This is a genomic window from Nonomuraea antri (assembly GCF_013283785.1).
GTDB classification, from domain to species: Bacteria; Actinomycetota; Actinomycetes; order Streptosporangiales; family Streptosporangiaceae; genus Nonomuraea; species Nonomuraea antri.
Genome location: NZ_JABCPZ010000067.1, coordinates 1 through 44,762 on the forward strand (window position 1 = coordinate 1; position 44,762 = coordinate 44,762).

Genomic DNA, 44,762 nt, shown 5'->3' on the forward strand with positions numbered 1-44,762 from the left:
CTCGCCGTGCCCGCGACACGCGGCTGAGGCCCCCGACCCGCATGCCCCAGCACCGCGCGACCCCGCCCATTCATGACGTCCTGCCCATTCACGACGTCCTGCCCGAGTTGCTCGGCGCGCTCGACCGGCACGGCACGGCGGTGCTCACCGCGCCTCCGGGCACCGGCAAGACCACCGTGGTGCCGCTCGCCCTGGCCGAGGCGGGCCTGCGCGTGCTGGTGGCCGAGCCGCGCCGGCTGGCGGTCCGGGCAGCGGCCAGGCGGATGGGCGTCAGCTACACCATTCGCGGCGAACGTCACGTCGGCGCGAACCCCAGGGTGGAGGTCGTCACCACCGGCGTACTGCTGCAGCGGCTCCAGCGCGACCAGGAACTCGCCGGGGTCGACGCGGTCATGCTGGACGAATGCCACGAACGCCACCTCGACGCCGACACGGCGCTGGCGTTCCTGCTCGACGTGCGTGACACGCTCCGCCCCGACCTGCGGATCATCGCCACCTCGGCGACCGCGGACGCCGTCCCCTGGGCCCGGCTGATCGGCGCGGACGGCCCGGCCCCGATCGTGGCCGCGTCCGGCGTGACGCACCCGGTGGAGACCGTCTGGGCCCCGCCGCCGCGCCCGGTGGCCCCGCCGCACGGGCTGCGGGTGGACCCGGCGCTGCTGTCCCACGTGGCCTCGGTGGTGGGCAGGGCGCTGGCCGAACACGACGGCGACGTGCTGTGCTTCCTGCCGGGCGTCGCGGAGATCGCCCGGGTGGCCGGGATGCTCCCCGATCGCGACCGGGTCGAGGTGCTTCAGGTGCACGGGCAGGCGCCCGCGCACGTCCAGGACGCGGTGCTGGCGCCGGGGACGTCCCGCCGGGTCGTGCTGGCCACCTCGGTCGCCGAGTCCAGCCTGACCGTGCCGGGCGTCCGGGTCGTGGTGGATTCCGGGCTGGCCCGCGAACCCCGTACCGACCATGCCAGGGGCCTGGGCTCGCTCACCACCGTCCGCGTCTCGAAGGCCGCCGCCGACCAACGCGCCGGCCGCGCGGGCCGCGAGGCGCCCGGCGTGGTCTACCGCTGCTGGACGGCGGCCGAGCACGAACGGCTCGCCGACCACGCCCGCCCCGAGATCGCGCTGGCCGACCTGACCGGCTTCGCGTTGCAGGCCGCCTGCTGGGGCGTCGCGGACCCGGCCGAGCTGGCCCTGCTCGACCCGCCGCCACCGGCCGCACTGGCCGCCGCCGTCAGGACCCTGCGAACCCTGGGCGCCCTGGACCCCGCGTCTTCCGGCGGAGCCCCCGGACCCGACGGCGGGCGGCTGCCCCGGGTGACCGAACGCGGCAAACGCATGGCGCCGGCCGGGGTGCATCCCCGGCTGGCCCGCGTCCTGCTGGACCTCGGGCCGCGCGCCGCCGAGGTGGTGGCGCTGCTGTCGGAGCAACTGCCGCGCGAGTCCGGCGACGACCTGGTGGAGGTCTGGCGAGCGGCCAGAAGGGGCGGCGACGCCTTCTCGGCCCGCTGGCGCCGCGAATCCAAACGCCTCTCCAGAACCACCACCGACGCCGGACCGACACGTGCGACCGACGCTGCGGACACCCGAGCGGCGCGTGCGGCCGACACTGCGGACACCCGTGCCCCGTCCGCGCCCGAAACCGCGGACACCAGAGCGGCGCGTGCGGTCGGCAGCCGGGGTTCGGGCGTGGCTGGGGCGGGCGTACCCGATGATCTGCTGGCCGGGATGGCCGTGGCGTTGGCGTTTCCTGAACGGGTGGCGCGCTGGCGCGGTGGTGGGTACCTCATGGCGTCGGGCACCGAGGCGCAGCTCGCCGAAGGCTCCAAGCTGGCGACCGCGCAGTGGCTGGCCGTGGCGGTGGCCGACCGTCCCACGGGCGCGGCGTCCGCCCGGGTACGGCAGGCGGTGGCGATCGACGAGGCGACCGCCAGGCAGGCGCACCCGGTGACCACGCAGGACGAGGTGCTCTGGCGGGTCCCGCCGGGAGAGCGGCGCGGCGACGTGTCGGCCCGCACGGTGACGCGGCTCGGCGCGATCGAGCTGGCCGCGTCACCGCTCAAGGACGCTGACGTCCGCCAGGCCATCCTGCACGGCCTGCGCACGGAAGACGTCCTGACCTGGACCAGGGCGGCCCAGGAGCTCAGGGACCGGCTGGCCTTCTGCCACCGGGCGATCGGCGACCCCTGGCCGTCCATGGACGATCTCGTCGCCCTGGCCGATCGGTGGCTGGAGCCGGAGCTGTCGCGCGCCCGCCGCCGGGCCGACCTGGAACGCATCGACGTGGCCGCCGCCCTGCGCCGCCTGATCCCGTGGAGCGAGCGACTGGAGCTGGTGGCGCCGGAGCGCGTCGAGGTGCCCAGCGGCTCGAACGTCCGCGTCGACTACTCGGGCGAGCAGCCGGTGCTGGCGGTCAAGCTGCAGGAACTGTTCGGCTGGGTGGAGACCCCGCGCATCGCCGGGGTGCCGCTGCTGGTGCACCTGCTCTCCCCCGCCGGCCGTCCGGTCGCCGTCACGGCGGATCTCGCCTCGTTCTGGCGCGACGGCTACCGTTCGGTACGTGCCGAGCTGCGGGGACGCTACCCCAAGCACCCCTGGCCGGAAGATCCGCTCACCGCGGCGCCGACCCGACACGTGAAACGGAACCGTACATGAGCATGCTGGCCGAGGCGGTACGCAACAACGCCGAGTGGTGTGAAGCGATGTGCCGCACCCACGGACTGCCCAGTACGTTCACCGAGCGCGCCTGGGTGAGCCCGCGCCGCACCCCGGTCCTCTACCCGGACGCCGTCACGCTCAGCCCCGACGCGACGGCCCGCGACGTGCTCGCCGGCATCGACGACACCTCCGGCGCCTCGATCAAGGACAGCTACGCCAGGCTCGACCTGCCCGGCTACGACGTGCTGTTCAACGCCCAGTGGATCCACCGCCCAGCCGAACCGCCAGCGGGCTCGCCGCCCGGCGACCTGCGGGCCGCGACGGGCGACGAGATCGTCTGGACGGCCGTCGCCGACGCCGCCGGGGTCGCCGCCTGGCAGCACGCCTGCTTCGCCGACGGACCGGCCGATCGCACCGGCGGGCCGGTCGGCCTGTTCAGGCCGGCCATCCTCGATCACGCCACCCTCCTGTCCGGCAGCATCGGCGGCGACGTCGTCTGCGGTTCCGTGCTCAACGCCTCAGGCCGCGTGGTGGGCGTCTCGAACGTCTTCGCCGCCGGCTGCGACCTCGACGCCGCCTGGGCGGGCACGCTGGCCATGGCGCATCGCCTGTTCCCCGGCCGTCCGCTGGTCGGCTACGAATCGGACGTGGACTGCCCGCTGCGCCACGGCTTCGCCCCCATCGGCCCGCTGCGCGTCTGGCTCAGGCCTTAGCGGAAGTCGTCCACAGTGGGGTGTTCGGCGGGAAAGGTGCGCTGCCCCACACCCACGTCCTTGAAGCCGCTCGACGTGCCCACGCACACCACGGGCCCGTCGAAGTCGCGCCCCAGCTTGCGGACCGCCGCCAGCCCGGCCGCGCCGGACAGCTCCTGCCACAGCCCCTGATCGGCGAGCGCGCGCTGGGCCGCGCGCATCTCGTCGTCGGTGACCAGCACCGCCTCGCCGCCGCTGTCGCGTACCGCGAGCACGCCCCGGTACCCGCCGACCGGCCCGGCGATGCCGTAGGCGTCGCTGCGGCCCAGCTCGACGATCGCGGCCGGCGCGCCCGTGGCCAGCGCCCTGGCGTGCGGACCGCCCGCTGCGGTCTCGCAGGAGAACATCCGCGGGACGCTCTCGGCCAGCCCGAGCAGGCGCAGCTCCCTGAACCCCTTCCACACGCCGAAGAGCAGCTCGGCGTAGCCCGTGGGGCAGAACACGGCCGCGGGCACCCGGCCGAGCTGCAGGAACACCTCGTACGCGATCGTCTTGTAGCCCTCGGGCCCGTACGCGTGCCCGGTATGCGTGACGGTCAGGTTGCTCATCGGGTGGTAGCCGAGCCGGTCGACGATCTGCCGCATCAGCGGCCACCGCTCCGCCACCGGCACCGACACGACCTGAGCCCCGTACGCGCGGACGAACTCCTGTACGGCGGGCGGCGATTCGGCCGAGGCCAGCACGATCGCCTTCAGCCCGGCCCGGGCCGCGTAGGCGGCGGCCGAGGCCCCGTGGTTGCCCGAGGAGGCCACGACCACGCCGGGCGCGCCCGCGGCCAGCGCCGCGCTCACCGTCACCCGGTTCAGCCGGTCCTTGTGCGACCAGGTCGAGTTGCGCGATTCGTCCTTGACGAACACGTCGCCGACCGCGATCAGCGGCGTGCCGCCCTCGCCCAGCGTGGGCGCGGCCAGCGGCGGCAGCAGCGGCGCCCAGCGCGCGATGTCGGGGCCTGGCGCCTGCTCGAACAGGTTCCTGTCGACCCGCGCGTAGTCGTAGTCGACCTCGGCCGGGTAAGCGATCTCGTCGGTGCTGGTCTTGGGACAGCCCCTGGTCAACGCCGGGAGCAGCGGATATTCGATCGTCGGATCGCCCAGCGAGCGCTGGCGTACGGCAAGCGAAGGTTCGTTCACGCCGTCCAAGCCTAGGAGTCTCGCGCGTCAGGACGAAAACCTGCACACTCTAGGCATGTTGTGGGCAGGCAGGTCCGCCGTCGAGATCGCGGCGGCGGTCCGGCAGGGCGATGTCACGGCGACGACGGTGGTGGAGGAACACCTTCACGCCATCTCCGAGCGCGACCCGAAGGTGGGCGCGTTCCGGCTGGTCAGGAAACGGGCGGTGGACGAGGCGCGTGCCCTGCACGAGCGCCGCGACCTGGCGGAGCTGCCGCTGGCGGGCGTGCCCGTGGCGGTCAAGGACAACCTGGAGGTGGCCGGCGAGGCCACCCGCGCGGGCTCGGCGCTGACCTCCGCGTCGCCGGCGATCGTCGACCATCCGGCGGTGGCCAGGCTGCGGGCCGCGGGCGCGGTGGTGGTCGGCCTGACCAACCTGCCCGAGCTGGGGCTGGTGGCCTTCGGCGACAGCGTGTACGGCACGGTCAGGAACCCGTGGAACCCGGCGCGCACGGCGGGCGGCTCCTCGTCGGGCAGCGCCGCGGCGGTGGCGGCGGGCATGGTGCCGATCGCGCTGGGCAACGACGGCATGGGTTCGCTGCGCATCCCGGCCGCCTGCTGCGGCATCCTGGCGATCAAGCCGGGCGCCGACGTGGTGCCGCCCCCGGTGGACGACTGGAACCGGCTGACCGAGAACGGGCCGCTGGCCACCACCGCGTCCGATCTGGCGCTGGCGTTGTCCGTGCTGGCCGCGGATCCGGCGCTGGCCGAGGCGTGGCGCGGCGGGCGGCGGGTGGAGCCGCGTCCGGCCATGCTGCGCTCGGTGTGGGCGGACGACGAGGAGGCGTGGGAGCCGCGGCCGCCGCAGGACAGCCAGGAGCCGTTCGACCTGCGGGTGGCCTACGCGCCGCAGCCGCTGCCCGCCGGGCTGCCGATGGACAAGGAGTTCCAGGCCGCGGTGCGCGGCGCGGCGGAGACGTTACGCCTGGCCGGGCACACGGTGGTGGAACACGGCAGACGCCTGCCGCCCTGGCTCGGCCCGGCCACGATCGCCGTCTGGCTCACCCAGGCGGCCCGCTCCTCCGCGCACCTGGACAGGAAGCGGCTGGAGCGCCGCAGCCGCGCGCTGGCCGGAGCCGGACGCGTGCTGGCCCGGCTCAGCCTGGACGGCGCGCGCGGCCGTGACCGCTGGCGCGCCCACGCCGCCGACCAGTGGTTCGGCGACGCCGACGTGCTGCTCATGCCGGCCCTGGCCGCCGTGCCGCCCGCGGCCGAGCGGTGGGGCGAGCGCGGGTTCGTGCGCAACGTGCTGGCGAACGTCCGATACGCGCCCGCCACCGGGCCGTGGAACATGTGCGGCTGGCCGGCGGTCAGCGTGCCGATCGCCACGCACTCCACCGCGATGCCGATCGCGGTGCAGCTCGTCGCCCCGCCGGGCGGCGAACCCCAGTTGCTGGGGCTCGCCGCGCAGCTCCAGGCGGCCCACCCGCCGGTACGGCCGCCCGGCTTCGCTTTCTAGAAGCCGACGTTCCAGACGCTCTAGACGCCGACGGGGTGCCAGACCGTCTTGGTCTCCAGGAACCGGGTCATCCGGCCGAGGCCGGGGTCGGCGGCCCAGTCGTCCTGGGACGGGCGCAGCACCCGCTTGAGGTTCTCCGCCGCCGCCTGCTCGCAGCCCAGCGCCAGATCGGCGTCCTGGACGCCGGTCAGGTCGAGGCCGTTGACGTCCATGTGGCCGGCCAGCCACGGCGCCAGCTCGGCCTGCCGTCCGGTCAGCACGTTGACCACCCCGCCGGGCAGGTCGGAGGTGGCCAGCACCTCGGCCAGCGTGATCGAGGCCAGCGGCGACGGCTCGGAGGCCACCACGACGCAGGTGTTACCGGTCACGATCACCGGCGCGACCACCGAGATCAGCCCGAGCAGCGGGTCGGCGGGCGCGATCACGGCCACCACGCCGGTGGGCTCGGGCGAGGACAGGTTGAAGTACGGCCCCGCCACCGGGTTGGCCGAGCCGTGCACCGAGGCGATCTTGTCGGACCAGCCCGCGTACCAGACCAGCCGGTCGACGGTGGCGTCGACGGCCTCGAGCGCCGCCTTCTTGCCGATGCCCAGCTCCTCGGCGAACTGGCCGCGCCGGCCCTCCAGCATCTCGGCGACGCGGTAGAGGATCTGGCCGCGGTTGTAGGCGGTCGCGCCCGACCAGCCGGGGAAGGCCTTGCGCGCGGCCACCACGGCGTCGCGGGCGTCCTTGCGCGAGGCCCGCGAGGCGTTGGCGAGGAAGTCGCCCTTCGGCGAGGTCACGGGATAGGACCTCCCACTCTCCGAGCGGGGGAACGCCCCACCGATGTACAGCTTGTAGGTCTTTCTGACGGACAACCTACTCATCGCCGCGCCCCCTCCACGTGGACTCCTGCGTGTTCTGGACCGGGACGAAGACCTGGCCGCACCGGCTCACGCCGCAGCGGTGTGCGTACCAGCCGACGCGGACGGGACGGCCGGCCCTGGCGAAGGCGTGGTCGCGGGTGGCCTGCGCGCGCCGCCGGCGACGGCCCGCGCGGCGGTGCTCACACGTCAAGGTAGGCCTCCAGCCCGAGCAGCCCGCCCTCGCGGCCGTAGCCCGACTCCTTGTAGCCGCCGAACGGCGAGGTCGGGTCGAACCTGTTGAACGTGTTGGCCCAGACGACTCCGGCCCTGAGCTTGTCGGCCATCCACAGGATGCGCGAGCCCTTCTCGGTCCAGATGCCCGCCGACAGCCCGTACGGCGTGTTGTTCGCCTTCTCCACGGCCTCGGCCGGGGTACGGAACGTCAGCACGGACAGCACCGGGCCGAAGATCTCCTCGCGGGCGATGGCGTGCGACTGCGCCACGCCGGTGAACAGCGTCGGCGGGAACCAGTAGCCCTTGGCGGGCAGCTCGCAGGCCGGCGACCAGCGCTCGGCGCCCTCGCTCTCGCCCAGGTCGGACAGCTGCCGGATCTTGGCGAGCTGCTCGGCCGAGTTGATCGCGCCGATGTCGGTGTTCTTGTCGAGCGGGTCGCCCAGGCGCAGCGTGCTCAGCCGGCGCTTGAGCGCGGTCAGCAGCTCGTCCTGGATCGACTCCTGCACCAGCAGGCGGGAGCCCGCGCAGCACACGTGGCCCTGGTTGAAGAAGATGCCGTTGACGATGCCCTCGACGGCCTGGTCGAGCGCGGCGTCCTCGAACACGATGTTGGCGGCCTTGCCGCCGAGCTCCAGCGTGAGCTTCTTGTCGGTGCCCGCGACCGTGCGCGCGATGACGCGCCCGACCTCGGTGGAGCCGGTGAAGGCGACCTTGTTCACGTCGGGGTGTGCCACCACGGCGGCGCCGGTCTCGCCGGCGCCGGTGACGATGTTGACCACGCCGGGCGGCAGGTCGGCCTGCTGACAGATCTCGGCGAACAGCAGCGCGGTCAGCGGCGTGGTCTCGGCGGGCTTGAGCACCACCGTGTTGCCGCAGGCCAGCGCCGGGGCGATCTTCCAGGCCAGCATGAGCAGCGGGAAGTTCCACGGGATGACCTGACCGGCCACGCCCAGCGGCCGCGGGTTCGCGCCGCTGTGCCCATCTGTCGTCCTCCGGCCGAACCCGGCGTAGCCGAGCTTGTCGGCCCAGCCGGCGTAGTAGAAGAAGTGCGCGGCGACCAGCGGCAGGTCCACGTCGCGCGACTCGCGGATGGGCTTGCCGTTGTCGAGCGACTCCAGCACGGCCAGTTCCCTGGCCCGCTCCTGGATGATGCGCGCGATGCGGAACAGGTACTTCGCCCGCTCCGCGCCGGGCAGCCCGCTCCAGGCGCCGAACGCCTTGCGCGCCGCCTGTACGGCCCGGTCGACGTCGTCGGAGGAGGCGGTGGCCACCTCGGCCAGCTTCTCTTCGGTGGCCGGGTTGACGGTCTTGAACGGCTTGCCTGAGCCGTCGACGAACTCGCCGTTGATGAACAGCCCGTAGGAGGACTTGAGATCGACGATGTCGCGCGACTCGGGTGCCGGTGCGTATTCAAACATCGTCTAGTCCAAGGTGAAGTAGTCGGGACCGGCGTAGCGGCCGGTGGCCAGCTTCTGGCGCTGCATCAGCAGGTCGTTCAGCAGCGAGGAGGCGCCGAGCCTGAACCAGTCGGCGGTCAGCCAGTCGGGGCCGGCCGTCTCGTTGACCAGGACGAGGTTCTTGATGGCGTCTTTGGTGGTGCGGATGCCGCCCGCGGGCTTCACGCCGACCTGGCGGCCCGTGGCGTCGCGGAAGTCGCGCACCGCCTCCAGCATGATCAGCGTCACCGGCAACGTGGCGGCCGGGGCCACCTTGCCGGTGGAGGTCTTGATGAAGTCTCCGCCGGCCAGCATGGCCAGCCAGGAGGCGCGGCGGACGTTGTCGTAGGTCGCCAGCTCGCCCGTCTCCAGGATCACCTTGAGATGGGCGTCGCCGCAGGCGGCCTTCACCGCGACGATCTCCTCGAAGACCTTCAGGTAGTCGCCCGACAGGAACGCGCCGCGGTCGATCACCATGTCGATCTCGTCGGCGCCGGCGGCGACGGCCAGCGCGGTGTCGCTGACCTTCACCTCCAGGGACGAACGCCCGCTGGGAAACGCGGTCGCCACCGACGCGATCTTGACGCCGGACCCGCGCAGGGTCTCGGCGGCCACGGCGACCAGGTCGGGATAGACACAGACGGCCGCCACCTTGGGCGCCCCGCCACCGGGGTGCATGGCCTTGGTGCACATCGCGCGCACCTTGCCGGCCGTGTCGGCGCCTTCGAGCGTCGTGAGATCGACCATGGATATGGCCAGGTCAATGGCCTGGGCCTTGGCCGTCGTCTTGATGGAACGGGTGCCGAGCATCGCCGCCCGCTGGTCCGCGCCGACCCGGTCGACTCCGGGCAGGCCGTGCAGGAATGCTCGCAGGGTCGCGCCTGACGCGGCGACGTCCGCGAGCGAGGTAGTCACAGTTGACACCAACACAGCATCGCCGACCAGGGCCTCTACCTCCAAACCGGATCTATCGCCACCGCCCTAAGGCGGCCTTGGGCAGGGTCCTAGGTATGCGGAGGCCGGTTGCCCACCGAAGTTTCCGCCGGAGATAAGGCATCCGCCCGATGCGATGGGCCGGGCCTTAGGGCGAGTCTTAATGGTGTCAGCAAGTAGCACGAAATGTCTGGAGAGACACCATGCATCCTGAGATCGAATTCGAGCTCATGAAGAACCACGCCAGCGAGCTTCGCCGCGCGGCCGCCGAGCACCGGCGAGTACGCGAGGCGCAGCGCGGCAACAAGTCCGAGCGCCGCTCGGTCTTCGGCAAGCGCCGTTCCGCATGACCGCCCCACGAGTGCCCGGCCACATCCTCACAGGTGGCCGGGCCTCTGAGCCCCCGTAACCGGATTTCGCTACCCGATAAATCCGGCGAAAGTTACAGATAAGGCATGACATGCTTGATGACATGCTGGGACGCTCGGTAAGCCCCGTCTTCGTCGGCCGGGAAGAGGAGCTGGCCGCGCTCGCACAGAGCCTCGACGACGCGCTCGCGGGCACCGTGACGGCCGTGCTGCTCGGCGGAGAAGCCGGCGTCGGGAAGAGCAGGCTGGTCCAGCGGTTCACCGAGCAGGCCGCCAAGGACGGCGCCCAGGTGCTGTTCGGCGGCTGCGTGGAGTTGTCCACCGAAGGTCTGGCCTACGCGCCGTTCACCGCCGCGCTCAGGCAGCTCGTCAGGGAACGTGGCACCGCACAGGTCGCCGCCCTGCTGCCGGAAGGCGCCGAACGCGACCTCGCCCGCCTGCTGCCGGAATTCGGCGAACCCAGCGGCGACAGCGACTCCGACACCGCCCGCGCCCGCCTCTTCGAGCAGTTCCTCACCCTGCTCGAACGCCTCTCCGACGCCGCGCCCACGATCCTGGTCATCGAGGACATCCACTGGGCCGACCGGTCCAGCCGCGACCTCATCGCCTTTCTCAGCCGCAACCTGCACGCGCCCCAGGTCCTCATCGTCATGACGTACCGCTCTGACGACCTGCACCGCCAGCACCCGCTCCGGCCGGTCCTGGCCGAGCTGGGCCGGGTCAACGGCGTGCACCGGCTCGACCTGCCCCGCCTGTCGAAGGACGAGGTCGCCGAGCAGATGGCCGGCATCCTGGGCAGCGTCCCGCAGTACGCCAAGGTGCAGAAGGTCTACGAGCGCAGCGAGGGCATCCCGCTGTTCGTCGAGGCGCTGCTCGACGGCGGCGACGCCTGCGCCTTCCCCGACTCCATGCAGGACCTCATCCTCGGCGGCGTCGAACGGCTGCCCGAGGAGACCCAGCGCGTGCTGCGCATCGCCGCGGCCGGCGGCATCAGGGTCGGCCACGGCCTGCTGGCCGCCGTCTGCGGGCTGTCGGACCTGGAGCTGGAGGCCGCGTTGCGCCCGGCCATCGCGCGCAACGTGCTGCAGATCGCCGACAACCGCGCCTACGTCTTCAGGCACGCGCTGATCCGCGAGGCCGTGCACGACGAGCTGCTGCCCGGCGAGCACCAGCGCCTGCACGCGCGCTACGCCGAGGAGATCACCAAGGACCGCACCCTGGTGCCGCCCGGCCGCGCCGCCGTCGAGCTGGCACACCACTGGTACGGCGCGCGCAACGACGTCCGCGCCCTGGTCGCCAAGTGGGAGGCGGCGCGCAAGTCGTTCAAGGCCTTCGCCTACACCGAGGCCGTGCAGCTGCTCGAACACGTGCTCACGCTCTGGTCCAGGGTCCCCGACGCGGCGGAACGCATCGGCGTCGACCAGGTGGCGGTGCTGGAGCACGCCGCCGAGGCCGCGCACGCGGGCGGCGAGGTCGACCGGGGCGCCAAGTTCGTCAAGGCGGCGCTGGCCGAGCTCGACGAGGCCGCGGAACCGCACCGCGCCGCCCAGCTCATCGTGCTCCGCTCCAAGATCAAGCGGGCCAAGGGCCAGCCGGGCGTCGAGGACGACCTGCGTCACGCCCTGCGCCTGGTGCCCGAGCCCGGCCTGGTCAGGGCCGAGGTGCTCACCCAGCTCAGCCAGCACCTCATGCTCAGCGGGCAGATCGCCCAGGCCGTACCGCTCGTCGAGGAGGGGCTGCGCCTGTCCAGGGAGCTCGGCGACCGGTGCCTCGAAGGCGACCTGCTGATGAACCAGGCGCTCGGACACTCGCTGGAAGGCGAGTTCGAGGCCACGATGACCATCAACGAGCAGGCGCTGGAGATCGGCCGGCAGCAGAACTCGGGCCGCCTGATCACCAGAGCGATCGGCAACAACATCGACGCGCTCGGCGACCTGGGCCGCATGGACGAGGCGCTGAGCCTGGCCGACGCCGGCTGGCGCAAGGCCAAGAAGTACGGCAGGCTCCGCGCCAGCGGGCTGTTCATCCTGAACAACAAGGCCGAACTGCTGGAGACGCTGGGCCGCTGGGACGAGGCGGTCGACATCATCGAGCGCGCGCTCACCTTCGGCCCGGTCCTGCGCACCCGCTACGCGCTGATCCGGGTCCGCGCGGACATCGCCCTGGCCAGGGGCGAGGTCGCGCTGGTCGAGGGCATCATGTCGGAGCTCGGCGTGCTCAAGGGGCGGCCGGAGGACTTCGTCCAGGACATCACCAAGAACGCCCAGTTGCACATCGGCTGGCACCTGCTCAACGGCGAGCCCGACGCGGCGCTGGCCGAGGCCGAGCTGGTGCTCGGCGGCATGCCCACGCAGTCGAGCAAGCCCATGCTGGGCTGGCGGCTGCTCGCCCTGATCAGGACCGTGGCCGGCGCCGCCGAGCAGACCCAGCCGGAGCGCGCCGCCGCGCTGCGCGCGCGGCTCACCGCCGTGGGCGACCGGCTGGCCGTGGTCGGGCCGGTGGCCAGGGCGTACCACCTGGTGTACTCGGGTGACTTCGACGCGGCCGCGACGGCCTGGGAACGCCTCCAGCGGCCCTACCGTCAGGCCAAGGCCCTGGTGCTGGCGGCGGGACCGGCGGCGCGGGCCGGCGATCGCGACGGCGCGGCCACCCGGCTGCGGCTGGCCCACCCGCTGGCCACCGCGCTGCGCGCCGAGCCGCTGGTCGCCGAGATCGAGAACCTGTGCCGCCGCATCGGGGTGGCCGCCACCCCGCTGTCACCGGGCCAGGAGGCGGCCGAGCTGCTGACCCCGCGCGAGGTCGAGGTGCTGCGCCTGGTCACGCAGGGACGCACGAACAGGGACATCGCCGCCGAGCTGTTCATCTCGGCGAAGACGGTGAGCGTGCACGTGTCGAACATCCTGGCCAAACTGGGCGTCACCACCCGGGGCGAGGCCGCGGCCGCCGCGCACCGGCTCTCCCTGCTGTCCTGAGGGCTGTCCCGAGATTCAGGGAGATTCGCCGGGCAGGACGGACCGCACGGCCTCCTCGCTGCGGCCGACCACGGCGCTGCCGTCGTCGGCGGTGATGATGGGCCGCTGGATCAGGATCGGGTGCGTGGACAGCGCCTCGATCCACTTCTCGCGGGCGGCCGCGTCTCTGGGCCACTCGGCCAGGCCCAGCTCGGCGGCCACCGGCTCACCGGTCCGCGTGATGTCCCACGGCTCCAGCCCCAGCCTGCCGAGCACCTCGCGGATCTCGTCGGGGGACGGCGGATCGTCCAGGTAGCGCCGGACCGTGTAGCCCACGGACTCGGCGTCGAGCAGCGACAGCGCGGACCGGCACTTGGAGCAGCCGGGGTTGATCCAGATCTCCATGACGGAAGCCTAGAGGAGCGGCTCGACCAGCAGTGCGATGCCGAACACCGCGAAGGCGGCGGCCGCGCCGTACCTGATGACCCGTTCGGGCAGGTGCTTGCCGAGCATCCGGCCCACCACGATGGCCAGGGCGTCGGCGGCGACCATGCCGACCGTGGAGCCGATCCAGGTGCCCAGCCAGCCGTGCTGGGTGGCCAGCGTGATGGTGGCGAGCATCGTCTTGTCGCCCAGCTCGCTCAGGAAGAACGCGACGGTCACCGCGATCACCGCGTTCCTGGTGGTGCGCTGGGCCTTCTTGGACTCCTCCTCGGTCAGCTCGTCGCCGCGCAACGTCCACAGCGCGAACGCCAGGAACGCCAGACCGGCCACGATCGAGATGGCCGTCGTCGGCAACGCGTCGCCGATCAGGCCGCCCACGGCCACGCTGACCAGGTGCACCACGGTGGTGGCGATGGTGATGCCGGCGATCACCGGCCAGGCCTTGAATCTGGTCGCGAAGGTCATCGCCATGAGCTGGCTCTTGTCGCCGAGCTCGGCCACGAAAATGACGGCGAGACTGATCCAGAACGCTTCCAACGGTCCTCTTCCGCGCGACCGAACCGGAAGCGAGCACCCGGGGAGTGATTTCGGGCACGACTTCGGCCCGGCAGCGTCTTCGTCACATGACTGCCAGGCCGAAGGTCTCGTCCGCCCGTGAAGGCCCGCGTGACCGGGCGCGGAGACCGCGCCAGTATGTCGATCACGCGATTGGGACTACTCCCCTTCGGTGTTTCCAGACAACTCTAACAGCAGGATTTCCGGACCTATTCCCCCAGCGCGCAGCCCACCATCACCGGCTCGTTGACCAGCGTGACGCCGAACTTCTCGCGCACCCCGTCGCGTACCTCCCTGGCCAGGGCCAGCAGGTCGGCGGTGGTGGCGGCGCCGGACGGGTTGGTGAGCGCGAGCGTGTGCTTGGTGGAGATGCGCACCGGACCGCGTTCGTAGCCCTTGGGGTAGCCGGCCTGCTCGATCAGCCACGCGGCGGGCACCTTGACCCGGCCGTCGGGCAGGTCCCAGCGCGGGTGGCCGGGCGCCTTGGTCTCCAGCTCCGCGGCCTCGGCGGGGGTCAGGACCGGGTTGGTGAAGAACGAGCCCGCGCTGCGGGTGTCGGGGTCGGCCGGGTCGAGCACCATGCCCTTGCCCTGGCGCAGCGCCAGCACCGCGGCCCGCGCCTCGGCGAGCGGCACGCGGTCACCGAGACCGGCGCCCAGCCGGCCGGCCAGTTCCTTGTAGGCCACCTCGCCGGACAGCTCGGACAGCTCCAGCGCGTACGTGACGCCCAGCACCACGTGCCGCGACAGGTCGCGCTTGAAGGCGCTGTCGCGGTAGGAGAACCCGCACCGCCGCGCCTCCAGGTCGATCACCTGCCTGGTGCGCCGGTCGTAGGCGCGCACGCACCTGATGGTCTGCGCGACCTCCTGGCCGTAGGCGCCGACGTTCTGGATCGGGGTGGAACCCACCAGCCCGGGGACGCCGGACATGCACTCGACGCCCGACCAGCCCTCCGCGACCGCCCTGGACACCAGGGTGTCCCAGTCTTCGCCCGCCTCGACCGTGACCAGCACCTGCTCGCCGTCGCGCGAGACCGACACGCCCTGCGTGGCCACCTTGATGACCAGGCCGTCGAAGCCTTCGTCGGCGACCACCAGGTTGCTGCCGCCGCCGAGGATCAGCGTCGGCACCGCGTTCCTGTCGGCCTCTGCCACCAGTGAGACGAGCTGCTCCGCCGTGCCTGCTTCGGTGAATTCGCGGGCCGGGCCGCCCAGGCCCAGCGTGGTGTACGGCGCCAGCATCTCCATGGGCACCAAGCTTATGAGGCACCGAGCATGCGCAGCACCCCGTCATAGTTGCGCTGGGACTCATGATCGCGGTAGCCGGCGGCGACGTCGTGCTGACGCAGCTCACGCACGGGCAGGTGGACGTCGGGCACGACCAGGTCGCCGGACAGGGCCAGCGAGAGCTCCAGATCGGCGTTGAGCCCGTAACGGGCCGACTCGGGCAGCGCGCCGAGCGCCGCGGACCTGCGTACCGCCATCAGGTCGCCGAGCAGCGCCCGCACCTTGCCAGGACCCGCAGGGAACCACTGCAGGCCGTCCGCCGACGGCTCCGCGCCCTTCCAGCCCGCTGCCACGGCTCCCTCGACCACGGCCGCGACCAGCGGGGTCAGCGCGTCGCCCGACATGACCACGGACGTGTCCATCAGCACGTGCACCTCGGAGTCGTCCAGCATGAGCAGCTTGGCCCGGCTCTCGCCCCAGGTCGCGGTGCCGCCGAGCCAGTGCGGCGCCTCGTTCACGTGCCAGACGCTGATCCGGTCCTGGTAACGCCCGGCCAGGTCGGCCAGCACGTCGCCGGCGCCGTCCACGTTGCCCAGGTCGATGGCCAGCAGGTGGGCGGTGGTGTGGTCGATCACCGACTGGACGCAGGCGCGCACGTCCGCCGGCCAGCCGTCCACCAGCAGGCCGACGCCGACGGTGACGCCCTCGGTCTCGACCCGCTGCCGCTCGATGCTCACGCCCAGCTCGTCGAGCCGGTTGGTGGCCAGCGTGCCGTCCCAGACCATCTGGGCGTGCAGCATGCCGTCGCCGGGGTCGCCCCGCTGCCCCGGATCGCCGGAGAAGCCGAGCTCGGCCGCCGGGTTGGCGCGCGCGCCGACGCCCGCGGGCCGGGCGCCCCTCGTGCCGACCCCGGTGGCGGCGCCCTTGGAGGCGGGGATGCGGGGGCCGCCCGAGGTGTCGCGTCCGGTTCCAGAGCTCCCCGCGACCTGCTCAGGGCGCGCGGGACGCAGACGGCCAGGGGGCTTGGCGTCGGTGACGGCCGAGACGGGGATCGAACGCACCGTCGGCCAGACCGAGGCCTGTCGCGCAGCTTCACTCATACGCTGACGCGTACCCTCGACATGCCGGACATATCATCCGGCCGCACGAGCCCCGCTACCGGAGACGGCCACGCTCAGGAGAGCTGGACCACCGCGCGCGCCTTGGACAGCACCTTGGCCTCGCCCGACCTCGCGGTCAGCCCGACGACCACCCGCTTGTCCTCGAGCTTCTCCTCCACGACGCCGCTGACCGTGATCGTCGCGCCCTGATCGTCGTCGGGCACCACCACCATGGACGAGAACCGCACCCCGTAGTCGACCACCGCGGCCGGGTCGCCGGCCCAGTCGGTCACGAACCGCCCGGCCTGCGCCATGGTGAACATCCCGTGCGCGATCACATCGGGCAGCCCGACCATCTTGGCGAAGCGCTCGTTCCAGTGGATCTGGTTGAAGTCGCCGGACGCGCCGGCGTACATGACCAGGTTGAGCCTGCGCGCCTGGTAGTCCACCGCCGGGATCTCCTGCCCGACCTCGACCTCGTCGTACTTCACCGTCGCCGTCATCTCAGGCCGCCCCTCCGCGCTCCACGATCGTGTTGTACGTCACGCAGACCGGCTCGCCCGCGACCGTGCTGACCTCGCTCTTGACCGTCAGCAGCTCGTTGCGCCCGGCGGTGCGGATGTCGGTGATGGTGGCCTTGGTGACCAGTTCGTCCCCGGCGTAGATGGGCCGGATGTACTCGAAACGCTGCTCGCCGTGGACCACCATGGCGAAGTTCAGCCCCAGGTCGGGATCGACCAGCGCCTCACCGCCGCTCGACAGGCTGAACACGATGGGAAAGGTGGGCGGCGCGATCACGTCGGGATGCCCGGCGGCCTGCGCGGCGGCCTTGTCGCGGTAGATCGGGTTGTTGTCGCCGATCGCGGCCGCGAACTCCTTGATCTTCACCCGGCTGACCTCGTAGGGGTCATGGGATGCGTAGGTCCGTCCGACGAAATCACGGTTCAAGGCCATCAGTGCTCCCTCGCGTGTGTCCACCGAGCCCCGTTGAGCCAGACGGTAACAGAACAAGGTTCGGCTGTCGCCACTGATGGCGCTCTTTTTGCCCCGCGCCCCGGCTACGCCGACAGGGCCGGGAACACGACAAACCGGCGCCCATACGATGGACGCCGGTTGCGCGTTGGAGGACGGAGTGCTGCCCGCCGGCCCTATCGGGTCTCGCGGTGCGCGCGGTGGCAGCGGCAGTTGGGGCAGTACTTCTTCAGCTCAAGCCGATCCGGGTCGTTGCGCCGGTTCTTCCGCGTGATGTAGTTGCGGTGCTTGCACTCCTGGCAGGCCAGCGTGATCTTCGGCCTAACGTCGGTGGCAGCCACTTGGGAGTGCCTTTCTACGTTCGGGACTGGGACACACCCGTACCCAGGTCAGCTGACCTGGGATCGGGTAGTAGCGGAGGCCGGACTTGAACCGGCGACACAACGATTATGAGCCGTTTGCTCTGCCTGACTGAGCTACTCCGCCTTTGAGCCGGAAACGACCCGGCCCGTAGAGGATACCCGAAGCAGGGAGCACATTCGTAACTCGCCTGATCAGGTGGGGCGCTCCCAGTATGCCCTAGGAACCCCCGACAACCGAAATCCAAAAGCAAAGAGCCTCACCGGAAAGGGTGAGGCCCGACGAGCTGGAGCCCCCAAACGGAATCGAACCGTTGACCTTCTCCTTACCATGGAGACGCTCTGCCGACTGAGCTATAGGGGCCTGTCCGTCGCTGCGGACAGGTGTAACCATACACGGCGCTCAGCGATGATGCGAACTCGTGCGGGCCGGGACCGGATCATCGGCCCGCCGCTGCTCGGGCAGCCGGACGACCTCGCACAGATCGGCCAGATCGACGTGCCTGGCCACCTCGGCGACGGACACGCAGTCGGCGATCAGCCACCCGTGCCTGCGCACCCGCAGCACCTGCCGCCCGGCCCGCACGAGGGGCACGACCTCGTAGCCGTCGACTCCCACCCATCGCCTGTCCATAGCGGCACAGAGTAGCCGCAGGGTCTCTCAATTTTCGCCAGGACACACGCGTTACACCCATGCCAAGTCGGCACCAAGAAAGACCTAAGAGCCGGGCCGCACGCTGGTGACCTCACCAAGAAGGAGTATCGCGAATGGCCCCCAACCTGCTCGGATTCCGGCTCAACCACCGCGCCATGCGTGGCGACACCCGCCGCCTGGCCGTGCTGATGAGCGAACTGGCCGCCGGCGACCAACAGGCCGACCAGGCCAGATGGAACGCGATCAGCACGTTCGTCACCAAGCTCTGCGCCGGGATTCACCATCACCACAAGGCCGAGGACGACGTGCTCTGGCCGGTCATCGTCCGCTCGGCGGGCGCCGAGGTGGACCTCAGCGACCTGACGGACGACCACGCCCAGCTCGACCCGCTGCTCGACGAGATCACCGGTGCCGCGGCCCTGCTCGGGGCCGACCAGGCCGCGCCCAAGCGGCTGGCCGTGGCCCTGGGCACGCTGGCCGACCTGCTCGACGAGCACATCGAGGAGGAGGAACGGCTGATCTTCCCGGTGATCGCCGCGTACGTGTCGGAGAAGGACTGGGAGGACGTCGAGAACGCGGTGCGCAAGGGCGGCGAGATCGCCTTCGAACTGCCCCGCGTGGCCCAGTACGCGCGGCCGGAGGAGCTGGCCGAGCTGCGCAGGCTCGCGGGCCCGCTGCTCACGATCCTGCTCGCGCTGCTGCGCCGCGGCCACGAGCGCCGCCAGCGCCTCATCTTCGGCTGACTCCCCGGGAAGCCGACCCCCCAGGGGAAGCCGTCAGGCGCGTTCCTTGGCGGCCCTGGCCCAGTGGGGTGAGCCGACGAGCTCCGCGACCCGTACCGCGTTCTCGTAGTGCCCGCGCGACTCCAGGCCGAGCAGCCCGGCCAGGTCGCCGAGCGCCAGCGCCACCGGCCCGAGCGTGACCGAGCCGCTGCTCAGCCCGCCCAGCTCACCCTCCCAGGGCAGCAGGTTCCGGTAGCAGCGCGCGGCCGCCTCCAGGTCGCCCAGCGCCACCGCGGTCTGCCCGCGCAGTTGCTCCCACAGCAGCCAGTAGTAGTCACGCGCGTGGGTGAACTCGGGCCGCCAGACCCGCCTGGCGGCCTCCAGATCGCCCACGGCGGCCAGCGCGGCCGCGTACAGGTCCCTGGTGCCCGCGTTGTCCACGCGTGCGTGCAGGGTGGCCAGCTCGTCCACGGACCGGTGCACGTCGCCCCTGGCCAGCCGCACCACGAAGCGGCCGAGCGCGCCCATCGCGGCCGCGTTGACCACGCCGCGCTCGCTCATCTGCTGCGTCAGCGCCGTGTACGTGCCCTCGGCCACGTCGAAGTCGCCTTCGACCAGCTTGCGCAGCGCGCCGAACAGCGTCATCACGCCCAGCGCCAGCCCGAGCTGCCCGCTGGTGGACATCTCCACGCCCAGGTCCGCGTGCCGCTGGGCGGCGGCCAGATCGTTGCGGCCCAGCTCGACCATGAGCAGGGCGAAGTGGGCGAGTGTGAGATACCCCACATATCTATGGGTGCCGCCCAGCTCCAGCAGTTCGGCGCCGAGCGCGGCCAGCTCGCCCCTGCGTGAGGGCGCGAGCAGCGCGAAGTAGCGGGCGTTGAGCGCCAGGCAGAGCAGGTCGGGCCGGTTCAGGGACCGGGCCAGCGCGACGGCTTCGGCGCCGGCCGCGTCCACCCGGTCGTCGTCGTGGCCCTCCAGCGCGAAGACGAGCGCGGCCAGCAGCCTGCAGCGCGTCTCGGCGTCGTGACCGGCGGCCAGCTCGCGCTCCACGGCCGCCACGAACGCCTCGTCGTAGCGGGAGTCCTGCTGGATGGTCCAGGTCACGGGCGCGTCGTAGGAGGTCAGCGCCCGGGCGAGCGCCCCGTCGGGCGAGGAGCCGTCGTTCGCCGGCAGGCCGTCCGCGGTCCGTGAGCCGGCCATGGTGAGCGCGAGGCGCACGGCCTGGCTCCTGGTCTCCAGCGCGCCGATCACGTCGCCGGCGTGGCCGAGCGCCGACACCAGGCCGCACATCAGGTCCAGCCTGGTCGCGTCGTCGGCGGCGAACTCCAGCGCCGCCTTCCACAGCGCGGCCGCCTGCCGGTGCGCGTACAGGTCGGAGGCCTGGCGCGCGGCGGCCCTGGCGTAGCCGACCGCGCTGGGCGCGGCCGCCTCCAGCGCGTGGTGGGCGAGCGCGGCCACATCGCCGGGGCGCAGCCGCTCCAGCGCCGTGACGACGCGCCCGTGCAGCCTGGTACGCCTGATCCGCGCGGTGTCCTCGTACAGCACCTGCCTGACCAGCACGTGGGTGAAGCGCACGCGTCCCGGGCCGGGCTCGGTCAGCAGCCCGGTCATGACGCCGGCCTCCAGTCCGTCGAAGACGGTCTCCTCGTCGCCGTCGTGCAGCGCGATGAGCACGTCCACGTCGGCGTCCCTGCCGACGATGGCGGCGTTGCGCAGCACGGTCTGCGCGGTCGCGGGCAGACGGCCGATCCTGCGCCTGATCAGGTCGCGCACGCCGGGCGGCAGGGCCCGCGCGGCGGCCGGTCCCTCGCCCGCGACCAGCCTGGCGATCTCGCACACGAACAACGGGTTGCCCAGCGTGCGCTCGGCCACCGTGCGGATCGTGGCGGGGTCGAGGTCGCGTTCCGAGTGGCGTTCGAGCAGCGCGGCGACCTCGTCCTCGGCCAGCCCGCCCAGTTCCAGGTGCCTGCCGTCGGTGGCCAGCGCGGCCAGCGTGGCGGCCAGGTCGTCGGTGGTCTCGGCGGGCCGGTGGGTGGCGACGACCAGGATCTTGGGCCGCCCGCCCGCCCTGTTGCCCGCCGTGCTGCCCGACGTGCCGCCCGGGTCCTTGCCCGGGCTCTTCAGGTGCCGCAGCAGGTGCAGGGTCTCGCCGTCGGCGCGGTGCACGTCCTCCAGGACCACGAGCAGGGGTGTCTGGGCGGTCAGGTAGTCCGCCACCGCCCTGGCGAGCTGGAACTGGTTCTGGATCGGCACGCCGTCGCGCAGCAGCGGCGCGAGCCGCGATTCGTCCTCGGGCGGGCGGGCGCCGGCCAGCCGCCGGACGATCTCGCTCCACGCCCACGCGGGCGGCGCGTCGCCGTCGATCTCCGGGCACCGGCCGAAGGCCACGCGCCAGCCGCGTTCGGCCAGCTCGGCGGCGAACGTCTCGGCCAGCGTGGTCTTGCCCGCGCCCGGCTCGCCGCCCAGCCAGACGATCCGGTACGCGCCGTGCGCGGCCTCCTCGCGCAGGATCGCCAGCTCGCGTGCCCGGCCCACGATCGCGGGCTCGTCCGGGACCGAGGGGCGCACCGGAACGCGTTCCACCACGGCGGGCGCGTGCAGGGACTCCGACTGGCGCAGGATGTCCTGTTCGAGCGCGCGCAGCGCGGGCCCGGGGTCGACGCCCAGCTCGTCGGCGAGCTTCCTGCGCGCGTTGCGCAGCACGGCCAGCGCCTCGGCCTGGCTGCCGGCCCGGTAGTGGGCCAGGGCGAGCAGCCGGACGGCGTTCTCGCGCAGCGGGTGCGCGTTGGCGTGGCGGCGCAGCTCGGGCACGGCCTCGGCGTGCCTGCCGAGCAGCAGCGCGGCCTCGGCCCGGTATTCGAGCGCGATCAGCCGCAGCTCGTTCAGCCTGGAGATCTCCGGGGCCGTCCACGACTCGGTGAACTCGCCGTACGCCGGGCCCTTCCACAGCTCCAGGGCCTGGTCGAGCAGGTCGTGCGCGGTCGCGCCCGCGCCTTGCTTGAGCGCGGCGCCTGCCGCGTCGATCAGGCCGGGCAGGCGCCAGGCGTCCACCGCCTCGTCGGGCAGGCTGAGCCGATAGCCGGGCGGGGCGCTGACGATCACCCGGGCGGGCGCGCGCGGCGGGCGCTCCGGCTCCAGGACGCGGCGCAGGTTCGAGACGTAGACCTGCAGTGCGGCCAGGGCCTTGGGCGGCGGCTGGCCCTGCCAGAGGTCGTCGATGAAGCGGTCGGTGGAGATGACGTGGCCGCCGGCGGCGACCAGGCGGGCGATGACGGCACGCTGACGGGCTGAGCCGAGGTCGAGCGTGCGGCCGTTCAGGGTGGCCTGGAGCGGTCCAAGGATGTGGATGTGCAGCATGCCGACCCTTTTTCCGTGACTTTCAGTAACGGTAGTACCCGGCGAAGTCCTTCCTCCGGGCAATATCGTCGATTCTTACTTGGGCCCCGGTCTCTGGGGCGTTCATCATCATGCCATGACCGAGATAGATGCCCACATGGTGAGTTTTGACGTATTTTTTCGTGACTTTCCCGAAGAAGACAAGATCGCCAGGTACGGGGGCGCGGACGCGGCGCATCTGCCGCACGTGGTCGTCGGTGTTGCCCGGGCCTAAGACGTCCCTGCCGTGGGCCATCGCGTACACCCAGCGGGCCAGCCCGGAGCAGTCCAGGCCTCGGGTCCGCTCGGCCGGGCAGGGCTTGATCCTGCCCCGGTAGCCCTCGCAGGTGCCCGTGGACGGGCCCGGGGACTCGGCGTGGCCGCCGCCCCACGAGTACGGGATGCCGAACCGCTCCACCCGGTAGGCGATCGTGACGATGGCCGGGAACCGGTGGAACTCGGGCGGCATGGCGGCCGTGGCGGTCAGCAGAATGAGCGCCACGGCCATGGCCGGTCGCCAGTGTTTCCTCACCCGATCCCCCCGGATTCACAAGAAATACCGGGTTTTATCCTGCCTTATCGGGCTTTGAGGGTGAGTTTCACATCGCCGACCACGAATCGCATGCCGACCGTGCCACGCGACTTGCTGGGCTTGGTGTGGAACGTGAACGTGATCTTCTGGCCCCGGTTGAGCTTGGGAATCGTGCAGCTCACCGCCGTCCCGCTGAACTTGCAGCCGGACGCCTTGACCACCTTCATGCCGCCGTACGCGCGGCCGGAGACCTTGATGTTCTCCAGCGGGTGCGGGCCAGTGTTCGAGACCGTGACCGTGTAGGCCTTCCTGCTCTTGGCCGCGCCGGAGACCGTCGCCTCGGCTGGCGGGTTGGCCAGCGCCTTGAGCTGCGACTCCGTGCCGTTGAAGGCGTTCTGGCCGCCGGCCAGGCTGCCCTTCTCCGCGGACTGCCAGAACGTGTGCCTGCTCCAGCTCTTGGGCAGCTCGCCCGGATCGCCGCCCCAGCGGGCCAGCCACAGCGGGTTCGCCCTGAACTGGGTGGAATCACCGGTGCAGGTCCGCCACCAGCTCGTGGTGGTGTAGATGATCGCGTGCCGTCCGGTGCGCTGGCGGTACCTCTTGGTGAAGTCCTTGATCCAGGTGACCATGTCCTCCTTGGACAGGCCGTAACAGTTGTCCTTTCCGTTCTTGTCCTTATACGGGTTGTCCTCCAGGTCGAGGGTGCCGGGCAAGGTTTGGCCGTCGCTGGTCCAGCGGCCGCCGTTCTGCACGAAATACTCGGCCTGCGCGGTCCCGTCGGATTCGTGGGGCTGTGCGAAGTGGTACGCGCCGCGTACGAGCCCGGCGCCCGCCGCCCCGGCGAACTGCGCGTCGAAGGTCTGGCTGCGGAAGTCCGTCCCTTCGGTGGCCATCACGAAGGCGAACTTGCCGCCACCGGCGGCCACGGCGGCCCAGTCGACCTCTCCGGTCCAGTTGCTGACGTCGACTCCCGCCACGCCGTCAGCGGCTCCGGCCGTCTCAGCCGTCCCAGAGATCCCAACTGCCGCAATTACCGCAATTAACCACAGTCGTTTCACCCGGCAGATCATTGCGGAGCCTTACGCAAAGCCGCAAGTCCAGCAATATCCGATATTCCTGTTAATTCAGTACCTGTACCTGTTCGGCCGGTGGCGCGGTCACCGTCGTGGCGTCCCAGTCCGAGTACGAGATCTCCACCGGCGTCCTGGACTCCAGGCGCGCCCGCACCGGACGTCCCCGGCCGTCCAGCCAGAGGTGATAGGTGGCAGCGGGGCCGAACTCGGCCAGCAATCCGGCCCGCACCCGCTCCCCCGCGGCCCGGTCGCCGGCCCGCACCAGGTCGTACTCGTCCTGCATGTCCTGCAGGGGCGGCACCGGGTCGTACACCTCCAGGAACGCGCCCAGATCCAGCGCCGCGACGGCCGCCCGGACGTCGATGGCGACGCTGTACCGGTCGAGCCCGCCCTCGGAGACCGGGCCGGTCACCCGCCCGCCGGTGGCCAATGCCTCGTGCACGCGGTGCGCGTTCACCAGGCACTCGCCCAGGCCGCACACCAGGGCCTTGCCGAACGCGTTGTACGGCCCGTGCTCGTCGGTGACCTGGTCCCAGCGCTCGTCCGGCTCGATACGCAGGTAGGAGACGCCGTTCACGTGGACGAGCCGCGCGGCCGGCGTGTCGGAGGACAGGTCATGGTCCCGGCCTCTGGTGATCAGCGTGACGACCCGGCCGTCGTTCTTGGCCACCCGCTTGACGTCCGGGTGTGCCCGCAGGTAGGTCCCGACATATCCGGCGACCTCGGGAGCCGTCCTCTCCCGCGCGCCGGAGCAGCCCGCCGTCACCAGCGCCAGCGCGGCGGCGATCACCAGGAATCGGATCATGCCGCACACGCTCCCAGAGCCGCGTGCAGATCCGTGCGGGGCGGTTGTCGAGATCGTGTGCAGAAATTTCCCTACACGTCCGGGAAACCGCACGTCAGCGGCCCGAAATCCGCCACCTGGCAGACCATGCGCGGAACGGTGTTTTCGCAGGTCAGAGCCGTTCATGAACGTGATGTTCGCGTTTGCCAAGCCCGCTCCGCCCGGCCCAAGATGGATCCGATCCTCAAAACCGCGCCCCACCAGGGGTTTCCTTGCCATGCCCAAAAGGAGGAACCCGTGATCCACACCCGGGCGCTCACCCGAGTGTTCAACGTCAAGAAGGACACCGTCGAAGCCGTCCGCGGCATCGACCTCGACGTCGAAGCAGGCAGTCTCGTCGCCTTCCTCGGCCCCAACGGCGCGGGGAAGTCGACCACCCTGCGCATGCTCACCACGCTGCTCCCGCCCACCTCGGGCACCGCGGTCGTGGCCGGCCACGACGTCACCCGCGACCCGGCCGGCGTGCGCGCCCGCATCGGGTACGTCGGCCAGCGCAACAGCGCGGGCGAGAACTTCCAGGTCCGCGACGAGCTGGTGACCCAGGGCCGCTGCTACGGGCTCACCCCGGCGCAGGCCCGAAAGCGCACCGACGAACTGCTCGACCTGCTCGGCCTCACCGACCTGGCCAAACGCGGCCCCGGCACGCTCTCGGGCGGCCAGCGCCGCCGCCTGGACATCGCGCTCGGCCTCATCCACCGCCCCGACCTGCTCTTCCTCGACGAACCCTCCACCGGGCTCGACCCCAAGAGCCGCGCGGAGATCTGGACGCACATACTCCGGCTCAAGCAGACGTACGGCACCACGCTGCTCCTCACCACCCACTACCTGGAGGAGGCCGACAACATGGCCGAACGGGTGGTGGTCATCGACCACGGCCGGATCATCGCCGACGGCACCCCGGCGCAGCTCAAGAGCGACCTGGCCGGCGACCACATCACGATCACCACCGGCACCGAGCAGGAGGCCCGCGCCGCGGCGGCGATGGGCCAGGGCGAGGCCGACGGCACGACCGTCCGGCTGCGGGTGCCCGACGCGGCCGCCGCGCTGCCGGAGTTCCTGCGCGCGCTGGAGGGCGCCGGGATCAAGGCCACCACGGCGCAGACCGGCCGCCCGACCCTCGACGACGTATTCCTCACCCTGACCGGGAGAAGCATCACCGATGACGACGTTTCTGCGTGACACCCGTACCGTCGCGGCCAGGGAGTTCGCCCCGGCGCTGCGCAACCCCGTCGGGCTGCTGTTCGAGATGGGGCAGCCGCTGCTGTTCCTGTTCCTGTTCGGTGCGCTGCTGGGCGGCGCGGTCGGCTCGTCGTGGCAGTGGTTCGTGCCGGGCATCCTGGTCATGATGTGCCTGACCGGGCCCATGTCGGCGGGCTACACGCTGCTGGTCGAGCTGATCGGCGGCTCGATGGAACGGCTGATGGTCACGCCGCTGAACCGCACCGCGCTGCTGGTGGGGCGGTCGCTGAAGGAGATGGTGGTGCTGCTCGTCCAGGCGGTGCTGATCATCGTGCTGGCGTTGCCGCTGGGCTTCGAGCTGTATCCGGCGGGGGTGCTGGCCGGGCTGGCGCAGCTCGTCGTGTTCGGCGTGGGGCTGGGCGCGCTCTCGTTCGTGCTGGCGGTCAAGTCGGCCCCGGGCGGCACGCTGTTCTACATCGTCACGCAGTCGATCCTGTTCCCGTTGCTGCTGCTGTCGGGCGTCCTGCTGCCGATGGAGACGGCGCCGGGCTGGCTGCGCGCGATCGGCTACGCCAACCCGGTCTCCTACCTCGTCGACGCTCAGCGCGCGCTGTTCTCCGGCGACCTCACCGACCCCTCCATCCTGTACGGCACGCTCTCCGCCGTCCTGGTCGCGGCGATCGGCCTGTCCTGGGGCAACCGGGTCATGCGGCGCGGCATCACGGGCTGACCGCGAGGAAGATGAAGGCCGCGAACAGCACCAGGTGCACGCCGCTCTGCAGCAGCGTGGCCCGCCCCGGCACGACCGTCAGCGTCGTCACCACGAACGTCAGCGCGAGCAGCACCAGGTGCGTGCTGCCCAGACCGAGCAGCAGCGGCCCGTCCAGCCAGATCGAGGCCACCGCGATGGACGGGATGGTCAGCCCGATGCTGGCCATCGCCGAGCCGAGCGCCAGGTTCAGGCTGATCTGCACCTGGTTGCGGCGGGCCGCCCGGAGCGCGGCGATGGTCTCGGGCAGCAGCACGAGCAGCGCGATCACCACGCCGACCACGGCGTGCGGCAGCCCGGCCGACGACACCACCGACTCGATCACCGGCGACTCCACCTTGGCCAGCCCGACCACCGCCACCAGCGCGACCAGCAGCAGCCCGAGGCTGATCAGGGCGGTGCGGGCGCTCGGGCGCGGCGCGTGTTCCTCGGCCGTGGTCGTGGTGCCCTCGATGGTGATCGGCAGGAAGTAGTCGCGGTGCCGTACGGTCTGGGTCAGCACGAACAGGCCGTACAGGGCGAGTGACACCACGGCGGCGAAGGCGAGCTGGGCCGGCGAGAAGGCCGGCCCGGGCTCGCTCGTGGTGAACGTGGGCAGCACCAGGCTCAGCGTGCTGAGCGTGGCCACGGTCGCCAGCGCGCCGCCGCTGCCTTCGGCGTGGAAGGCGGCTATTCTCCGCCGCAGTGTCACGGCGAGCAGTGACAGTCCGACGATCCCGTTGCAGGTGATCATCACGGCCGCGAAGACGGTGTCGCGGGCGAGCGTGGCGGTCTTCTCGCCGCCGGAGACCATGAGGCTGACGATCAGCGCCACCTCGATCACGGTCACCGCCACGGCCAGCAGCAGTGATCCGAACGGTTCTCCGACGCGATGAGCGATCACCTCGGCATGGTGCACGGCGGCGAGCACCGCTCCGGCCAGGAGCAGGGCCACGATGGCCACCAGTGCGGGGGGCAGGGTCCGGCCCCAGGAGATCGCCAGCGCGAGCAGCGCCAGTGACGGGATGACGACAGTCCACCACTTCGCTACGTTACGGATCATATACTGCGTGTTCCCAATCGGTTGATGGATAGAAGGGGTTCACCCCCGATCATGCCTTGTCATCCGTTTCCGCTGGGAAGGAAAGTGACCCATGACACACGGGTTCAGCTCTGCGGGCCGAGCGATCTCTCCAGGTCGGCGCCGCGGTAGGCCCGTTCGGGAATGGTGGCCAGCGTCGACGGGACCACCTGGCCGCCGAGCCCGTACAACTTCTGGAACGACATGATCAACGGCCGCCAGAGGTCCGGGTCGATCCTGTCGGCGGTGCCCGCCATCCTGATCGACTCGTGCACCCAGACGCGCCGCACCCGCACCTCGAACGCCAGCGTGCCGCCTCCCTCGCCGATCGGGTGCACCGCCTCGACCACGGCCTCCATGCCGACCGGGCACTCGGCCACGCGCGGCGGCGCCACGGTCTCCGACGGCACGGCGGTCAGCCCGGCCCGGCCGAACTTGTCCGACACATGCCGGTAGCCGCGCTCCCACTTCCGCTCGGGCACCGGGTCGGAGCCGGTGGTCAGCGCCAGCCGGTCCACGGCGGCGGCCAGGCCGTCGTCGGGCAGGTTCAGCACGCACTCGCGCGTCCTGATCAGGTTCTGCGCCGTCTTGGAGCGGGCGCCCAGCCCCAGCATCGCCCGCCAGCCCAGCCAGAACGCCGAGGACATGGGCGCCAGGTTCGCCGTGCCGTCCTCGTTCGCCGACGAGATCAGAACCACCGGGGTGCCGAAGTAGAGGATGTTCGGCGCGATCCGCGTGTGCTTGTCCACAACAGTGCTCATGCGTCCCACTGTCTCCGCTGTACCCGTAAGGCCGCTGGCGGCAATCGGACGTCCTTGCCCGCCGCCACCGAGATCAGGCAGGGTTGGTGCGGTGACCAGCGACGTCGGGCCGCCGAAGATCCACCGGTTCACGGTCGGCGACCTGTCGTGCGCGGTGATCAGCGACGGCCAGCCCGAGCCGCCCCTGGCGCCCGCGCTGAGCGACTTCTTCACCCCCGAGACCGGCGTGCCCGCGCCGGAGCTGCGCGCCGCCGCCGAGCGGGCCGGCCGCACCACGCTCACCTGCGGCTACAACTGCCTGTGCGTACGCACCCCCGACGGGCTCGCGGTGATCGACACCGGGCTCGGCAAGGGTTTCCTCGGCTACGGCCCGCACATCACCCCGCTCGTCGGCGGGTTCTGCGCCGGCCTGGCCGCGTCCGGGCTCGGGGAACCGGCCGCCCTGGTGCTCACGCACCTGCACGAGGACCACGTCAGGGGCGCGATCTGGCCCGGCGAGCCGGTCTTCCCCGAGGCCCGCGCGTTCGCGCACGCGGCCGAGATCGCCTTCTGGTCCCGGGATGACCGGCTGCCCCGCGAGCAACGCGAACCGGCCCGGCGCGCGATCGGGTTGCTCGGCGAGCGGCTGCGCCCGGTCGAGTACGACGTGGAGCTGCTGCCCGGCGTCCGCACGGTGGACGCCGCCGGTCACACGCCGGGACACACCGCGATCCTGCTCGGCTCGCGCGGCGAGCGCCTGCTCTGCCTCGGCGACACCTTCTACGACCCGCTCCAGCTCGCGCATCCCGACTGGCGCACGCCCTGGGACCACGACGCGCGGCGGTCGGTGGCCGGCCGCCGCCGGCTGCTGGCCTGGGCGGCCGAGGAGAACGTGCCCGTGCACGCCTACCACCTGCCGTTTCCCGGGCTGGGCCTGGTCAGCAGGCGGGGCGACGCGTTCGCCTGGCGCCCGCTCTAGTCGGTCACACCGGCCAACTGGGCCGCGACCAGGCGGGCGTAGCGGCCGCCGTGGGCCAGGAGCTGCGCGTGGCCGCCGCCTTCGACCACGCGGCCCCGGTCCAGCACCAGGATGAGGTCGGCGTCCCTGATCGTGCTGAGCCGGTGCGCGATGACGACGCGGGTCTGCGTCAGCCACGACAGGTTCTCCTCGATCTCGGCCTCGGTGGCGGCGTCGAGCTGGCTGGTGGCCTCGTCCAGCAAAAGGACCTTGGGGCGGGGCAGCAGCGCGCGGGCCAGGGCCAGCCGCTGGCGCTGGCCGCCGGACAGCCCGCCGCCCTCGACCAGGATCGTCTCGTAGCCCATCGGCATCGCCATGATCTCCTCGTGCAGGCAGGCCCGCGTGGCCGCCTCGGCGATGCGCTCCATCGACGCCCCCGGGTGATTGAGCGCGATGTTCTCCCTGATCGTCCCGGTGAACAGGGACGGCTCCTGCGTGACCACCCCGAACTGGCGGCGCAGCGAGCGCGGGTTGAGCTCGGCGGCGGGGACGCCGTCGTAGCGGATCTCGCCCTCGGTCGGCAGGTGCAGCGCCAGCAGCAGCCTGGCCAGCGTGCTCTTCCCCGAGCCCGACGCGCCCACCAGCGCGATCTTCTGTCCCGGCCGGACCGAGAGCGAGATGTCACGGAGCACCCACGGGCCGCGCGGGTCGTGCCGGAAGCTCACCCGGCGCAGCTCGATCGCGCCGCGCATGCGCAGCACCTCGATGCCGTCCGACGGCTCCGGCGCGGCGGCCAGGATGTCCGACAGCCGGTCGAAGTGCGCCCCCGCCTGCTGCAGGTTCTGCAGCGCGGCCATCAGCGAGCCGAGCGGGGCGAGCGCGGCGGCCGCGACGGAGTTGAGCGCGAGCAGCGTGCCCAGGCTCAGCGACCCGTCGAGCACCCGCCACGCGCCCACCCACAGCAGCCCGAGCGGCGCCAGGTAGCGGATCGCGACCAGCGCGGAGTCGACCAGCCCACGGGCCAGCCCGCCGCGCACGTCGGCCTCCAGCTGGACGGCGAACTGCTCCGACCAGCGCCGCATCGCGCGCGGCTCGGCGCCGGACGCCTTGAGCGTCTCGATGCCGCCGATCGCCTCCATCAGCCGGCTCTGCGAGCTGGACAGGGCCGACAGCTCGCGCCGCGTGTGGTCGCCGACCCGTGCCGCGGTGGCGAGCAGCAGCCCGGCCTGGAGCGCCGCGAGCAGCGCCAGGAAGCCGCCCATGACCGGGTCGCCGAGAAAGACGAGTACGAGGTAGACCAGCGCGAGCGGCCCGTCCAGCAACGTGGACAGGACCTGCCCGGTCAGCGTCTGGCGGACCGCGGCGACGCTGTTCGACCTGGTCAGCAGGTCTCCCTTGCCCCGCGTGGCGAAATACCGGTACGGCAGCGCCACCAGGTGGGAGACCAGGTTCCTGGTCACCTCGCCGTCCGTGCGGGCGCGCAGCGCGACGAGCAGCACCGAACGCAGGTACGCCACCGCGAACTGCGTCACCGCGGCGGCCAGCACGGCGGCCCCGGCCAGCAGGAGCAGCCGCTCGTCCGCGCGTGGCAGCACCCGGTCCACCACGACCTGGAACGCCGCGGCCAGCCCGAGCCCGAGCACCTGCAGCAGCAGCGATGCCGCGAGCACCTGGGCGAGCAGGCCCTTGCGCCGCAGCAGCAACGTGCGCAGGAACTCGCGGCGCCAGGCACGGGCCGCGCCGGAGCGGGCCCGGCGGAAGCCCGGCGCGGGCTCGAACGCCAGCAGCACCCCGGTGAACCCGGCGTCGAACTCCTCGATGCCCAGCCGCCTGCGGCCGCCGCCCGGGTCGACGACGTCCACGTGGCCGGGCGTCCATCGCTCGACCACCACGAAGTGCTGGAACTCCCAGTGCACCACGGCCGGCATCGGCACCCTGGCCAGGTCGGCGGGCTCCAGCGAGAACGCCCGCGCCTCCAGCCCGTACTCCCTGGCGGCCTGGACGATCGCCAGCGCGTTCAGCCCGTCCCGGCCCACCTGCAGCCGGTCGGCGACCTCCTGGACGGTGGTCCTGCGGCCGTGGAAGGACAGGATCATGGCCAGGCAGGCGGCGCCGCACTCGGTCGCCGAGTTCTGCAGGACGACGGGAACCCGTCTCACCGCCCACCGCCCAGCAGCGGCCAGGCGAGCAGGGCCAGCACCGCCGCCAGGACGGCGACCACCGCCCACAGGATCGCGAACCCGCGCGCACCCGGCACCGACGACCGCGGCGGCTCGGGCTGGGCGGCGCGGCGGCGCAGGGCTTCCGCGCGGAAGATCCGCCCGGCCGGGGGTCGCTCGTCCATCTCGTCTTCTCTCTCGCACCCCTGCCGGGACGCCGATCGGATGATCAGTTCGGCCAGGAGCGTAGAGATCAGGACTTGCAACCCACTAGGAGTCGGCTCAGGTGGTGAGGATGACGAGCCGCTGCGTGGCGCGGGTCATCGCGACGTACCTGTCGACCGCGCCCTCGATGCCGGCGCCGAACTCGTCCGGGTCGATCAGGACGACCAGGTCGAACTCGAGTCCCTTCGACAGCTCCGGGGTCAGCGACCTGACGCGGGGCCGCTCCTGGAACGTGGGATCGCCGATGACGCAGGCGATGCCCTCGGCGTGCTCGGCCAGCCAGGTGTCGATGATCGAGTCCAGGTCGGAGACCGGGCCGTGTTCGACGGGGACGCCGCTGCGGCGGATGGAGGTCGGCACGTTCGCGTCCGGGAGCGCGGCCCGGATGACCGGCTCGGCCTCGGTCATGATCTCCTCGGGGGTCCGGTAGTTGACGCTGAGCGCGGCCAGGGTGATCCGGTCGAGCCCGACCCGTTCCAGCCGTTCCCGCCACGACTCGGTGAACCCGTGCCTGGCCTGCGCCCGGTCGCCGACGATCGTGAAGCTCCTGGACGGGCAGCGCAGCAGCAGCATCTGCCACTCGGCGTCGGTGAGCTCCTGGGCCTCGTCCACGACGACGTGCGCGAACGGGCCGGCGAGCAGGTCGGGTTCGGCGCCGGGCAACACGGACTCGTCGACCAGGGCGTCCCTGAGGTCCTGGCCGCGCAGCATCGTCACCGCGCCTTCTCCGTCGTCGTCTGCGGCCAGGATGTCGTCCACGACCCGCGACATGCGTTCGCGCTCGGCGGCGACGGCGGCCGCCTGCCTGCGCTTGCGCCGTGACGCCTCCGGGTCGCCGAGCCGCTGCCTGGCCGCGTCCAGCAGCGGCAGGTCGGACACCGTCCAGGCCTGGGGGTCGTCGCGCCGCAGCAGCCGCACTTCGTCCTGGCTGAGCCAGGGCGCGCACATCCGCAGGTAGGCGGGCACCGTCCAGAGGTCGCCGACCAGGTCGGCGGCGTCGATCAGCGGCCAGGCGCGGTTGAAGACCGTCAGCAGCTCCCTGTTGCGCAGCAGCGACTTGCGCAGCAGGTCGGGCGAGACGTCCTCGTCGTCGTGCTTGTCGATCAGGATCGTGATCAGTTCCTCCCAGATCTGGTCGCGGGCGTCGTTGTGCGGCGTGCCGGGCTCCGGCGCCTCGAACGCCTCGGCCCAGTCCTCGGCGCTCAGCCGGACGTCGGACCAGGGGGTGGTGATCGTCATGCCCTTGGCCGGCGGGTTCTCGTAGAACCTGACGGCCGGCTCGATCGCCTTGACCAGGCCGGCGGACGCCTTCAGCCTGGCCACCTCGGGGTCGCTCTCGTCCGCCGCCGTCGCGCCTTCCGCCACGAGATCGCGCAGCGTGCAGGTCTGCACGCCCTCCTCGCCGAGGCTGGGCAGGACGTCGGCGACGTAGGCGAGGTACGGCTGGTGCGGCCCGACGAACAGCACGCCGCCCTGGCGGTGACCGAGTCGCGGGTCGGAGTAGAGCAGGTAGGCCGAGCGGTGCAGGGCGACGACCGTCTTGCCGGTGCCGGGGCCGCCGTCGACGACGAGCGCCCCGCGTGATCCGGCGCGGATGATGGCGTCCTGGTCGGCCTGGATGGTGCCGAGCACGTCACGCATGCGCGGCGACCGGTTGGCGCCCAGGCTGGCGATGAAGGCGGACTGGTCGTCGAGCGCGGCGCGGCCGACGAGGGCGTCCTGGCTGAACACCTCGTCCCAGTAGTCGCTGACGTGGCCGCGGGTCCAGCGGTACCTGCGGCGGCTGGCCAGGCCCATCGGGTTGGCGTGGGTCGCGCCGAAGAACGGTTCCGCGGCGGGCGAACGCCAGTCGAGCAGCAGCCGGCGGCCCTCCTTGTCGGTCAGGCCGAGCCGTCCGATGTAGACGGGCTCGGGGTCGTCCACGCCGACCATGTGGCCCAGGCACAGGTCCAGGCCGAACCGCCGCAGGGTGCGCAGGCGGGAGGTCAGCCGGTGGATCTCCAGGTCCCGGTCGAGCACCTGCCGGCCCACGCCGCCCGGCGCCTTGCGCACGGAGTCGAGCCGGGCGGACAACTCGGCGATCGACTGCTCAAGACTTTCGGCGATGGCCGCGAAGTGCCGCTCGTCGGCGGCGATCAGGGTGGGGTCCGCCTTGGCGGCGAGGTTGCCGGGAAGGTCGAACACGCTGGTGGTCAAGGGGTTCACAGGGTCGGCTCCGATCTGGGGTGGCCAAGGCGCCAGACGTCCACGTTCCCGCGTTCGCGCAGGTAATGGCTCCGGCCGACGATTGTGCGGCATGACGGGGGCCTTGCCGCAAGCCCCCCGGTGCGCTATACGTTGAGAGTGGAAAGGAGTGAATACTCCCCTTTCCGCCCCTTACTCAAGAGATGGTCACGCGCCGGTGAAGGTACCGGCAGGCGCGGCGGGTCCCGGCCAGGCACGGGAATGCCGCTTTCATGGCTGACCTTCCCTTTCATGACAAGGCGGACTTCGACGCCGCGGACCGCGGCTTCATCGCCGCGCTCAGCCCCGCCGTGATCAGAGCCGACGACGGCCGGGTCGTCTGGGACAACGACTCCTACGCCTTCCTGGAACAGCAGTGCCCCGACACCGCCCATCCCAGCCTGTGGCGGCAGGGACAGCTCTGCGCCAAACAGGGACTGTACGAGGTCACGGACGGCATCTACCAGATACGCGGCCTGGACCTGTCGAACATGACGCTGATCGAGGGCGAGCGCGGCGTCATCGTGGTCGACCCGCTGCTGTCCACGGAATGCGCGGCCGCCGGGCTGACGCTCTACCGCGAGCAGCGCGGGGAACGTCCGGTCACCGGCGTGATCTACACCCACTCGCACGCCGACCACTTCGGCGGCGTGCGCGGCGTCACCGACGGGGACGTGCCGATCCTGGCCCCGGCCGGGTTCATGAAACACGCGGTGTCGGAGAACGTCTACGCGGGCACCGCGATGACCAGGCGTTCCACCTACATGTACGGCCCGGGCCTGCCCCGCTCCCCCGAAGGCCAGATCGGCACCGGACTGGGCATGACCACGTCCGTCGGGACGATCTCCCTCATCCCGCCCACCCTCGACGTCACTCACACCGGGCAGGAGGAGACGATCGACGGGGTGCGCATCGTCTTCCAGCTCACCCCCGGCACCGAGGCGCCCGCCGAGATGAACTTCCTCGTCCCCGGCCGCCGGGCCCTGTGCATGGCCGAGAACGCCACCCACAACCTGCACAACCTGCTCACGCTGCGCGGCGCGCTGGTCCGCGACGCCAGGACCTGGTCGCGGTACATCACCGAGGCCATCGCCCTGTTCGGGCACGAGAGCGAGGTGGCCTTCGCCTCGCACCACTGGCCCACCTGGGGCGCGGAGAAGATCGTCACGTTCCTGTCGCAGCAGCGCGACCTGTACGCCTACCTGCACGACCAGACGCTGCGGATGATGAACAAGGGCATGACGGGCATCGAGATCGCCGAGGCCATCAGGATGCCGCCCGCGCTGGAGCAGGCCTGGCACACCCACGGCTACTACGGCTCGGTCAACCACAACGTGAAGGCCATCTACCAGCGCTACCTGGGCTGGTTCGACGGCAACCCGGCCCACCTGTGGGAGCACCCGCCGGTCGAGCAGGCCCGCCGCTACGTCGAGTGCATGGGCGGCAGGGAAGGCGTCCTGGCCTACGCCCGCCGCTACATCGACGAGGGCGACCTGCGTTTCGCCGCCTCGCTGCTCAACCACGCCGTCTTCGCCGACGAGAACGACCGCGAGGCCCGCACGATGCTGGCCGACGTCTACACCCGGCTCGGCCACGGCTCGGAGAACGGCACCTGGCGCAACTTCTACCTGGTCGGGGCCAGGGAGCTGATGGGCGACACCGTCCCGGCCGACCTCGACACCACCTCGCCGGAGATGATCGAGGCGCTGACCGTGGACCAGCTCTTCGACTCCATCGCCATCCGCGTGGACGGGCCCAAGGCGTGGAACGAGAACTTCGCCATCGACTGGCACCTGACCGACCTGGACCAGCGTCATCGCACCGCGCTGTCCAACGGGGTGTTCGTCCAGCAGGCCGATCCGCGCGGGCAGGACGGGGCGGACCTGACGCTGACGCTCACCAAGCGGCAGCTCATCGGGCTGCTCACCGGCGAGCCGGCCGACGGCATCCAGCACCAGGGCGACATGAACGTCCTGGGCCGGCTGACCGCCGTGCTGGACAGCCCGGAGCCCGCGTTCCCGATCGTGACGCCGTAGCGGGCTCAGCCGTCGTCCGCCGCCGTCCGGCTCGCCCGGTAGGCGGCGGCCGCGGCCTCGTTGGAGTCGTAGTGGGTCAGGTCGGTCAGCCCGTAGTGCGCGAGCAGCCGGCGCAGGCCGCCCGTCGCGCGCGACACGGCGAAGGTGACGCCGCGTTCGCGCAGCTTGTCGGCGCTCTCGCGGAGCGCCTCCGCTCCGGTGGTGTCGACGTCGCTGATGGCCCCGGCGTCCAGGACGATCCATCGCGCGCCCTGGTCGGCCAGCCGGGCCAGCTCGGTCTTGAACGTGCCCGCGTTGGCGAAGAAGAGCTGGCTCTCGAACCGGTAGACGGTCAGCGGGCCGGCGGTGTCGCCGCGCACGTACCGGCCGTGCTCGCCAGGGCGCAGTACGGCGGTGCTGGGACGGGCGGCCCGGCGTACGACGTCCACGGCCGACAGCAGGAACGCGATGACGACCGCGGTGAGCGAGCCCAGCACGGGCACGCCGAGCAGGCACACCACCGCGATCCAGAACTCCGAGCGGCGCAGCCGCCACAGCTCGCCCAGCTTGCGCGCGTCGATGAGCCGCACGACGGCCACCGCGACGATGCCGGCCAGCGCCGCGTTGGGCAGGTAGGCCAGCACGCCGGAGAAGAAGGCGACCAGGACGGCCACCACCAGCGCGCAGACCGCGCTGGGCACCTGCGAGCGTGAGCCGGTGGCGTCCATGGCGGCGGTGCGCGAGGCGCTGGAGCCGACGGTCATCGACTGCGTGAACCCGGCGGCGAGGTTGGCCAGGCCGAAGGCGCGCAGTTCGGTGTCCGCGTCGAGCCGGTAGCCGCGCTGCTCGGCGTAACGGCGGGCGACGAGCAGCCCGTCGGCCAGGGTGACGGCGCAGATGGCGATGGCGCCGGGGACGAGCGCCGCCCACTGGCCGAGCGTGATCGACGGCCAGTGCGGCACCGGCAGCCCCGACGGCACGTGGCCGAGCACCGACACGCCGTGCCGGTCGAGCCCGGCCCAGGCCACCGCCACGGTGGCGGCCACCAGCGCGACCAGCGGCCCGGGCAGCGCGGGCGCCAGCCTGCGCAGCACGACGATCACCAGCATGGTGGCCACCCCGACGACCACGCTCCACGGATGCGCCTGCGGGATCTTGGTGATGATCTCCCACAGCTCGGGGAAGAACCGCTCGGCGGTGGTGTGGATGCCGAGGATCTTCTTCACCTGGCTGGTGAGGATCTCCACGGCCAGGCCCGCGATGAAGCCGACCAGGACGGGCTCCGACAGGAAATCGGCCAGGAAACCCAGCTTGAAGGCGAAGAACAGCAGGAACACCACCGCGCAGACGAGCGCCTGGGCATAGGCCAGCTCGGCGTACTGCGGGCTGCCCGGCTTGGCCGCGATCGCGGTCAGCAGTGAGGCGATGAGCGCGGCGATGGGCGCGTCCGGGCTGGCCACGAGCTGGCGCGACGAGCAGAACAGCGCGAACACCAGCATCGGCACGATCGCCGAGTACAGCCCGACGACCGGCGGCAGGCCGGCGATCTGCGCGTAGCCGATGTTGAGCGGAATGGCCAGGGCCGCCAGCGTCACCCCGGCCGTGATCTCCCTGGGCCACTTGAGCGGGCCGCGCAGGCCCGCGGCGAACCCCGTCACGGCGACAGCCCGCCCCCGCGGGGCTCAGGCGCCCAGGTCGGCGGCCTCGCGGCCGTGCACGATCAGCGCGTACAGGACCAGGACGTCCACCGCGATGACCGCCATCGACCACCACGGATTCACCGCGATCCAGGTGAGCTGGGTCATGGCGTTCAGCATGACGAGCACCACGGCGACCACCCGCGCCCACATCTTCCCGACGCTCACCGCGAACCCGGCCACCAGGAGCAGCACGCCGAAGAGCATGTGCAGCCAGCCCCAGGTGGAGATGTCGAAGAACAGCAGCCGCGTCGGCATGCGCACGTAGACGTCGTCGTTGATGACCGCGTACAGGCCGGTGATGAGGTTGAAGACGCCGGCCATGATCATCAACATGCCGGCGAACCACACCCAGCCCACCCAGCCCGTCACGGGCCTGCTCTGATATGTCATGACTCCCCCCGAAGTCCGAGCCGCATCCACACAGCAGCTCTTACCTGGAGATTCCCCGACAATTGCCCAATTCACCCCGATCCGGGGACGACGTCGCCCACGCCCGCCTTTCCGTGCGATCATCACGGGCATGACGCTGATCAGAAAGGGCCATGCCGCGTAGGCGCCCTTCCGAGGTCCGCACCCGCGAGCCGGCGTGCGCGGCCCACCGAGGTTCGGTCCATCACGTTCCCGGGCTCGGCCGTCGCCCGATGGCCGCGGTGATCGCGCTCGAGCACACCCGGATGCGGCCGGGCGCGGTGTCCTCGGCCCTGATCGCCTGGCAGAACGCGGCGCTCACCGGCACCGCCGACCGGGCCCGCCATCTGTGCATGTGCGACGAATGCACCGGCCACGCGCCGCGGTGGCGGCTGCAGCAGGCGCCCACCTGGTTACCCCCGTGGGCCAGGCCGCACCTGTACGGCCTGGTCCTCCCCGTCGACCGGTCCTACCTGCTGCGGACCGTGCCCTGCGGCCCCTGGTCACCCGAGTCCACCTGGGCCTGGTGGCAACGGCGATTCACGGGGACGTAGGCCAGCCCGTGCGCGCCCTGGGCGCCGTCGAGGTCGTGGAATCGGCTCACAGGGTACGGCCGGTGGCGTACCGGTAGCAGGCCGCGATGACGCTCTTGACGACGTCGAACTCCTCGTCGGTACGCGGCCCGTAGAGCATCAGGACGTTGTTCTCCGGCGAGTACTTGGGATGCCGCTCGCCCCAGCCCTTGTCGAGGAGTTCCTGCTGGTCCTCCAGGGACAGGCAGAGGTGGAGGCTGCCGTCCGCGTGGATGTGGGCGAACTCGGCGGTGCGGCGGGGCGGCAGGAGCAGCGCGCCCTCGGGCGGCCGGATGTGCGGCGCCAGGAAGAACGCGATCGAGCTCGGCACCGAGATCTCGCTCGGCCCGCGCTCGGTGACCGGCAGTTCGTCGCTCATCCAGCTCGTCAGTCGTTCGCGCAGCACGTCCGTGCTGTTCTGGCTGAGCTGGACGTGCGGCATGGTCAGTTGCGTGCGCGGCCGGTCACCGGCGCGGACGGGCAGGCTCAGAGCAGACACGCCGCCCTCCTTTTCGATTCGGATAATTACTCAAAGTAATGTATCGATACGTATCGTAACCGAAGGGCGCGACCGGGAGTCGAGCGCCACCACCGGCTCCCGGGGAGGAGGGCACGTTCCTGATGGACGGCTCGTCACCAGTGACATCAACGCACGATCCCGTCGTCATCGACGACCAGATGCGCGACGTGCACGGCCAGTGCCGCCGCCTGCGCGAGACCGGCGCGCTGACGCCGGTCGAGCTGCCGGGGCCGGTACGGGCGTGGGCGGTGACCCGCTACGAGACCCTGCAGACCGTGCTCGGCCACCCGGCGCTGTCCAAGGAGCTGCGCCACTGGTCGGCCTGGGCGCGCGGCGACGTGCCCGCGGACTGGCCGCTCAACAACATCGTCACCGCGCGCTCCATGGTCACCGCCGAAGGCCCCGACCACCAGCGGCTGCGCGGCCTGGTGAGCCGGGCCTTCACCCCGCGCCACATCGCGGACCTGCGGCCGCGCGTCCACCGGCTGGCCCACGAACTGCTCGATCAGCTCGCCGACCACGCCCCCGGGCCGGTCGACCTGCGCAGGCAGTACGCCTACCCGCTGCCGAGGAACGTGGTCTGCGAGCTCGTCGGCATGCCGCGGGCCTGGCGCGCGGAACTCGGCAAGCTCGCCGAGTCGCTGGTCCGCATCACCGACGACCAGAGCTACGCCGACGCCAGGATGCACGACCTGCACGAGCTGTTCGGCGAGGTGATCGCGCTGCGGCGGCGCGAACCCGGCGACGACCTGACCAGCGCGCTCATCGCGGTGAGCGACGAGGACGGCGACCGCCTGTCCGAGGCCGAGCTGCACGGCATGGTCATGACGCTGTTCGTCGCCGGGCACGAGACCACGATCAACCTCATCACCAACGCGATCCGGGCCCTGCTCACCCATCCGGGCCAGCTCGACCGCGCCCGCTCCGGCGAGGTGCCGTGGAGCGCGGTGGTCGAGGAGACCCTGCGCTGGGACTCGCCCGTCGCCTACTTCCCGATGCGATACGCGGTCGAGGACGTCGACATCGACGGCGTCCTGGTGCGGCAGGGCGAGGCCGTGCTGGCCTGCTACGCGGCGGTGGGACGCGACCCGGACCGGTACGGCGACCGGGCGGCGCGTTTCGAGCCGTCCGAGCCGCCCGCCACCCACCTGTCCTTCGGCCACGGCACGCACTTCTGCCTCGGCGCGTCGCTGGCCAGGCTGGAGGCCGAGGTGGCGCTGGAGGCGCTGTTCGAGCGGTATCCCGGCCTGACGCCGGCCGAGCCGGTGGACCGGCTGCGGCCGCTGGCCACCGTGCTGTCCAACAGCATCAGGTCCCTGCCCGTCACGATGACCCCACCCGCGGAGGGCACCGGCCGATGACCTTCAATCCGTACGCCTCGTCGCCGTTCAGCTACGTCTCGGCCCCGTCCGCGGCGCCGTACTCGATCGTGGAGCTGATGCCGGGCGCCCGCAACCTGATCCGCTACGCCGGGGTGGCGCCGGGCGAACGCCTGCTGCTGCTGGTCGAGCACACCGTCGACCCGGTCGTCGTGCAGGCCATCGCCGCGGCGGCGGCCTATCGCGACGCCGACGTGCACCTGCTGTCGGTGTCGCCGTTCAGCCCGGGCGGCTGGGACCGCGACGCCTGCCACCGGATCGCGACGGCCGCCTTCCGCGAGGCCGACGTCGTGATCAGCAGCACCTGGTGGGGGGAGGTGCACACGGCGCCGCTGTTCTTCAGCCAGATCAGGGCGCAGGGCGTGCGTTTCGTCTCGCTGCACATGACGGCCACGGGCGGCGCGCTGATCACCGGCGCCCGCTTCCCGAACGACGTCTTCTACGAACTGCTGCGCCGGACGCTGCAGCGCATGTCGACCGCCGAGACGATCCGGGTGACCTCCGCCGGGGGCACCGACCTGACCTTCTCCGGGATGGTCTTCGACCCCGACCAGGGTCCGCCGCGGCCCGGCGAGTGGCGGCCCTTCCCCTACGGCGGCGTCAACTTCTGGCCCAAGAACACCGAGGGCGTGCTCGTCGTCGAGGACTGCACGGTCACCGGCGTCCCGGAGGAGCCGGTGCGCATCACGCTGGAGGGCAACCTGGTACGCGGGATCGAGGGTGGCGCGGCCGCGGAACACCTGCGCCGCTACGCGCCCGGCGGGTACTACATGCGTCACGCGCTGATGGGGCTCAACCCGAAGGTGCGCGTCGCCGGCGGCACCCAGTTCGAGCGGGAGAAGCACGCGGGCGCCTTCTACTGCGGCCTCGACGGCCTCACCGACGGCGCGCCCGTCACCTCCGGGCCCGGCTTCGCGCACTGCGACTGCCAGATCGACCGGCCCACCGTCACGGTGGACGGCGAGCCGTTCGTCTCCGACGGCCGCCTGCTGCTGCTCGACGCGCCGGAGATCCGCGAGGTGGCGGCGCGGTTCGGGCCGCCGGAGGTGATACTCGACGACAACCCGGTGATGATCCTGCCGCCCCGCTACACCGGCGGCCGCGAGCCCGCCGACCGGGACGAGACCGGCGACGGGCACGGGGCCGCCGACGGGCTTGAGCCCGCCGGCGAACGTCCTCCGGCGCCGGCGGGGCAGCCTTCTGATCCGGTGGCCGAAGCCGTCAGTACACCGAGCTCCGCACGCTGAAGCGGGACTCGGGCCGGACCTCGTTCAGCAGCTCCTGCGCCACCTCCGCGTCGGTCTGGCCGTCCAGGCAGTGCACCGAGGTGTCCTGGTGCTGGCCCATGTCGACGACCTTCACCGCGTCGTGGCACTCGACGGACGGGAGCGCCGCGACGGCGTGCACCGGGCCGGACAGCAGGACTCCGCCCAGGGCGCCGAAGGTGATCGCCGTTGCGGCGGCCAGTGCGATGCGCATGATCATTCAACTCCTCCCCACCCCGCCCCCGCGAGGTGCAGATACGATCATGCACGGGCCGCCGGTGACAGCCGGGTGAGGCGCGCCGAAGGCCGCTGACCTGCACGGACACCTTGCGCTCAGGCTCGGTCCCGGTCCCTGTCCCGCCGCCGGCGCAGGTGCCGCCGGTACTGGCCGGCGTAGGACCGCCGGGCCCGGTCGAGGAGACGCTGCAGCGGGTCGGACGACCATTCGTACAGCTCGACCTCGAAGGGGTCGGCGTCGTACTCGATCAGGCGGGCCAGGGCTTGCCGGTCGAGCTCGATCGAGTCGCCCCGCGACCTGCTCGCGCGCCACGCGTGCCCGCCGGCCTCGGCTGCGTCCACGGCCTCAGGATAGCCGGTTGTGGTGATCGTCCCGCTGTGCTTTCGTGTCCGGAATGAGCGGTGAATCGAGTGGCAAGCCGACCTTCGACGCCGTGCTCGTCTCCCTAGTGCTGTGGGTCATGGGCGCGGCCGGCCTGCTGATCGTCAACTGGTTCGGCGCCGTGCTGGTCCTGGCCGGCAGCTGCTCGTCCCCTTACGCGGGCGGCAACCTCACCGAATGCGTCGGCGGGCTCTCCGAGGAGCGGACCAACGCCCTGGCGTGGGCGATCGCGCTGGTGCTGCTCGCCGTCGAGGTCACGGCGATCGTGCTGGTGCGCCGGCGTCGCCGGGGCTGACCCCCGCGGCATGGGCACCGACATCTACGGCTACCTCGAGGCCAGGCACCCGTCCGCCGACGAGGACTGGTTCGAGTGGGACGCCTGGTCCGGGGCGTGCATCCCGCTCTACCCGCTCTACGACGGCCGCGACTACGACGCGTTCACCTGCCTCTTCGGAGTGCGCGACCGGCTCGGCCGGCCATCGGTCGCGGCCGGCCGCGGGCTTCCCGCCGACGCGTCGCAGCCCGTCCGCGCCGACTACGAGAGCACCGCGCGCCTCGACCCGGCCGTCCACGGCTGCACCTGGATCTCCTGGACGGAACTCCGCGACCTGGACCTGGGCAGGCCCGAGTACCAGTCGCTGGGCCCGGGCACCGGCTGGGAGCACGTCTTCGCGGTGATGCGCGCGCTGGCCGGCCGGTTCGGGCCCGACGGCGTCCGGCTGGTCGTCTGGTTCGACTGACGGCCCCTTCTCCTTCGGCCGGCCCGGCGCGCGCTCAGCCGGTCACATGCCGCCCAGGCCCTCCATCTCCTTCAGGAACGAGGCGTGCGACTTGAGCAGCTCCTGCTCCATCGCCTCGAACGTGAGCTGCTGCCCGGAAGGATCGGCGCCGATCTCGGCGAGCAGGTCGCGGGCCTGCCTGGCGCAGTCGTCCTGGGCCGCGTTGACCGCGCGCAACAGTTCGTCGGCCAGGTCCTCGCTGGCCATGCGCATGATCCTGGGGTTGAGGTCGATCGAGACGATCCGCCCGGCGTTGTCCGCGCCCACGGTGATCTGCCCGCCGGCCGCGGTGCCCGTCCCGCGAACCGCGTCGAGACGTTCCTGCAGTTCGGCCATCCGCCGCAGGCTCTCCTCCGCCGCGCGCGTGTAACGCTCCAACTCCTCCGGACCGATACCACCCAAGTCCATCTGGCCCCTTTTGTAACGAAGATCACTCCTGACGCGAGACAAATTACAAGATACGCTCTCTCCCTGTTAAGGCGATGTTCGGCGCTGATTCGCCAAGATGTCGGGGGAAAGACCTTGTCGCAGGACATTCACGTCACATCGAAGACGATCGCCGACATCCAGACCGAGCTGCGCGAACGCGTCCTGCCCGGGCTCGTGCGGCTCAAGGACTCCGTGAACAGCACCCACGTGGCCCTCCCCGGCTTCGGGATCCTGGGCCTGCTGCTGATGGGCAAGTACGACAGCGTCCGCGACGACACCAAGGACTACGTCGACGACGCCATCGAGACCGTCCGCAAGTGGATCGTCGCGCTGGACACGATCAAGGCCAACTGGCGAGAGGCCGAGTCCAAGAGCACCGTGGTCTACCAGTGACCGGAAGGGGTTGACCATGGCGTACTACCCGGCTCTCCAGCACAAGGCGGCCCTGGACGCGCTGAAGGCGGCCGCGAAGTCGAAGCCCAGGTTCCTGGTGGGTGCGGCCATCGCCGCCACCGCCGTGGCGAACCTGCAGGGCATGGGCGAGGCCAAGTCGAACTGGAACGCGCTGGCCAAGGCCCTGGAAGTGGAATACCCGACCCTGGTGGGCAACACCGTCTACCTGACCAGGGCCGGCGGCTGGATCGCCGACGACCGGCTGGCCTTCGCCGAGGCCGCCGCCATGTTCGGCGGCGACCTGCAGAAGCTCAGCGGCCTGTGCTACACGATGGAGGGCCAGGTCGACGAGATGCGCGACGCCTACGCCCTCTACTGGACGGAGATCGCCGCGCTGGCGGCCACCGTGCTGGGCTACGTCGTGGCCGCCAGGGCGATGCTGCTGACCCCGCACCTGCGGGCCGGGGGCGAGCTGATGCTCGAACGCCTGGTCACGCTGACCAACTTCATCATCGCGCAGAAGAACAAGATCCTGATCAGCTTCCTCGGCCTGGCCGGCGCCACCATGGCCAAGAGCTCACAGTCGATGGGGCAGCTCTTCAGCGTCCAGCCGACGGGCGCCGCCAAGATCGACTTCCAGCGGGCCGTGATCAGCACCGACCCGCCGTCCCGCTGGATCGCGCCCAAGCGCGAACTTCCCGCCCCGGCCCAGACC

General features: G+C 71.6%; 45 protein-coding genes and 2 tRNA genes. 17 read left to right on the forward strand and 30 right to left on the reverse strand.

From position 1 onward, the window contains the following. Nucleotides 1-41 precede the first annotated feature (41 nt). Entirely contained in the window at nt 42-2,648 is a 2,607-nt protein-coding gene (gene hrpB, locus HII36_RS22545; protein ID WP_173525217.1) for an ATP-dependent helicase HrpB, read from the forward strand. Beyond that, nucleotides 2,645-3,364, forward strand: a complete 720-nt coding sequence (locus tag HII36_RS22550) for a hypothetical protein (RefSeq protein WP_173525218.1) — start codon at nt 2,645-2,647, stop codon at nt 3,362-3,364. The genes hrpB and HII36_RS22550 overlap by 4 nt, the downstream gene beginning before the upstream one ends. Here the strand turns inward: HII36_RS22550 and HII36_RS22555 are convergent. Further along, nucleotides 3,361-4,533 (reverse strand): threonine synthase, encoded by a 1,173-nt coding sequence (locus HII36_RS22555; RefSeq protein WP_173525219.1) that lies wholly within the window; start codon nt 4,531-4,533, stop codon nt 3,361-3,363. The genes HII36_RS22550 and HII36_RS22555 overlap by 4 nt on opposite strands. Nucleotides 4,534-4,588: 55 nt before the next feature. Here HII36_RS22555 and HII36_RS22560 point away from each other — a divergent pair, with 55 nt between their 5' ends. Next, nucleotides 4,589-6,031, forward strand: coding sequence for an amidase (locus tag HII36_RS22560; RefSeq protein ID WP_173525220.1), 1,443 nt, complete (start codon nt 4,589-4,591; stop codon nt 6,029-6,031). A gap of 20 nt (nt 6,032-6,051) precedes the next feature. On the opposite strand, the gene HII36_RS22565 is transcribed toward HII36_RS22560, so the two are convergent. From HII36_RS22565 to deoC, 4 genes are read right to left on the reverse strand one after another with little or no spacing between them, the layout of a single operon-like run. After that, the gene (locus tag HII36_RS22565) at nt 6,052-6,897 is read right to left on the reverse strand and encodes an aldehyde dehydrogenase family protein (protein ID WP_173525221.1); all 846 of its coding nucleotides are present in this window, start codon (nt 6,895-6,897) and stop codon (nt 6,052-6,054) included. Continuing rightward, a complete protein-coding gene (locus tag HII36_RS22570) occupies nt 6,890-7,087 on the reverse strand; it encodes a hypothetical protein (protein ID WP_173525222.1) in 198 nt (65 codons plus the stop codon). Before HII36_RS22570 ends, HII36_RS22565 begins: the two co-directional genes overlap by 8 nt. Further along, entirely contained in the window at nt 7,077-8,528 is a 1,452-nt protein-coding gene (locus HII36_RS22575) for an aldehyde dehydrogenase family protein (protein ID WP_173525223.1), read from the reverse strand. The genes HII36_RS22570 and HII36_RS22575 overlap by 11 nt, the downstream gene beginning before the upstream one ends. Nucleotides 8,529-8,531: 3 nt before the next feature. After that, nucleotides 8,532-9,461: a deoxyribose-phosphate aldolase gene (deoC, locus tag HII36_RS22580; RefSeq protein ID WP_328807827.1), complete on the reverse strand. Its 930-nt coding sequence runs from the start codon at nt 9,459-9,461 to the stop codon at nt 8,532-8,534. Between the two features lie 221 nt (nt 9,462-9,682). Here deoC and HII36_RS22585 point away from each other — a divergent pair, with 221 nt between their 5' ends. Beyond that, nucleotides 9,683-9,829 (forward strand): hypothetical protein, encoded by a 147-nt coding sequence (locus tag HII36_RS22585; protein WP_173525225.1) that lies wholly within the window; start codon nt 9,683-9,685, stop codon nt 9,827-9,829. Nucleotides 9,830-9,951: 122 nt separating this feature from the next. After that, the gene (locus HII36_RS58740; protein WP_328807824.1) at nt 9,952-12,819 is read left to right on the forward strand and encodes a helix-turn-helix transcriptional regulator; all 2,868 of its coding nucleotides are present in this window, start codon (nt 9,952-9,954) and stop codon (nt 12,817-12,819) included. 15 nt (nt 12,820-12,834) lie between these two features. On the opposite strand, the gene HII36_RS22595 is transcribed toward HII36_RS58740, so the two are convergent. The 10 genes from HII36_RS22595 to HII36_RS22640 all read right to left on the reverse strand — a co-directional run bounded on the left by HII36_RS22595 (nt 12,835) and on the right by HII36_RS22640 (nt 18,088). Next, nucleotides 12,835-13,203 (reverse strand): arsenate reductase family protein, encoded by a 369-nt coding sequence (locus HII36_RS22595; protein WP_173525227.1) that lies wholly within the window; start codon nt 13,201-13,203, stop codon nt 12,835-12,837. Nucleotides 13,204-13,212: 9 nt separating this feature from the next. Beyond that, entirely contained in the window at nt 13,213-13,779 is a 567-nt protein-coding gene (locus HII36_RS22600; protein ID WP_173525228.1) for a TMEM165/GDT1 family protein, read from the reverse strand. Between the two features lie 227 nt (nt 13,780-14,006). Beyond that, nucleotides 14,007-15,044, reverse strand: a complete 1,038-nt coding sequence (locus HII36_RS22605) for a UDP-N-acetylmuramate dehydrogenase (protein WP_217369828.1) — start codon at nt 15,042-15,044, stop codon at nt 14,007-14,009. Between the two features lie 11 nt (nt 15,045-15,055). Further along, complete coding sequence (locus HII36_RS22610; protein WP_173525229.1) at nt 15,056-16,123, reverse strand: hypothetical protein; 1,068 nt, start codon at nt 16,121-16,123, stop codon at nt 15,056-15,058. Nucleotides 16,124-16,197: 74 nt separating this feature from the next. Next, nucleotides 16,198-16,626, reverse strand: coding sequence for a MaoC family dehydratase (locus tag HII36_RS22615; protein ID WP_173525230.1), 429 nt, complete (start codon nt 16,624-16,626; stop codon nt 16,198-16,200). Between the two features lies 1 nt (nt 16,627). After that, nucleotides 16,628-17,077: a MaoC family dehydratase N-terminal domain-containing protein gene (locus HII36_RS22620; protein ID WP_173525231.1), complete on the reverse strand. Its 450-nt coding sequence runs from the start codon at nt 17,075-17,077 to the stop codon at nt 16,628-16,630. Between the two features lie 194 nt (nt 17,078-17,271). Next, nucleotides 17,272-17,436, reverse strand: a complete 165-nt coding sequence (gene rpmG / locus HII36_RS22625; protein WP_019632658.1) for a 50S ribosomal protein L33 — start codon at nt 17,434-17,436, stop codon at nt 17,272-17,274. 71 nt (nt 17,437-17,507) lie between these two features. Next, nucleotides 17,508-17,581: transfer RNA gene (locus HII36_RS22630), tRNA-Met, on the reverse strand. A gap of 161 nt (nt 17,582-17,742) precedes the next feature. Next, nucleotides 17,743-17,818, reverse strand: a tRNA-Thr gene (locus HII36_RS22635). A gap of 39 nt (nt 17,819-17,857) precedes the next feature. Then, on the reverse strand, nt 17,858-18,088 hold the full coding sequence (locus HII36_RS22640) for a transposase (protein WP_173525232.1): 231 nt from the start codon (nt 18,086-18,088) through the stop codon (nt 17,858-17,860). Nucleotides 18,089-18,222: 134 nt separating this feature from the next. Here HII36_RS22640 and HII36_RS22645 point away from each other — a divergent pair, with 134 nt between their 5' ends. Continuing rightward, nucleotides 18,223-18,852, forward strand: coding sequence for a hemerythrin domain-containing protein (locus HII36_RS22645; protein ID WP_173525233.1), 630 nt, complete (start codon nt 18,223-18,225; stop codon nt 18,850-18,852). A gap of 33 nt (nt 18,853-18,885) precedes the next feature. Here the strand turns inward: HII36_RS22645 and HII36_RS22650 are convergent, their stop codons facing one another. The 4 genes from HII36_RS22650 to HII36_RS57990 all read right to left on the reverse strand — a co-directional run bounded on the left by HII36_RS22650 (nt 18,886) and on the right by HII36_RS57990 (nt 24,616). Next, entirely contained in the window at nt 18,886-22,188 is a 3,303-nt protein-coding gene (locus HII36_RS22650) for a BTAD domain-containing putative transcriptional regulator (protein WP_173525234.1), read from the reverse strand. Between the two features lie 22 nt (nt 22,189-22,210). After that, a complete protein-coding gene (locus HII36_RS22655; protein ID WP_328807825.1) occupies nt 22,211-22,738 on the reverse strand; it encodes a C40 family peptidase in 528 nt (175 codons plus the stop codon). Nucleotides 22,739-22,782: 44 nt separating this feature from the next. Then, the gene (locus HII36_RS22660) at nt 22,783-23,715 is read right to left on the reverse strand and encodes a GH25 family lysozyme (RefSeq protein ID WP_173525235.1); all 933 of its coding nucleotides are present in this window, start codon (nt 23,713-23,715) and stop codon (nt 22,783-22,785) included. A gap of 142 nt (nt 23,716-23,857) precedes the next feature. After that, on the reverse strand, nt 23,858-24,616 hold the full coding sequence (locus HII36_RS57990; protein ID WP_173525236.1) for a hypothetical protein: 759 nt from the start codon (nt 24,614-24,616) through the stop codon (nt 23,858-23,860). Between the two features lie 276 nt (nt 24,617-24,892). On the opposite strand from HII36_RS57990, the gene HII36_RS22670 reads away from it, so the two are divergent. Both HII36_RS22670 and HII36_RS22675 read left to right on the forward strand, forming a co-directional pair. Beyond that, nucleotides 24,893-25,834, forward strand: coding sequence for an ATP-binding cassette domain-containing protein (locus HII36_RS22670; protein ID WP_173525237.1), 942 nt, complete (start codon nt 24,893-24,895; stop codon nt 25,832-25,834). After that, nucleotides 25,815-26,564 carry an ABC transporter permease gene (locus HII36_RS22675; RefSeq protein ID WP_173525238.1) on the forward strand — a complete coding sequence of 250 codons (750 nt, stop codon included), beginning with the start codon at nt 25,815-25,817 and terminating at the stop codon, nt 26,562-26,564. Before HII36_RS22670 ends, HII36_RS22675 begins: the two co-directional genes overlap by 20 nt. On the opposite strand, the gene HII36_RS22680 is transcribed toward HII36_RS22675, so the two are convergent. Both HII36_RS22680 and HII36_RS22685 read right to left on the reverse strand, forming a co-directional pair. Continuing rightward, a complete protein-coding gene (locus HII36_RS22680; RefSeq protein ID WP_173525239.1) occupies nt 26,554-27,645 on the reverse strand; it encodes a calcium:proton antiporter in 1,092 nt (363 codons plus the stop codon). The two genes, HII36_RS22675 and HII36_RS22680, sit on opposite strands and share 11 nt — an antisense overlap. A 104-nt stretch (nt 27,646-27,749) precedes the next feature. Next, nucleotides 27,750-28,424 carry a flavin reductase family protein gene (locus HII36_RS22685; RefSeq protein ID WP_173525240.1) on the reverse strand — a complete coding sequence of 225 codons (675 nt, stop codon included), beginning with the start codon at nt 28,422-28,424 and terminating at the stop codon, nt 27,750-27,752. 91 nt (nt 28,425-28,515) lie between these two features. On the opposite strand from HII36_RS22685, the gene HII36_RS22690 reads away from it, so the two are divergent. Beyond that, nucleotides 28,516-29,382 (forward strand): MBL fold metallo-hydrolase, encoded by an 867-nt coding sequence (locus HII36_RS22690; RefSeq protein WP_173525241.1) that lies wholly within the window; start codon nt 28,516-28,518, stop codon nt 29,380-29,382. Here the strand turns inward: HII36_RS22690 and HII36_RS22695 are convergent. From HII36_RS22695 to helR, 3 genes are all read right to left on the reverse strand, one after another. Beyond that, the gene (locus tag HII36_RS22695) at nt 29,379-31,520 is read right to left on the reverse strand and encodes a peptidase domain-containing ABC transporter (RefSeq protein WP_173525242.1); all 2,142 of its coding nucleotides are present in this window, start codon (nt 31,518-31,520) and stop codon (nt 29,379-29,381) included. The two genes, HII36_RS22690 and HII36_RS22695, sit on opposite strands and share 4 nt — an antisense overlap. Beyond that, nucleotides 31,517-31,705 (reverse strand): hypothetical protein, encoded by a 189-nt coding sequence (locus tag HII36_RS22700; protein WP_173525243.1) that lies wholly within the window; start codon nt 31,703-31,705, stop codon nt 31,517-31,519. Before HII36_RS22700 ends, HII36_RS22695 begins: the two co-directional genes overlap by 4 nt. Nucleotides 31,706-31,802: 97 nt before the next feature. Beyond that, on the reverse strand, nt 31,803-33,950 hold the full coding sequence (gene helR, locus HII36_RS22705) for an RNA polymerase recycling motor ATPase HelR (RefSeq protein WP_173525244.1): 2,148 nt from the start codon (nt 33,948-33,950) through the stop codon (nt 31,803-31,805). Nucleotides 33,951-34,201: 251 nt separating this feature from the next. On the opposite strand from helR, the gene HII36_RS22710 reads away from it, so the two are divergent. After that, entirely contained in the window at nt 34,202-36,004 is a 1,803-nt protein-coding gene (locus HII36_RS22710) for an alkyl/aryl-sulfatase (RefSeq protein WP_173525245.1), read from the forward strand. Nucleotides 36,005-36,009: 5 nt separating this feature from the next. Here HII36_RS22710 and HII36_RS22715 read toward each other — a convergent pair whose 3' ends face one another. Next, nucleotides 36,010-37,641: a SulP family inorganic anion transporter gene (locus tag HII36_RS22715; protein WP_173525246.1), complete on the reverse strand. Its 1,632-nt coding sequence runs from the start codon at nt 37,639-37,641 to the stop codon at nt 36,010-36,012. A gap of 24 nt (nt 37,642-37,665) precedes the next feature. Further along, a complete protein-coding gene (locus tag HII36_RS22720; protein ID WP_173525247.1) occupies nt 37,666-38,073 on the reverse strand; it encodes a DUF7144 family membrane protein in 408 nt (135 codons plus the stop codon). Between the two features lie 251 nt (nt 38,074-38,324). On the opposite strand from HII36_RS22720, the gene HII36_RS22725 reads away from it, so the two are divergent. After that, the gene (locus HII36_RS22725; RefSeq protein ID WP_173525248.1) at nt 38,325-38,645 is read left to right on the forward strand and encodes a hypothetical protein; all 321 of its coding nucleotides are present in this window, start codon (nt 38,325-38,327) and stop codon (nt 38,643-38,645) included. Between the two features lie 46 nt (nt 38,646-38,691). Here the strand turns inward: HII36_RS22725 and HII36_RS22730 are convergent, their stop codons facing one another. Next, complete coding sequence (locus HII36_RS22730) at nt 38,692-39,162, reverse strand: luciferase domain-containing protein (protein WP_173525249.1); 471 nt, start codon at nt 39,160-39,162, stop codon at nt 38,692-38,694. 140 nt (nt 39,163-39,302) lie between these two features. Here HII36_RS22730 and HII36_RS22735 point away from each other — a divergent pair, with 140 nt between their 5' ends. Both HII36_RS22735 and HII36_RS22740 read left to right on the forward strand, forming a co-directional pair. Then, nucleotides 39,303-40,544, forward strand: coding sequence for a cytochrome P450 family protein (locus HII36_RS22735; RefSeq protein WP_328807826.1), 1,242 nt, complete (start codon nt 39,303-39,305; stop codon nt 40,542-40,544). After that, a complete protein-coding gene (locus tag HII36_RS22740) occupies nt 40,541-41,809 on the forward strand; it encodes a M29 family metallopeptidase (protein ID WP_173525251.1) in 1,269 nt (422 codons plus the stop codon). The genes HII36_RS22735 and HII36_RS22740 overlap by 4 nt, the downstream gene beginning before the upstream one ends. Here the strand turns inward: HII36_RS22740 and HII36_RS22745 are convergent. Continuing rightward, entirely contained in the window at nt 41,784-42,041 is a 258-nt protein-coding gene (locus tag HII36_RS22745; protein ID WP_173525252.1) for a hypothetical protein, read from the reverse strand. The two genes, HII36_RS22740 and HII36_RS22745, sit on opposite strands and share 26 nt — an antisense overlap. A 119-nt stretch (nt 42,042-42,160) precedes the next feature. After that, complete coding sequence (locus tag HII36_RS22750) at nt 42,161-42,406, reverse strand: hypothetical protein (RefSeq protein ID WP_173525253.1); 246 nt, start codon at nt 42,404-42,406, stop codon at nt 42,161-42,163. A gap of 53 nt (nt 42,407-42,459) precedes the next feature. Between HII36_RS22750 and HII36_RS22755 the strand changes: the two genes are divergently transcribed. Together HII36_RS22755 and HII36_RS22760 are read left to right on the forward strand one after the other, a co-directional pair. Continuing rightward, nucleotides 42,460-42,741 (forward strand): hypothetical protein, encoded by a 282-nt coding sequence (locus tag HII36_RS22755; RefSeq protein WP_173525254.1) that lies wholly within the window; start codon nt 42,460-42,462, stop codon nt 42,739-42,741. Between the two features lie 10 nt (nt 42,742-42,751). Next, complete coding sequence (locus HII36_RS22760) at nt 42,752-43,186, forward strand: hypothetical protein (protein WP_173525255.1); 435 nt, start codon at nt 42,752-42,754, stop codon at nt 43,184-43,186. Nucleotides 43,187-43,228: 42 nt separating this feature from the next. Here HII36_RS22760 and HII36_RS22765 read toward each other — a convergent pair whose 3' ends face one another. Next, nucleotides 43,229-43,633, reverse strand: coding sequence for a YbaB/EbfC family nucleoid-associated protein (locus HII36_RS22765; RefSeq protein WP_217369830.1), 405 nt, complete (start codon nt 43,631-43,633; stop codon nt 43,229-43,231). 114 nt (nt 43,634-43,747) lie between these two features. Here HII36_RS22765 and HII36_RS22770 point away from each other — a divergent pair, with 114 nt between their 5' ends. Further along, nucleotides 43,748-44,047 carry a hypothetical protein gene (locus HII36_RS22770; RefSeq protein WP_173525257.1) on the forward strand — a complete coding sequence of 100 codons (300 nt, stop codon included), beginning with the start codon at nt 43,748-43,750 and terminating at the stop codon, nt 44,045-44,047. Nucleotides 44,048-44,063: 16 nt separating this feature from the next. Next, the coding region (locus tag HII36_RS22775) for a hypothetical protein (RefSeq protein ID WP_173525258.1) at nt 44,064-44,762 on the forward strand (699 nt) is incomplete at its 3' end.

Excerpts from the sequence above, each read along its gene's own strand:
- hrpB (WP_173525217.1), top strand. The coding sequence starts at position 42 with ATGCCCCAGCACCGCGCGACCCCGCCCATTCATGACGTCCTGCCCATT.
- HII36_RS22550 (WP_173525218.1), top strand. The coding sequence starts at position 2,645 with ATGAGCATGCTGGCCGAGGCGGTACGCAACAACGCCGAGTGGTGTGAA.
- HII36_RS22560 (WP_173525220.1), top strand. The coding sequence starts at position 4,589 with ATGTTGTGGGCAGGCAGGTCCGCCGTCGAGATCGCGGCGGCGGTCCGG.
- HII36_RS22565 (WP_173525221.1), bottom strand. The coding sequence starts at position 6,897 with ATGAGTAGGTTGTCCGTCAGAAAGACCTACAAGCTGTACATCGGTGGG.
- HII36_RS22575 (WP_173525223.1), bottom strand. The coding sequence starts at position 8,528 with ATGTTTGAATACGCACCGGCACCCGAGTCGCGCGACATCGTCGATCTC.
- HII36_RS22585 (WP_173525225.1), top strand. The coding sequence starts at position 9,683 with ATGCATCCTGAGATCGAATTCGAGCTCATGAAGAACCACGCCAGCGAG.
- HII36_RS58740 (WP_328807824.1), top strand. The coding sequence starts at position 9,952 with ATGCTGGGACGCTCGGTAAGCCCCGTCTTCGTCGGCCGGGAAGAGGAG.
- HII36_RS22595 (WP_173525227.1), bottom strand. The coding sequence starts at position 13,203 with ATGGAGATCTGGATCAACCCCGGCTGCTCCAAGTGCCGGTCCGCGCTG.
- HII36_RS22605 (WP_217369828.1), bottom strand. The coding sequence starts at position 15,044 with ATGGAGATGCTGGCGCCGTACACCACGCTGGGCCTGGGCGGCCCGGCC.
- HII36_RS22610 (WP_173525229.1), bottom strand. The coding sequence starts at position 16,123 with ATGAGTGAAGCTGCGCGACAGGCCTCGGTCTGGCCGACGGTGCGTTCG.
- HII36_RS22615 (WP_173525230.1), bottom strand. The coding sequence starts at position 16,626 with ATGACGGCGACGGTGAAGTACGACGAGGTCGAGGTCGGGCAGGAGATC.
- HII36_RS22620 (WP_173525231.1), bottom strand. The coding sequence starts at position 17,077 with ATGGCCTTGAACCGTGATTTCGTCGGACGGACCTACGCATCCCATGAC.
- HII36_RS22640 (WP_173525232.1), bottom strand. The coding sequence starts at position 18,088 with ATGGACAGGCGATGGGTGGGAGTCGACGGCTACGAGGTCGTGCCCCTC.
- HII36_RS22645 (WP_173525233.1), top strand. The coding sequence starts at position 18,223 with ATGGCCCCCAACCTGCTCGGATTCCGGCTCAACCACCGCGCCATGCGT.
- HII36_RS22650 (WP_173525234.1), bottom strand. The coding sequence starts at position 22,188 with ATGCTGCACATCCACATCCTTGGACCGCTCCAGGCCACCCTGAACGGC.
- HII36_RS57990 (WP_173525236.1), bottom strand. The coding sequence starts at position 24,616 with ATGATCCGATTCCTGGTGATCGCCGCCGCGCTGGCGCTGGTGACGGCG.
- HII36_RS22675 (WP_173525238.1), top strand. The coding sequence starts at position 25,815 with ATGACGACGTTTCTGCGTGACACCCGTACCGTCGCGGCCAGGGAGTTC.
- HII36_RS22680 (WP_173525239.1), bottom strand. The coding sequence starts at position 27,645 with ATGATCCGTAACGTAGCGAAGTGGTGGACTGTCGTCATCCCGTCACTG.
- HII36_RS22685 (WP_173525240.1), bottom strand. The coding sequence starts at position 28,424 with ATGAGCACTGTTGTGGACAAGCACACGCGGATCGCGCCGAACATCCTC.
- HII36_RS22700 (WP_173525243.1), bottom strand. The coding sequence starts at position 31,705 with ATGGACGAGCGACCCCCGGCCGGGCGGATCTTCCGCGCGGAAGCCCTG.
- HII36_RS22710 (WP_173525245.1), top strand. The coding sequence starts at position 34,202 with ATGGCTGACCTTCCCTTTCATGACAAGGCGGACTTCGACGCCGCGGAC.
- HII36_RS22720 (WP_173525247.1), bottom strand. The coding sequence starts at position 38,073 with ATGACATATCAGAGCAGGCCCGTGACGGGCTGGGTGGGCTGGGTGTGG.
- HII36_RS22725 (WP_173525248.1), top strand. The coding sequence starts at position 38,325 with ATGGCCGCGGTGATCGCGCTCGAGCACACCCGGATGCGGCCGGGCGCG.
- HII36_RS22740 (WP_173525251.1), top strand. The coding sequence starts at position 40,541 with ATGACCTTCAATCCGTACGCCTCGTCGCCGTTCAGCTACGTCTCGGCC.
- HII36_RS22745 (WP_173525252.1), bottom strand. The coding sequence starts at position 42,041 with ATGCGCATCGCACTGGCCGCCGCAACGGCGATCACCTTCGGCGCCCTG.
- HII36_RS22755 (WP_173525254.1), top strand. The coding sequence starts at position 42,460 with ATGAGCGGTGAATCGAGTGGCAAGCCGACCTTCGACGCCGTGCTCGTC.
- HII36_RS22760 (WP_173525255.1), top strand. The coding sequence starts at position 42,752 with ATGGGCACCGACATCTACGGCTACCTCGAGGCCAGGCACCCGTCCGCC.
- HII36_RS22765 (WP_217369830.1), bottom strand. The coding sequence starts at position 43,633 with ATGGACTTGGGTGGTATCGGTCCGGAGGAGTTGGAGCGTTACACGCGC.